The following is a 57671-nucleotide window of genomic DNA, read 5'->3' as shown; positions in this document are numbered from 1 at the left end:
CGTGGGCGTCTACGGCACATTCAACATGTACGGCGGGCAGATTTCCGGCAACACGGCCACGGGCGATGAGGGCTACGGCGGAGGCGTCTACGTCTTCGGTGGCGGCAAGTTCAACATGTACGGGGGAGAGATCTCTGGCAACTCCGCCTCTACCAACGGCGGTGGTGTCGCCGTTCGCTCAGCCGACGATTCGGCTCCGGCACCGAACCCGATGAAGGTCGGAGATGCTGAGATCAACGATTGGGAGACTGTCGATGGCGGAGACATCACCGCTGAGATGTCGGTCGACATCGCCCTCATGAGCACGCCGGATACCGCATCGTTCGACAGCTCCGATGGAACGTTCAACCTGTACGGCGGCACCATATCGAACAACCAGGCTCCTGTGGGCGCTGGCGTGCATGCCGGCGGCACGGTCACCGTCAACGCCGACACGACCTCCCCTCAAGCCATCACCGTCTCTGCGAACAAGAACGACAACCTCTACGTACCTGCAGAGAAAACAATCGACCTTAAAGGAGCACCCGTATCAGGAACCGATATCGGCGTGACCATGGAGAACGGCTCAGGCACGTTCGCCGATTCTGACGCAGACACCGCCCGCAACGCGCTCGCAAGCTTTACGAGCGACAATGGGTCCTATTATGTGACATCGCAAAGCGACGGGCTCGCCTTGGTTGTCGTTCCTCCTCCGACATATGAACCCGACATCGAGATTCCCGGCGGAGGCGGCTCCGTCACCATCGATCCCCGGTATCCGATCGAAGGCGACAAGGTCACCATCACCCCCGTGCCCGACGAGGGGATGACGGTCGACAAGGTCACCGTCGTGGACCGTGACGGAGAGCCGATTGATCTCGTCGACAACGGCGACGGGACGTGGACCTATGCGCAGCCTGCAGACCAGGTGACGATCACCGTGACGTTCGTGTGCGACGGCGGCCCCTTGTGCTCGTCAGCCCATCTGGAAGATGTCGACCAGAGCCTGTGGTACCACCTGTCTATCGACTGGGCCGTCACCACGGGAACGCTTGTCGGTTACGATGACGGCACGTTCGGTCCCGACAACCCCATCACGCGCGCCGAGATGGCAACCGTGCTATGGCGCATCTCCGATGAACCTCAGAGGACCTACGACCTGCCGGAAGACTGCGATCCTGAAGCGTTCTACGCCGAGGCGGTCGCATGGGCGCTTGCCGAGGAGGTGTTCCATGGATACGGTGACGGATCGACGTTCGGACCCGACGACCCGCTCACCCGCGAACAGGCGGCCTGCGTGCTCAAGAACTCCGCTGACAGGCTCGGTATCGACACATCAGCCCGTGCCGACTTGTCTGGATATCCGGATGCGGAAGAGGTCTCCGAATGGGCAGAGGAATCTCTTGCATGGGCGGTAGCGAGCGACATCCTTCACGGCTTTGAGCTCGAAGACGGCACGCGCGAGATTCAGCCGCTGCGGGCCTGCACGCGCGCAGAGATGGCTGCGCTCCTGATGAACCTCTCCGAAAAGGCATAACGCCTAGGAGAATACAGGCCGTTTGACCGATGTGCGCCCGAGGCTTTCCCTCGGGCGCTTTTCGTACGCCCCTACATATGCGTTCATTCTTGAGGAAGTTGGCGCATCGAGCAGAGGACTCCTGAGCACACGCCGAAGGGCCAAGATTTCATGTACGAAAAGAGCCGCACTGCAGCAGGTTGCGTCCGAAACGAATGAAGAAGTCGTAGTATCCGCCCATGTGCAAAATGGCGCCCCGATAAAAGGTTTAACAAGGTGCGCGGGAGCCCCGTTTTGAATTTGGTATCAAATCGCGGGAAATAAGGACCGTTCGAGGGCGGAACAATGGCCTTTCCCGGGGCATCCGCAATCGGCAGTGCAAAGAAACTGTAGGTCACAGGCTTGTCAGATGTGGCCGTATTCCATTCATACTTTCCGATTTGATACCAAATTCATCTTCATGATATACCGACCCCCTCGTTCCTGGAGTATTGCAGTGAGGTTTCCCACCGATGACATACCGCGGAGCGACAAGCCGACCGTACGGAGTAGGCGTAACCTCGCGGAGAGGGATAAGCTGGCATAAGAAAAGCCCCGCAGGTGCGGGGCGTAAGTCCTGATGGGTGGGCCCAGCAGGATTCGAACCTGCAACCCAGGGATTATGAGTCCCCTGCGCTAACCGTTGCGCCATGAGCCCGTGGAATGCAAGGGACATAGTAGCATAAAACGACAGAAAGGGTTCTAGGCCTCAAGCTTTCGGTAGTAGGAATCCGCCGTGTACAGGGCGGCGACGGGATTGTGCCCGAGCACGCGGTCCTTGACCACGACGGTGGTGCACAGCGCATCGGAATAGCGATAGAACAGGCTGTCATGACCGACACAGAGCCCCACGACCAGATTGAGATCGGTCTTCTCCTTATTGAGCAGCTTCGCCTGCAGGATGGGATTGCACATGCTTGGACCGACTTCGGTGCAATACGCGGGAATCCCAATCGACTCCTTCGGTTGGGCGCCCGCCTTGCAGGCCACACCCACCACCTCGAAGCCGTGTCGGCGCAGGATCCTGGCCAAGATGCGGCTCTCGGCAAGCAGCCCCACGCACGTCGCGATACCGAGCTTGCGGGCCCCGATCTTCTCGGCGAACGTCATGGTCTCCTCGATGCGCGTGAAGCGGCAGTAGTGCTCGGCCTCCACCTCTGCGGACGCCACCGCGACCTTGTTGATGAGCTCGTCCTCATACTGGGCCATGGCATCGGCGAGCACGTCTTCGTCCATATGGGTCGTGAGGCAGAATTGCGGGTAGGTGCCCTGCATCCTGCTGCAATTCTTGACCACGCAATCGATGCACGAACGCCTGATATCGCCCATAGACCCTCCGACCTGCGAAGATGAACAAATTGTGAGACGAATCGCCCCAACGACCAAAATTATAGTTGGCGAGGCCGACATTGTGTGTTAGTATCTTCTTCGCCGAAAGGCACACGGGCGTTTGGCTCAGGGGTAGAGCACATCCTTCACACGGATGGGGTCACAAGTTCAAATCTTGTAACGCCCACCATCGAATCTCAAGGGCTGCAGGCAACTGCAGCCCTTTTGCTTTGCATAAAGGACATGAGCATGATTCTTCTGGTCGATAAGGTCGAAAAGAGCTTCGGAGCCCGCACGCTGTTCTCGGGCGCATCCTTCCAGATCAACGCGGGGGAGCGCTACGCGCTTGTCGGACCCAACGGCGCCGGCAAGACCACGATGCTCAAGATCATCATGGGCATTGACTCACCGGATACGGGCACCGTCACGTATGCCAAGGACGTCAACGTGGGCTACCTGGAGCAGGAGACCAAGCTCGCTTCCGACAAGCCCATTATCAACGAGGTCATGGACGCTGCCATCGAGATCCGCGCAATGGGGGAGCGCGCCGAGGAGCTTCAGGTGAAGATCGCCGAGGCCGACCCCGACGACGAGAACCTCGAGGCCATGCTCGTAGAATACGGTCAGGTCCAGGACCGCTTCGAGCATCTCGGCGGGTACGAGCTCGAGAGCAACGCGCGCCAGATTCTCGCGGGCCTCGGGTTCAAGCCCGAGGGCTTCAGCCGCGCCTGCTCGGACTTTTCTGGCGGATGGCAGATGCGCATCGCGCTCGCCAAGCTCTTCCTGCGTCGCCCCGACCTGCTGCTGCTCGACGAGCCCACCAACCATCTCGACCTCGAGAGCGTCCAATGGCTCCGCGGCTTCATCGCCTCCTATGAGGGGGCCGTCCTCATCGTGTCCCACGACCGCGCGTTCATGGACGCCTGCGTCGACCACGTGGCCGCCCTCGAGAACCGCCGCGTCACGACCTATACCGGCAACTACAGCGCCTACCTCAAGCAGCGTGAGGACAACCTCGAGCAGATGCGCGCCAAGCGCGCCGCCCAGGAGCGCGAAATCGCCCATATGCAGGTCTTCGTGGATAAGTTCCGCTACAAGCCGACCAAGGCGGCACAGGCCCAGGAGCGCATGCGCCGCATCGAGCAGATCAAAAGCGAGCTCGTCATCCTGCCCGAGGGGCATAAGCACGTGGACTTCAAGTTCCCCGACCCCCCGCGTTCCGGCGACCTGGTCACCGCGCTCGAGAACGTCTCGAAGAGCTACGAGGACAAGCACGTCTACGACGGCATCGACCTCAAGCTGTATCGCGGCGACCACGTGGCGCTCGTCGGCCCGAACGGCGCCGGCAAGTCGACCCTGCTCAAGATGATCGCCGGCGTGGAGCAGCCCACGTCGGGCACCCGTGAGCTCGGTTTGCACGTCGGCGTCGCCTACTATGCCCAGCATCAACTCGAGGGCCTGAAGGAGAGCAACACCGTCCTGCAGGAGATCGACTCGGTCGCCCCCACGTGGACCACCCCTCAGCAGCGCAGCCTGCTTGGAGCCTTCCTGTTCTCCGGAGAGGATGTCGACAAGAGGGTCGGCGTGCTGTCCGGCGGAGAGCGCGCACGACTGGCGCTCGCGAAGATGCTCGTCGCGCCCGAGGCGCTTCTGTGCCTGGACGAGCCCACGAACCATCTCGACATCGACTCGGTCGACATGCTCGAGAACGCGCTCAAGAACTTCCCCGGCACCATCGTGCTCATCAGCCACGACGAGCATCTCGTGCGCGCCGTGGCGAACCGCGTGGTCGATATCCGAGACGGCAAGATGACCGTCTACGACGGCGATTACGACTACTACCTGTACAAGCGCGAGGACCTTGCCCAGCGCGCAGCGCTTGCGGCCGAGGCCGCTTCCGCCCCCGCGGCCAAGTCCCAGGCGCCCTCCCATGAGGGCGGCCGAACGCTGCGCCGCACGCACGAGGCGCCAACGCAGGCCAAGCCGGAGGCGGCAGGCAAAAAGACGCGCGAGCAGAAGCGCGCTGAGGCCGAGGCGCGCGCAGCGCTCAACAAGCGCCTGAAGAAGACCAAGGACCGCCTGCGCGAGGTCGAGAAGCTCCTTGACACCAAGCGCGCACGCTATGATGAGCTCATGGAGTTGATGGCGTCTGAGGAGCTTTATGCCGATCAGGCGAAATTCTCCAACGCACTTGCGGAATACAATGCCCTGAAGAAGGAAATCCCGCCGTTGGAGGACGAGTGGCTCGAACTCTCGACGACGATCGAAGAGGAGACCGCACGTGCAACTGCGTAGAGCCGCAGCAATCGCCCTGAACGTCATGGCTGTGGCGTTCAGGGTTCTCGGCATCGTCTTCGGGGCGCTTACGGTCCTTCTGTGCTTTCCGAGCATGGCCCAGCGCCTGAACATCGCAGGATTCGTGCTCGACCTTTCGCACGCGCTCCCCGACATCATCGAGGGCTACGGGCTTGTCACCTCGCCGTTCGGCGGCGTGTTCCGCCTCGATTTCGCGCTCGCCATGGTCGGCCTGCTCGTGCTCGACTACGCGTGCCAGCGCATCGCCTATACGCTTCAGACTCGGCTCTAGGACGCACATGCTCAACCTGAACTACATATTCTACCTGCTCACCTCGGCTGCGGCCCTCATCATCGGCATCGTGATCCACGAGAGCGCGCATGCGCTGGCAGCCTATCTGCTGGGTGACAGGACCGCCCGTTCGCGGGGGCGCATCTCGCTCAACCCGCTCAACCACATCGACCCGTTCGGCACCGTGCTGCTGCCGCTGATCATGCTCGTCGCCGGCGGTCCCATCTTCGCGTTCGCCAAACCGGTGCCGGTCTATCTGGGAAACCTCAAGAATCCCAAGCGCGATGAGGTCGCCGTAGCGCTAGCGGGGCCCGTCTCCAACGTGTTGCTTGCCGGGGTCGGCGCGGTGCTGTTGCGCCTCGTGGTGTCAAACGGTGACGCGGTAATCGGGTTCATGGGGGAGAACGTCCTGTACCTCACAAACTTCCTGACTACGTTCATGTCGGTCAACCTGTCGCTCGCCTTCTTCAACCTCATCCCGTTGCCGCCGCTCGACGGTTCATCAATCCTCGTGCTGTTCCTGCGCGGTCGCGCGCTGCAGACCTACTACCGCATCCAGCAGTACGCCATGCCGATTCTCCTCATCGTGCTCTACGTGCTGCCGACGGTGCTGAATATCGATTTGGTCTCGATGTACTTCCGACTGACGCTGTACCCCGTCTACGACCTGCTTCTGTCCTTCGCGCTGGGGGCATGACCGAGATCACGACCGACGCGACAGCGGTGGATCGGGTTTCAGCTTTTCCCGAGGATGCTCACATTGAGGACTGTCTCCGTCTATCTGGCTGAGATAAAATGAATCCATCTGCGTCGTTTGGTCGGATTGGGGGGATGGATTGTCGTACCGCGTGAGCACGCAGGCATATTCAGGCCCCTTCGACCTGCTGCTTCAGCTCGTTTCGCGCCAGAAGGTGGACATCGGCTCCATCTCCATCACCGAGGTCGCCGAACAGTACCTCGCCGAGGTCGAACGCCTTCAGGCACTCGACCTCGATGTGGCAAGCGACTTTCTGCTCGTCGCAGCGACCCTGCTCGACATCAAGGCCGCATCGCTCGTCCCGGAAGACGACGCGCCGCGCCGCACCTCAGATGACGACGAGCTCGATGAATATGCCGACCTTGACGGCGACGCCATGCGCGAGATCCTGATCGCGCGGCTCATCGCATACAAGCAGTTCCGCAGCGCCGCAGCCGCCCTCGGCGCGCGCATGGAGGCCGAAAGCCGCATGCACCCTCGCGTGGCGGGACCCGACCCCGAGTTTCTGAATCTCGTGCCGGACTATCTGGCGGGCATCACGCTGCGCGGGCTCGCGGTCATCTGCGCAGACCTCGACGGGCGGCGCGAGACGTTCCTGCTCGAGGCCGAGCATGTGGCTCCCCATCGGGTGCCCCTGGAGCTCACCGTCGCGTCGGTCGACCGCGTGACCATCTCGCGACCCCATATGACCTTCCGGGATCTGCTCGACGGCGAGGCCACCGCCGAGCAGATCGTCGCGACGTTCCTGGCGATCCTCGAGCTTGCCAAGCGCGGCTCCATCCAGCTCGCCCAAGATGAGAACTTCGGCACGATCACCATCGACCGCGTCGAAGGCGCCCCGGCGTATCATCCCGGAGACGCCCTGATGATTGAGGAGGGCTGACATGAACGATCTTGAGACGCTTGAGCCGTCGTCGCTGAAGGGCGCGCTCGAGGCGCTGCTGCTCGTATCGAGCGATCCGGTGAGCGCGAGCGCCCTGGGCTCCGCGCTCGGTATCACGCCCGGCGAGGCCGCATCGCTTCTCGCCGAGCTCAAAGTGGAATACGAGGAGGCCAACCGCGGCTTCCAGCTGCGCGAGGTCGCAGGAGGCTGGCGCCTGTTCACGCACCCCGCCTTCCATGACCAGGTCGAAAGCTTCGTGATGTCATGGGACACCCAGAAGCTCTCCCAGGCGGCCCTCGAGACGCTCGCGGTCATCGCCTACCACCAGCCGGTCACCCGCGAGATGGTCAAGGGCATCCGCGGCGTCAACTCCGACGGCGTCATCTCGTCGCTGGTTGACAAGGGGCTCGTGCGCGAGATGGGGCGCGACCCGCAGCGCGGCCAGGCGATCATCTACGGAACCACCACCACGTTTCTCGAGAAGTTCGGCCTGCGCAGCATCCGCGACCTTCCGGACCTGGAGCAGTTCGCTCCCGACGAGCAGACGCGTCAGTTCATCCGCGAGCGGCTGTCGGGCCGCTCCATCTCCTCTACGCTCGAGGAGGCGACCGAGGAGCTCGACGAGGAGCGCGACCTCATGGAGCCGGACGCAGAGTCGGAGGACGACGACCTGTACATCATCGGAAACGCATCGGACGACTACGATGACTGAGACCCGCGAGCTTCCACCCATCGATCCCAAGACCGGCGAGATGATCGTCCCCATGCGCCTGCAGCGCTTCCTTGCGCGCTCGGGCGTGGCGAGCCGCCGCGGATCGGAGGACCTCATGACCGCCGGCCGCGTGACGGTGAACGGGGAGGTCGTCACGCAGCTCGGCAGCAAGGTCGATCCCGCACGCGACGTCGTCGCGGTCGACGGCGTGCGCGTGTCGCTCAACGAGCGCCCGACCTACCTGATGCTCTACAAGCCAGCCGGCTACCTCACGACCATGAGCGACCCGCAGGGCCGCCCATGCGTGGAGGAGCTCGTGCCGACCGACCGCTACCCGGGACTGTACCCGGTCGGACGGCTGGACAAGGACACCACCGGCCTTTTGCTGTTCACGACCGACGGGGATATGGGCCAGCGCCTGCTGCATCCCTCCATGCACGTAGAGAAGACCTACCTCGCCCTCGTCGACGGGCGGATGAGCGATGTGCAGCTGAACCCCCTGCGCCGCGGCATCATGCTCGACGACGGGCCGTGCCAGCCGGCGCGCTGCCGCATCCTGGACGGGCGCGAGGCGCTCGTCGTCGCGCCCGATGGCATCCCGCACGGCACGACCGCCGTCGAAGTCATCATCCGAGAGGGCCGCAAGAACCAGGTGAAGCGCATGCTCGGCAAGATCCATCATCCCGTGCTGCGCCTGCACCGCTCGCGCTTCGGCCCGCTCGAGCTTACGGACATCCAACCGGGATCCTGGCGCCTTTTGACCGACCAGGAGGTCCAGAAGCTGACCGACGCCAGCTCCAAGCGCCGAAAGGCAGGCGCCGGCACGAACGAAGCGTCTGGCGGACGCGCAAAGAACACGAGAAAGGTTCATGCATGATCATCGCGATCGACGGGCCCGCGGGCTCGGGAAAATCGACCATCGCCGACATCCTCGCCGAGCGCTTCGGCTTCACCAAGCTCGACACCGGCGCCATGTACCGCACGGTTGCGTTCACCTGCGCCGACCGCGGCATCGATCTCGATGACGAGACGGCGGTCGAGCATCTGGCGGGGAAACTCGACATCGCGTTTGCCGGCGACTCGTGCCCGCTGCGCGTGTTCGCCGACGGCCGCGACGTGACCCGTGAGATCCGCACGCCCCAGACGGACCGCATCGTCTCGAAGGTCGCGGCGTATCCGGGCGTCCGCAGCGCCCTGCTCGGCTGCCAGCGCTCCTTTGCCGAGGGCCGCGACGTCGTCGCCGAGGGCCGCGATATCGGGACGGTCGTGTTCCCCCATGCGGACCTCAAGATCTTTCTGACCGCCGACCCGCGCGAGCGCGCCCGCCGCCGCGTGCTCCAGCGCCATCCCGAGGGGACCGGCGGGGTCGATATCGACCGAGAGGTCGAGCAGACCCTTGCCGACCTGCTGCGTCGCGACGAGATCGACTCCCACCGGGCCACAGCCCCGCTCAAGCCGGCAGCCGACGCCGTGCACATCGACTCGACCGCCCACACCATCGACCAGATCGTCGACAAGATCGTCGCGCTCGCCGACGCCAGGAGGTAGTGATGAAGCTTCTCGACTATAAGACCGAGGACTACTACGACAACGCCATGCGCGACTACCCGCTCATCATGCGCGGGGGATACAGCGTGATCCTCGCGATCCTGTACGCGTTCTCGTGCGTCATGTGGCGCACCCGCATGGAGAACGCCGAGAAGGTTCTGTCCGGCCGCGATACGGGGTCGGTGGTGATCAGCAACCACACCTCCATGGCCGAGGTCGTGGTCATCGTCACCTGGTACTGGGCCCGCAAGCGCCGCCTGCGCCCCATCTTCAAGTCCGAGTTCAACCATAACGGCATCGTGCGCTGGTTCTTCGCCCGCGTCGGCGGCATCCCCGTCGACCGCGGCACCGCGGACATGAAGTCACTGCGCCGAGCGAGCCATGCGCTCCAGCGCGGCGAGGACATCCTCATCTTCCCGGAGGGCACGCGCATCCGCACCGACGACCAGCCGGTCGAGGTCCACGGCGGCTTCGCCATCATCGCCCAGATGGCCAAGGCCCCGGTCGTCCCCATGGCGGTGTGCGGCTTCCGCGACATCACGCCCAAGGGCAAGCACCTCATGCGCCCCGTGACGTGCTGGATGCGTACCGGGGACGCCCTGTCCCTCGATGACGCGCCGAAAGAGCTCAAGCGCCGCGAGCGCACCCAGTGGGTCGAGGACGCGGCCATCGAGCGCATGTACGCCATCCGGGACGCCCTGCGCCGCGAGCACCCGGGGAGGCGCTAGGCCATGGCACGCATCGAGATCGCCGCGCACGCCGGCGTCTGCTACGGCGTCGAGCGCGCCCTGTCCATGGCCGCCGACGCCGCGACGTCGGCTCCCGCCCCCGTCCACACGCTGGGACCGCTCATCCACAACCCGCTGGTCGTCAAAGAGCTCGAGGCCCAGGGCGTTGGCCTCGCCGAGACGCTCGACGACGCCTCGTCCGGCTCCATCATCATCCGCGCGCACGGCGTCGTCCCTGCGGTCATCGAGCAGGCGCGCGCCCGCGACCTGACCGTCCTGGACGCCACCTGCCCCTATGTCAAGCGTGTCCACGCGGCGGCCGAGAAGCTCGTGCGCGAGGGCTACCAGCTCATCGTCGTGGGGGAGAGCGGTCACCCCGAGGTCGAGGGCATCATGGGCCACGCAGACGGGGCCGCCCGCGTCGTCTCGTGCGCCGAAGACCTCGTCGGGCTCGAGATCTCCCAGCGCGTGGGCGTCGTCGTGCAGACCACCCAGACCCAAGCCACCCTCGCAGACGTCGTCAGCGCCCTGCTGACGAGAGCATCCGAGGTCCGCGTCATCAACACCATCTGCAGCGCCACGCAGGAGCGGCAGCAGGCCGCCTCGGAGCTCGCCTCGCGCGCCGACGTCATGATCGTCGTCGGCGGCAAGAACTCCGGCAACACGCGCCGCCTGGCCCAGATCTGCACCGAGCGGTGCGAGCGCACGCATCACGTCGAGGATGCCTGCGAGATCGACCCGGCGTGGTTTACGGGCGCTGGGCTCATCGGCATCACGGCCGGGGCCTCCACCCCGGCCTCCCATATCGAGCGCGCCGCCAAGGCCATCATGGAGACCACGGGGGCCGTCGATGCCCGCTGAGATGCGCACCGCTCAAGAACCGGTCACCGGGGCGCCGACGGTCGCAGACTACGCCGGCACGGTCGCCAACTACGCCCCCACCGAACACGCGGACGGCCACGGCGCCCTCGTGACCGCCGTGGCGTCCGAGTCGCCCGCAGACGACGCGGGCATCGAACCCGGCATGCGCGTGCTTACGGTCAACGGCCAGGATCTGACCGACATGATCGTGTGGATGTGGGAGACCGATGACGACGCGGTCGACCTAACGGTCCTCGACCCGAGCGACGACACCGTGTGCGCGACCACGCTCGAGCGCTTCGAAGACGAAGACTGGGGCCTCGAGTTCGACGGCGCGGTGTTCGACGGCATGAGGACCTGCGTCAACGCCTGCGTGTTCTGCTTCATGACGATGCTGCCCGCCGACAGCCGAAAGAGCCTGTCGATCCGTGACGACGACTACCGGCTCTCGTTTCTGCAGGGCAATTTCGTGACGCTCACGAACATGACCGACGACGACGTCGAAAACGTCATCGGCCGCTGCCTGTCGCCCATGAACGTGTCGCTCCACGCGGTGACCCCCGACGTGCGCCGGCGCATCATGGGCAAGAACGCCGCACGCGGCATGGAGGTGCTCGGGCGCCTCATGGACGCGGGCATCGAGATCCATGCGCAGATCGTGCTGTGCCCCGGCATCAACGACGGCGACGAGCTCGACCGCACCCTCGCGTTTTGCGAGGAGCATCCGCAGATCACGAGCCTGGGCATCGTGCCGCTCGGCTTCACCAAGCACCAGAACCGCTTCACCACGTCGTACTCCGACGACCCGGACGCCGCGCGCGCCGTCATCGAGCACGTGCGCCCCTACCAGGAGCGGGCCTTCCGGCGCTTCGGCCGGCACACCTTCCAGATGTCCGACGAGTTCTACCTGGACGCCGGCGTCGATGTGCCCGCTGCGGACTGGTACGACGGCTACCCGCAGTACTACGACGGCATCGGCATGATCCGCAGCTATCTCGACGACACGGCCGCAGCCCTGGGCGATCTCGCCGACGTGCTCGGCCGCATCCGCCGCATGCTCGCCGAGCGCTCGCGTACGCTCTGCGTCGTCTCGGGTACGTCTGCCGCCGACACCGTCCGCGGCTTCGTCGAGGATCCCGCCCTCGGAGGCCGCATCATACCCATAAAGAACAGGTATTTCGGCGGCAACGTCGATGTAACCGGGCTGATCTGCGGCTGTGACCTGCTTGAACAGCTCTCCGATTCGCTTGACGGCGATATACTGATTCTGCCAAGCGTCATGTTCAACGCGGACGGCATGACGCTTGACGGGTATCATCAAGATACGTTGATACGCGAGCTCGATCGTCGCGGGGCAGAGGTACTTGTCGCCTCGACCATGCCGTTCGAACTCGTGAGGTCCCTCGAAACCGCGCTCGAATCCCCCGAGCCCTAAGTGTCAAGGAGCAGCACCTATGAAGCCTGTAGTTGCCGTTGTCGGCCGCCCCAACGTCGGCAAGTCGACCCTTGTCAACCGCATAGCCCAGACCTCCGACGCCATCGTGCACGAAAGCCGCGGCGTCACCCGCGATCGCTCCTACTACGACGCCGAGTGGAACGGCCGCGACTTCACCCTCGTCGACACCGGCGGCATCGAGCCCCTCAAGAGCGACGACGTCTTCTCCGTACCCATTCGCGACCAGGCGCTCGCCGCCGCCGAGGAGGCCTGCGCCGTGCTGTTCGTCGTGGACGGCACCACGGGCGTCACCGAGGAGGACGAATCGGTCGCGCGCATGCTCAAGCGCTCCAAGAAGCCCGTCTTCCTGCTGGTCAACAAGCTCGATAACCCCGACCGCGAGGAAGAGCGCCTGTGGGAGTTCTACTCGCTCGGCGTGGGCGACCCGCTGCCCATCTCCGCGCTGCACGGACACGGAACCGGCGATCTGCTCGACGAGGTCGTCGCCCTGTTCCCCGATGAATCCGAGCTCGAAGACGAGGAGAAGCCCGACAACATGCTCTCCATCGCCATCATCGGCCGTCCGAACGCCGGAAAGTCCTCGCTGTTCAACAAGATGATCGGCTCCGACCGCTCCATCGTCTCCGACGTCGCCGGCACCACGCGCGACGCCATCGACACGGTCGTCGAGCGCTCCGGCACGTTCTACCGCATGGTCGACACCGCCGGCATCCGAAAGAAGAGCACGGTCTACGAGAACATCGAGTACTACTCCATGGTCCGCGGCCTGCGCGCGATCGACCGCGCCGACGTCGCCCTGCTCGTGATCGATTCGTCCACCGGCATGACCGAGCAGGACCAGAAGGTCGCGAACCTCGCCATCGAGCGCGGCTGCGCGCTCGTGATCCTGCTCAACAAGTGGGACCTTCTCACCGACGACAACGCGCGCGAGCACGTCATGGAATCCGTCGACCGCAGGCTGACGCTCGCCCCGTGGGCAAGCGTCCTGCGCATCTCCGCGCTGACCGGCCGCTCGGTCGAGAAGATCTGGGCGCTCGCCGACGCCGCGGCCGCCTCCCGCTCCACGCGCATCACCACCTCCGCGCTCAACAAGCTGCTGACCGACATGCGCGAGTTCGGCCACACCGTCGTGGACGGCAAGCGCCGCCTCCGCATGCACTACGTGACCCAGACCGGCATCGAGCCCCCGACCTTCACGTTCTTCGTGAATCACCCCGACCTGGTGAGCGACTCCTATCGCCGCTATATCGAGAACCGCATGCGCGACGCCTTCGGCTTCAAGGGCACGCCCATCCGCCTGCGCTTCCGCAGCAAGGAACAGCGCGAGAAGGGGGAGAAGTGATGGGCGGCGTATCGTTCGGTTCCCTCTACCTGCCCGCTGGCGACGAGGCCGCCCTGTTCTCCCTCGTCGCGTGCATGGTCGTCTCCTATTTCATCTGCGGCATCCCCTTCGGCCTCATCTTGGGCCGCTTCATGGGGCATGTGGATATCCGCAAGTCCGGGTCGGGCAACATCGGCACGACGAACGCCCTGCGCGTCGCGGGGCCCAAGGTTGCCGCGGCGACGCTTCTGTTCGACGTGCTCAAGGGCGTCGTGTGCATCAACGCGTCCCGCAGCGTGATCGGCTCTGCACTCGCCGGCACGACGTCGCTTGAAGCGGGGGGAGGCGCCGACTGGATGGTCGCGCTCGTGGCGCTCGCCTGCCTGTACGGCCACATCTTCTCTCCCTACCTCAAGTTCCACGGCGGCAAGGGCATCGCGACCGGCGTGGGCATCCTGTTCGGCTTCTTCTGGCCGCTCGCCCTCGTCCACCTCACCATCTTCATCGTGCTCGTCGCGATCACCAAGTACGTGTCCGTGGGCTCCATCGCGACGGCTGCCGTCGTGCCCGTCACCGTGTTTATCGCCTTCCCGTCCATGAGCCCGCTCTCGCTCGCCATCTGGGCGCTTTTGGGCTGGACCGTCGTATGGGCCCACCGTTCCAACATAAAGAAGCTGCGCGCGGGCAACGAGAACAAGCTCTCGTTTTCGAAGCGCGCCGACAAGAAGGATTAGCTCCTCATGAAGATCACCGTCATCGGTTCCGGTTCCTGGGGCACCGCCATCGCCGGTCAAGCCGCCGCCCACGTCGATGAAGTCTGCGTCTGGTCGTTCGGCGGCGAGGCCGTCGAGGGCATCAACGGGCAACATCGCAACAACATCTACCTGACCGACTACGTGCTTCCCGACAATGTCTGGGCGACCGCGTCCTATGAGGAGGCGATTGGAGGCGCCGACGGGATCATCCTCGCGGTCCCCTCGGCCTTCCTCCGCTCGGTGCTCGAGGGCGCCGCCCCCTTCATCAAGCCCGAAACCCCCGTCCTCACGCTGACCAAGGGCATCGAGGACGGCACCGGCTACCTCATGAGCGAACTCGTCGCCGACTGCATCGGGGCGCCCGAGCGCATCGGCGTGCTCGCCGGACCGAATCACGCCGAGGAGGTCTGCCGCGGCTGCCTTTCCGCCGCCGTGATCGCCGCCGAGGACCCTGCCGTCGCCGAGTTCTTCAAGACCGTGCTGCTGTCCGACCACTTCCGCATCTATGTCGGCAGCGACCTCATCGGCGTCGAGATGTGCTCCGCCGTCAAGAACGTCATCGCCATCGTCTGCGGCTATCTGGCCGGCATGGGCTACGGCGACAACACGCTCGCGCTCGTCATGACGCGCGGCATCGCCGAGATCAGCCGGCTCGTCCACGCGCGCGGCGGATCCCCGATCACCTGCATGGGCCTCGCCGGCATGGGCGACCTCGTGGTCACCTGCACCTCGCACCACTCGCGCAACCGCACCTTCGGCGAGTCCCTGGCGCACGGGGGCACGCTCGAGGAGTACCAGAAGCGCACGCACATGGTCGTCGAGGGCGCCGCGGCCGCAAAAAGCGTCGCGCAGCTCGCCCGCAACATCGGTGTTGACGCGCCCATCACGTTCGCGCTCGAAAAGGTGCTCTGGCAAGGCGTTTCCAAGGAGACCGTCTTCAACGAGCTCATCGACCGATTCCCGACCGAAGAGTTCTACGGAATGGACGACTAGAAAGGCATGCCCATGCTCGACCGCGTCAAAGTTTCCCCCTCCGTGCTCGCAGCCGATTTCACGCAGCTCCATGCCGAACTCGACCGCTTGAGCGATGCCGACTACATTCATTTCGACGTCATGGACGGGCATTTCGTCCCCAACCACTCGTTCGGCCCCCACATCCTCATGGCCGTCAAGCGCAGCACCGATGCGTTGCTCGACGTCCACCTCATGGTCACGAATCCCGATGAGGTGATCGACTGGTACGTCGACGCCGGCGCCGACATCGTGTCCGTGCACCTCGAGGCTGCCGACGACCTTCCCGCGATCATCAACCGCCTGCACGAGCGCGGCGCCCTTGCCGGCGTGGTCATCAACCCGCCCACGCCCGTGCAGGAGCTCGAGGGCGTCATCGACCTCGTCGACATCGTGCTCATCATGAGCGTGAATCCGGGATTCGGGGGGCAGAGCTTCATTGAAGGCACCTACGACAAGGTCCGCGAGCTGCGCCGTATGTGCGAGCGCCACGGCGTCGACCCGCTCATCGAGGTCGATGGCGGCGTGACCCTCTCCAACGCCCGCGCGCTCGGAGAGGCCGGCGCCACGGTCCTGGTTGCGGGATCCGCCGTATTCAAAGCGGAAGATCCCTCGATGATCGTGCGCGAGCTGCGCGAGCTCGGCACCATCGGCATGCAGGCGAGGGAAGGCTGACGCATTGACGACGATCGCAGCCCAACCCGTCAACCTCGATTACGCCGCCTCGACGCCCATGCGCCCCGAGGCGGTTGCCGCCCAGGCGGCCTACGACGCGTCTCCGATCGCGGGCGCGAACCCCAACTCGCTTCATCGTCTGGGCCGCGAGGCCGCCTTGGCCCTTGAGGGCGCGCGGCGCGACCTTGCACGCACGCTCGGAGCCCGCGTGCGCGCAAGCGAGGTCATCTTCACCGCCGGGGGGACCGAATCCGATCAGCTCGCCCTGCTCGGTATCGCCGAGGGGGCACGCGAGCGCGACCGAGCCCGCACCCGTGTCGTCGTGAGCGCCATCGAGCACGACGCGATCCTCGATAACCTGCCGTTGCTGCGCGCGGCGGGGTTTTCCGTCGACCTCGTCAAGCCGACCGCAGCGGGGCGCATCGAGCCCGAGGCCCTCGAGGGGCTGCTCGGACCCGACGTCGCGCTCGTCTCGATCATGCTCGCCAACAACGAGACCGGTGTCGTGCAGCCGATCAGCGAGCTTGCACGCGTCGCCCATGCCCATGGCGCCCTGTTCCACACCGATGCCATCCAGGGTTATCTCCACATCCCCTTCGATGTGGCCGACCTTGGGGTCGATGCGCTCAGCATCGCGGGCCACAAGATCGGAGGCCCGGTCTGCACAGGCGCCCTGTACCTCAAGACCCGCACACCCCTGAGGCCCCGCGTCTTCGGCGGGGGGCAGGAATCGGGCCGACGCGCCGGAACGCAGGACGTGCGGTCCGTGCTCGCCCTCGCAGCGGCGGCCTGCGCCGTCTACCCCCATATCGAGGAGGACCGTGCGCGCCTGTCCGCGCTCTCCGATTCGCTCTACGAGCGCCTGTGCGCCCACTCGCGCGTCCAGGCGACGATGGGGGACTGGCGGGCGGTAGACCGCCTTCCGGGCATCGTCTCCGTCACGGTGGACGGAATAGATTCCGAGGAGCTCGTCTTGCATCTCGACGCCGCGGGGTTCGAGGTCTCGGGCGGCTCCGCCTGCTCGAGCGGGAGCCTCGACGCCAGCCATGTGCTGAGCGCCATGGGGATCGCGCGCGAGCGCGCGCTCGGGTCCTTGCGGGTCTCGTTCGACGACCGCGTGGACCCCGATGACCTGACCCGATTCGCAGACGCCTTCGACGAGCTGATAGGGTGATCGATATGCTGGTACGAGACCTGGAGCGGGCGCTGTTCGACCGCTTTCCCGCACAGGATGCCGAATCCTGGGACCATGTGGGGCTTTCGGTCGGCGACCCCGAGGCTGCCGTCACGGGAGTCGCGGTGGCCCTCGACGCGACCGAGCGAAACGTGCGCGCAGCCGCCGACAGGGGAGCCAACGTGCTGCTTACGCACCATCCCGTCTACATCAAGGCGCCGGATGCCTTCACGCCCGCAGACGCGATGCGCCCCTCGAGCTCTGCGGCGATCTACACGGCGGCGCGGCTCGGCGTGAGCATCCTGTCGTTCCACACGAACCTCGACCGCTCGCATGAGGTGCGCGAGCTGCTGCCCTCCCTCGTGGGGATGCAGGCCGCCTCCTCTCTTGAGTATCCCGGCGACCCGACCGCACGCGGGCTGGGATCGATCTGCACGTGCGCTCCGCGCACCCTAGGCGAGCTCGCCGCCGCCTGCGCCGGCGCATTCGGCGGGGCGCCGCGCGTATGGGGCGACCCCGACGTCGCGGTGGAGCGCGTCGCCTTCCTCGGCGGATCTCTCGGCTCGTTCGGAGAGGACGCCATGAGATGGGATGCCCAGGCTATCGTGTGCGGCGAGGGCGGCTACCATGTCTGCCAGGACCTCGCCATTCGCGGCTGCGGCGTGATCCTGCTCGGCCACGACCGCTCCGAGGACCCGTTTGCCGCTATCTTGATGAACGCTGCGATCTCTGCTGGTGTAGACGACGCGGTACTGCATAGAATAGGTCTTCCGCATCAATGGTGGACCGTATCGACAAAAGAACAGGAGCGCTCATGAGCGTCGGATCAACCCTTCTCAAGCTTCAGGAACTCGACCTTTCCCTCGAGCGCGACCGCAAGGCGCTCGCCGAGATGCCTGAGATCGCCGAGCTCGCCAAGAAGCGCCGCGCCTACCAGAAGCTCAAGGCGGACGCGACGAAGCTCTATGCGCAGCGCAAGGATCTCGAGACCTATCTCAAGGAACTCGACGACCAGGAGATGGACGCCAACGACGACATCCGCATCGCGCAGCGCAACGTCGACTCCTCCGATTACCGATCCGTCCAGCAGCTCGAACTCGAGCTCTCGGACCTCGCCAAGAAGCTCGAGCGCATCGCCTTCGACCGCAAGGACTACGAGGCCAAGCTCGCCGAGCTCAAGAAGAAGGAGGACTACCTCGCCGAGTACACGGCGAAGTTCGAGGCATCCGTGATCGCCGACACCAAGCGCGCACGCGAGAAGGCGGGATCCCTCAAGGACGCCATCGACGCCTCCGAGCACCAGCGCGCCTCGCTGCTGAACACGCTCGACGCCGGGACCCGTTCCTCCTACGAGGCTGCCGCGAAGCGCTTCCGCGGCCTGGGCGTCGAGCGTCTCGAGGGAAACGTTCCGACCGTCTGCCGCATGACGCTGCAGGCATCGTCCCTGGACGCGCTCAAGCATGCAGGCGATGTCGCCGAGTGCCCCTACTGCCACCGCATCCTCATCCTGAGCGAAGACGGTGAGGAGTGATGGCCGAAGCGGCAGCCCAGCCCTGCGTCCTGCTCTGCGTGACGGGATGCATCGCGGCGTATAAATCCTGCGAGATCACCCGACAGCTGCAGAAGCGCGGCATGCGCGTGAAGGTCCTCATGACCGAGCACGCCACGAAGTTCGTGGGACCCACGACGTTTCGCGCCCTCACGCACGAGAAGGTCGCCGTCGGCCTGTTCGACGACCCCGAGGACCCCATCCATCACATCTCGCTCGCCCAGGAGACCGACCTCGTGCTCGTGGCACCCGCGACGGCCAACATCATCGCCAAGATGGCACATGGCATCGCCGACGACCTTATGTCCACGACGCTGCTCGCCACCCGCGCACCCATCGTCGTGGCGCCTGCCATGAACGTCGGGATGTGGGAGGCAAGCGCCACGCAGGAGAACGTGGAGGTGCTCCGTCGGCGCGGTGTGCACGTCATAGCTCCGGACTCCGGATATCTCGCCTGCGGCGATGTCGGGGGAGGCCGCCTGCCCGAGCCTTCGCACATAGCCGATATGGTGGAAGCCGTCCTCGGGGCACACGGCCCCCTGGCGGGCAAGCGTGTGCTCATCACGGCAGGCGGCACCCATGAGGCGATCGATCCGGTGCGCTATATCGGCAACCGCTCGAGCGGCAAGATGGGTGTGGCCCTGGCGCGCGCCGCGGTGAATCTGGGTGCTGAGGTGACCCTGGTGCTCGGCCCCGCAACTGCCGCCGTTCCGGCGTCGGTTCCCACCGTGCGCGTAGAGAGCGCCGCGCAGATGCTCGAGGCGGCCCGGTGCGCCTTCGAGGATGCCGATATCGCGATCTGCGCTGCAGCTGTCGCCGACTACACCCCGGTCCATCCCGCCGACCACAAGCTCAAGAAGGCATACGAACGGCTCGACGTCGTCGAGCTGACCGAGACGGAAGACATCCTCGCCACGCTTGCGGCGAACAAGGGGGAGCGCATCGTTATCGGCTTTGCCGCGGAGACGGACAACGTCGTCGCCTATGCCCAAGACAAGCTCGCCCGCAAGGACTGCGACGCAATCGTCGCCAACGACGTCAGCCGTGCGGACTCAGGCTTCGGCACCGACACGAACAAAGCCTGGTGGATCACAAGGGGAACGATCGAGGAGCTGCCTTGCATGAGCAAAGACGACCTCGCTCGGAAGATCCTGCTCAACGCATGCGGTTTGGACGCCTGATTTGAAGGGTTTCTTAGCATGAAATCGGGTATAGTGCCGGAATCCTCGGCACTATACCCTAATATTTGTATATAGTATTTATTTGTTTGTATTTTACTCTATTACATCAACAGAAATCGGACTTATGGGTACATCATACTGAGCCAGCCCAGCATACCGTCTTCTCAATAACTTATTACGTATACACCAGTATGTTGTACATTGTTCCAATACAGGTCTACTTGGCGTACGCTCAAATATGTACCCAAAAGTCCTTTTTTCTTTTCCTGCCGGCGCCTTAGCGACATCCTCGCACCGATTCTCGGCTCGTTCTGCACGAAATACCCAAAAGCAAGCCCATCTGATGTCGATATGACTCCAAATAGCTCGTGATGGCCACGCCCTTGCACGAACAAGCCGCGCAATATCCTCATCGTTGTTGCGCTACGACTCACCCCTAAGCAGTGCTAGATTCAAAGAGAGTCCACCAACCCGCTGCGATATGTCCTTCCGATCCCGGCAGGAGCACCATCACAACTGCGCGGTACCGTTTGCCGAATTCCCCATCCCGTTCATTCTCTATTTCCTGCATCCATTCGGCCGTCTTATGGCGCCCGCCACGCGCCATGGGATACTAATCGACATACATGCCGGATGCGGGATGGCCGGCAGGGGAGCCAGGAAAGGAATCGCAAATGCTGCATTTGAACGGCGCATGGCGCAACCAAACAACGGGCCTGATCGTACGCGGCGCGCTCGCGCTCGGCATCGCGACGACAGCGCTGGGCGCCATGGCGGCGCCGGCACGCGCGCTCGACACAGACGACCTCGGCTACGCGAAAGCCCACGAGGCGTACAACTTCACCTCCGAAAACTCGACCATCCGCCTTCAGACGGCATCCGAGGTCCTGCCCGACACGTTCGACCTGCGCGACCGCGGCGTGGTGACGCCGGTCAAGCTCCAGAACCCCTGGGGCACCTGCTGGGGATTCGCCGCCATCGCCGCCTCCGAGACGAGCCTGCTCTCCGAGCTGGGAACCACCTATGCGGACACCGGCCTCGACTTCTCCGAGCGCCACCTTGCCTACTTCATGGCCACCCATCTACCGGATGATGACGCGACAGATGAGAGCTACGATGGCCAGGGTGGGGAGGGCGGATACAACGCGCTGACCGAGACCGACGACGTTCCCAACCCGGAGTTTGCCGAGCAGACCCTGGGATACTCGCTTGAGAACGCGGTTTACAACTACGGTGGCTACGTCGCCTATGCGACCTCGCTATTCTCCAGTGGCATCGGGCCCGTCGAAGAATGGATGGCTCCCTACAGGAACGACGAGGGCATCGTCTATGATGACATGTTCTGGTCGCCGGCAGGCACCTGGACGCTTGACGAAGCCCTGCGCGCAGGATCGTCCGCCGCTCTCGAGGAGTCGTTCATCCTGCCCTCGCCCGCAACGTTCGACGAGAACGACGCCTATATGTACGACGAGAACGCGACGGCCGCCATCAAAGAGCAGATCTTTGAAGGACGCGCCGTCTCGATCTCGTTCTGCGCCGACGCGTCCAAGCCCGGCGAGGTCTCCGAGGACGCCTACATCAACACCGAAACGTGGGCGCACTACACCTACCACCCGGCCATGACAAACCACGCCGTGACCATCGTGGGCTGGGACGACGGCTATTCCAAGGAGAACTTCAATGCCGAGCACCAGCCGCCGGCAGACGGCGCCTGGATCGTGAAGAATAGCTGGGGTGCCGAAAGCAACGAGTTCCCCAACAAATCCAACTTCGGCGACGACGGCTATTTCTATCTGTCCTACTACGACCAGAGCATCTCAGTTATCGAGGCGTTCGACTACGATGTGGATGGCCGGGAGACCGACAAGAACGGCACCTACATCGTCAACCAATACGACTACATGCCAACGAATATATCCCTCAATGATATGTACGAGGATATCGCCCACACGGCAAACGTTTTCACGGCGGAGGACGGCCAAAGGCTCACAAGCCTGTCCTGCGAGACGGCGCAACCTGGCACGACGGTGACCTACGAGGTCTACCGCTTGGCCGACGGCGCCACCGATCCGACGGACGGCGAGCTGCTCACCCGCTTCGAGGCGAGCTACGAGTACGGCGGCTACCATCTGGAGATGATCCCTGCTCAGGACCGTGGGAAGATGGGCTTCGCCAAAGGTGACCGCTTCTCGGTGGTCGTTACGATGCGGCTTGCCGACGACACGTATGGCATCCTGTTCCAGGGCTCGCCGGGCAGACAGCTTCGCGACCTCGAGCTTAACGAGCTGCGCATCGTCGAGGATCAGACGCACGCCATCAAAGACCAGGTTATCGAGACCATGCGCTCCGAATACCTCGAGACGCATCCGGAGGCGACGGATGCTGAGGTCTCCGAGTACCTGGCTTCTCAGGAGCAGGCCATCGCCGATAACGTCGAATCGGTCATCCAGACGCAGGTGCCCATCTTCTTCCGCTCGGTCGTCAACGAAGGCGAAAGCTACCTGTACACCGACGGTGCATGGTCCGACCTGGTCGATAAGCTCGCAAGCGACTACCTTCCGATGAGCGACGCGCTCGCCTACGACAACTTCTCGATCAAGGCCTACGCCGACCCATTAGACCACATCTTCACAGACGTGCCCGCTGACGAGTGGTACAGCGCCTGTGTCGAGCGCGCTGCGGACCTCGGACTCATGGGCGGCTATGGGGATGGCACGTTCGGCCCGAACGACACGCTCGCCCGCGAGCAGGCGGCACAGGTCATGTGGAACCTTCTGGGCGAAGACGACACGGACGCGGCCGCAACTGCGCATGTCGACGTCGACCAGGGCGCCTGGTACGCCGACGCGGTCAACTGGGCGGTGGCCAACGATGTCATGGAGGGATACAGCGCATCCGACACGTTCGGCGTGGGCGACGCGCTCACGCGCGAGCAGTTCTGCTCGGTGCTCGCCAAGGCCGTGGGCGCCGACCTCGACGCCCAGTCGACCGAGAGCCTCAACGAGTTCCCCGATGCCGACGGAATCTCCGCATGGGCGCGCACAGCCGTGGCCTGGGCGGTCGACAACGGCGTCATCGACGGGGTGGAGACTGAGGGGGGTCGCGAACTCCAGGCGGCCCGCGAGATGACCCGCGCCGAGATGGCCAAGGTGATGGTCGCCGCCGTCAACGCAGGCATCTTCGCCGAAGGGTAACGTTCCTATCGGGGAGGCGGGGCCTGCGCGCCGTCAAGGCGCCCGGATACCCGCCTTCCCGACATGCCGTAAACTGGCGTATTACTCTGTAAAATGATTTCGCAAAAGAAAAGGCCAGAGTGAAAACCCTGGCCTTGAAGCTTCTGGTCGGGACGACTGGATTCGAACCAGCGACCCCTTGACCCCCAGTCAAGTGCGCTACCAAGCTGCGCCACGTCCCGAAGCAATGCGCTGTCTCGCTGACAGCAAAGAGTACTTTACTCACTTCTTCGGTTCAATGCAAGTACCTTTTTCAAAAAAGTTTTGATCTAGAGGATATGACCGTTTGCAGCCTATACCGAAGCCCCTTCGGAACTCTCGCGAGACCGCGTCCCATCATGCAGGGAAAAGACCGCAAACCCGTGGGTCTATGAGCCTTTTGCATGTTCTTCTGTTAGACAAAGGCGGTTCGGGTATCATTCCTCTAGTTGAGTGCAGGAGTACCATGACGGGGGAGAGACGTGAGCCTCAAGAAAAAGATCAAGAAGGAGCTCATCGGAACATCCGACTACCCTTCGAATAAGATCTTCACGATCTCCAACTTCATCACCTTCACGCGCCTGGTCCTCACCTTCGTTTTCCTGTACCTGTTCATCACGAACGAGAACCGCTACATCGCCCTCATCATCTATGCCATCGCCGCCTCGACCGACTGGCTGGACGGGCAGATCGCCCGCATGACCAAGACGGTCAGCTGGCTCGGCAAGATGATGGACCCCGTGGTCGACCGCGCCTTGCTGTTCACGGGCGTCTTGGGCCTTGTTGGCAGGGGAGAGCTTCCCATCTGGGTCTGCATCCTCATCATCGGGCGCGACGTGTACCTCGCGGGCGGAAACCTCATCGTCCACCGCTACCATCGTCGCCCCATCGACGTGGTCTACACCGGCAAGATCGCAACCGCGCTGCTCATGAGCGGTTTTTCCCTCATGTTGCTCGGCCTGCCCGTAGTCGAGGGACCTCAACTGTTCGATGCGTCGGTCAGCGCGCTCCCCGGTCTGAATGGACAGCCCGTGCCGCTCGGCATCTTCTTCGTCTACGCCGGCTGCGTGTTCTCGCTGATAACCGCCGTCCTGTACACCATCAAGGGCGCGTTCGCGATCAGGCACGCGCTGCAGCACCCCGAGGAAGAGGACATCGATTTCCTGAACCCCGAGATTGATGACTCCGATGAACCGTATGGCGCTGAGGTCGCGCACGGCTCCGGTGGGGTAGAATAGGAAAAGTATTGACCGTTTACTCGATGACGTAGGGAGAAACTATGTCTGATATGATGCGCACTCCGTTTGGTCTCGACCAATCCGGAGATTCGACCTGCGTCTTCCGTATGCCTGTCGATGATGCGACCGTGCCCGACCTCATGAAGAACGTGCAGGCCAACACGCCGGTTCTCACGATCATCAAGGGGCCTCAGACGGGCAACACCTTCGAGCTCGAGGGTGCAGAGACCACCATCGGTCGCGACCCGTCCAACGGCATCTTCCTGAACGACATGACCGTATCGCGCGCCCACGCCAAGATCATCCGCAATGCCGCCGGCGTCCTGATCGAGGACCTCGGTTCGCTCAACGGCACTTGGGTCGATGGTGCCATCGTCAACTCCGCGCCGCTTCATGACGGCTCCTCGGTTCAGATCGGCACGTTCACGCTGATCTACCATGAAAGCCAGACGGAGCGCATCGAAACCGGTGAGTAGCGGTGGCTGAGCGCAGTTACCTCAGCATCGGCCAGGTCGTCAACTATCTTCGTGGCGCGTATCCCGACCTTTCGAATTCCAAGATTCGCTTCTTGGAGGACGAGGGGCTCATCACGCCGCACCGTACACCCAAGGGCTATCGCCAGTACTCCAAAGAGGATGTCGACCGTCTGGAGGTCATCTTGCATCTCCAGAAGACCCGCTACATGCCGCTGAACGTCATCAAGCAGAAGCTGGACAGCGCCACCGACCTCTCGACGCTTGCCTATGAGGTCGGCCTGCTGTCCGATCTTCCCATGAAGTCGGAGCCTCGTGAGACCCAGCAGAAGCTCCACCCGATCGAGGACATCCCCGACCTCCTCGGAGTCGAGATCTCCTTCATCCGGGCGCTTGCCGACAACGACCTGATCCGACTCATCCGCAGCCCGCAGAACCGCGAGCTCGTCGACGGTCGCGACTTCAAGATCATCCGCCTGTGCTCCGAGCTCAACAGGTTCCATATCGAGCCGCGCAACCTTCGCCAGTACGTGGTGTCCGCTAACCGCGAGTCCTCGATGTTCGAGCAGGTGCTCATCAGCATGATCAGCTCGGACGACTCCGACGACGAGCGCAACAAGAAGCTCGAGCGAGCGTTCAACAAGCTGCACGACCTGACCGACGGCGTGCACACCGCGCTGCTCAAGAACCGCGTGTTCGAGTCGCTGAACGCTGTGGTCGAGGACGCAGACCTCGACTCCATCGACGACGAGATCACGCGCGCAGAAGCCGCCAAGCAGGCCGAATCGGTCTCGACGCAGGCGAGCTCCACGGGCGTCAAGCCGCTGCCTCAGCAGCGCACCACGAGAAAGCCCCGAGCATAAAGCCCGTTTTTGGCCCCGAAGACCATCGCGTCCTCGGGGCCTGCTTTTTAGCCCTCATACCCCGCAAAAGTCAGATAGCTCATCAGAAACACCTTCGACGCGAAGGCCGCGGCAGCGCTGCGCACCAGCAGCGACTCGCGCGTCACGAGGGACGCCGTATCCCTGCGCATGCCGTCTTGACGTGAAAACGCGCTATCCACCGCGTTGTTGATCTCCGCGGACACGTAGTCGAACGCGACATCGATCGGATAGGTGACCTTCTGGATGCGGAACAGGCGAGCGATGGCATCGATCGGCAGAAACTGCTTGAAGATGCAGATCGTAAGCAGGCGGGCGATCTGCTCGCGCCCGTACAGCTTTTTGACCGGGGCGGGAACGAGCCGCTGCTTCACATAGTTGTTGACCATAGAAGGCGTGAGCCAGGGACCGTCGGAACAGCCCGAGAGGGGGGCGAGCACCTGCTCGATGTACTCGATGACCTGGTCGCGATACAACTCGACGTTGGGAAGCTCATCGTAGCGGGGCATATGGAAATGCTTTGCAGCGCATGCGACGTCAGACGTCAAAAACGCATCGGGGAGAACCGTCGGCGACACATCCTGCTGCGTGATGCGCTCACACGAGTCTAACATGGGAATGATCGTGACGTGCTGCTCCATAGAGCGCCCCCAATCTTGCTGTTTTCTAGAAGTATAGCGACTCACATGGTCTTTACGACCAAACAACCTAGTTTTCAAAACTATTAGGAGGGGAGTGCCCTATACTGGAGGGGCAGGAGCTATCGAAAGGATGTCTCATGACTTGGGCGATCGTCGCTGACTCGAGTTGCAACCTCAGGGGCTGGAAGCCATCGGCTCCTGATACCACGTTCACGTCCGTTCCGCTGACCATCCATGTCGGCGGAGAGGAGTTCGTCGATGACGAACAGCTCGATGTATCCGAACTCAACCGCAAGGTTGCCGAATCCAACGAGTCGTCATCCAGTTCCTGCCCAAGCGTCGGTGTGTGGGCCGAAGAGTTCCGCCGTGCCGACAATGTCATCGCCATCACGATCTCGGCAAACCTTTCCGGCAGCTACGAGGCGGCCTCGACGGCGCGCAACATCGTGCTCGACGAGTACACGCGCGAGCATGCGGGCATCATCTCGGGCAAGAACATCTACATCCTCAACTCGCGTGCCACCGGCGGCAAGATGGAGCTCATCGTCGATCTGCTCGATCGGTACCTGAGCCATCACACGCCGACATTCGAGGAGGTCGTCGAGTATCTCGAGCGCCTTGATGCGTACTCAACCGTGCTCTTTTCGCTGTCAAGCTACGACAACCTCGTCAAAAGCGGCCGCATGCCGCGTCTCGCGGGATCGATTGCAAGCAAGCTCAACATACGCATGCTCGGGACCGCGAGCGCCGAGGGCACGATCAAGATCGTAGGTCCGACACGCGGCGAGAAGAAGACGTACCGCAAGACCGTCGAGTGCATGGCGCAAGACGGCTTCCACGGCGGTCTGGTCTACATCGATCACGTGGACAACGAGCGCGCCGCGCTCGAGCTGAAGAACGCAATCCAGGAGTCTTGGCCCCAGGCTGAGGTCAAGATTCTTCCGTGCGGCGGGCTGTGCTCGTATTACGCAGAGGAATCCGGTCTGATCATCGGCTACGAGTGGGCATAAGCCCATGCAATGGTAGGCACCGCGCATCCGAAGGGGGATACACGGTGCCTCTTTCAGTTCCTATCTACTTGACATAACATGTATTATCAGAAGTTCATACCGAACAAGGGGAGTCGGGCGCGGAAAAGCCCTGCAGCCTGGCCAACCATGCGTCGAGTCCGCACAGTCATCAGGCCGCAGAAACCAACCAGACCATCACGGCGCCGGGTGAACCTAACCCCGAAGCTCCCGAACGTACGCATAGGCCGCCGACCCGGCGATGGCTCCATCTGCCGCCGCGGTCACGACCTGACGAAGCTTCTTCGAGCGCATATCGCCGGCACAGTACAACCCGGGCGTCTTGGTCGCCATGGTCTCATCGGTGACGACACCGCCGTCTTGCGCGATCTCGACCATAGGACGCACCAGATCGACTACCGGGTCGTTTCCCGCGAACACGAAGATGCCGACCGAGCCCTCGGGATACTCTTCGACATAGGTCTCACCCGACACGTTGTCCCTGAACGCGATTCGGGAGATCAGGTGCCCGCCTTCGACGGAATCTATCGAAGTCGAATACTTAACGGAAACGTTGTCGCAGGCCAACAGCTTGTCGACCCGTCCCTGAGGCGCGCGGAACTCGTCACGGCGCAGGACCATCACGACCTCGTCCGCGATATGCGCGAGATACAGGCCCTCCTCGCACGCGGAATTGCCGCCACCGACAACGAACACCTTCTTGTTACGGTAGAACATGCCGTCGCACGTTGCGCAGTATGAGACTCCGCGACCGCGGAACGTATCCTCACCCGTGAACCCGGCGGTACGCGGGACCGCCCCGGTGGCCATAATCAGAACCGGTGCGGCATACGTCTCGGAATCGGTCTTGACGGTGAAGATGCCGTCCTCGCTGCGATCCACGGCGAGCACCATCGCATAGGCGACTTCGACACCCGCCGACTCCGCATGGTCGAGCATCTTCTGCCCGAGCTCAGCGCCAGTGATGTTCGGGATGCCCGGATAGTTGTCGACGATATCCGTCGTCGCGATCTGCCCGCCCGGCATACCCTGCTCGATCACGAGCACCTGCAGGCTAGCGCGCGCGGCATAGAGTCCCGCAGCGCTTCCCGCAGGGCCTCCGCCGATGACGATGGCATCAAATTCACGAGCAGAATCCATGAAATCCTCCTTCAACGGTCACTCGGTCTCCTCATACCCCAAGTTTTTATGTACAAACATGATACAAGGTATTGTCTATCAACCATACCGGCAGCAAACGTGGTCGCATCCGCCTGCACAGCGTACAATAGGACGGAGTTCGCAAAGGAGGCTGCATGTCATCGCAACATATATCCGATACACCAAACGCAGCCCCGACCCCTTCCGACGCTCAGATCGCCATGGCGGCATCCCCCGCCAAGCCCGTGATCACCATCATGCACGCCTCGGTCGGCTCGGGACACCGGGCGGCCGCGCATGCGGTCGCGCAGGCCATCGAGCGCATGCGCGGCACGGACGGCATCCCCGATGACGTCCTCGTCGATGTTATCGACATCCTCGACTTCGGCCGTATCAAGTTTGACGGTAACAAGACCGCCGCCGCATTCACGGGAGCGACGCGCCCCATCTACGATATCACCTGGCGCTACACCCTGACCGGACGCCTCCTGTGGGGCGGCGGCACCGGATGGTCGCGCGTCATGTTCCCTGCCTTCAATGAATATGTTCTCGACAAGCGACCGCTCGCGATCATCGCGACGCATATCACCGCGGCGAACGTCGCCGTCGGCGCCCGCATGATCACCGGTGTGGAATACCCAATCGTCTGCATTCCCACCGATTATGAGATCGAGGGCTGGTGGCCCCACAAGGAGACCGATCTGTTCTGCGTGGCCACCGAGTTCATGGCTGAAACCCTGCGTCCCCGCAAAGTCGAGGAATCCCGCATCGCCATCACAGGCATCCCCGTGCGCGGCGGTTTCGATATAGATTCCGACCCCGTTGAGGACCGCGAGAAGTTTGGATTGCCCAAAGACAAGAAGATCGTCTTGGTCATGGCGGGAGCGAGCCTGCCGCAGCCCTACGTTCGCTTCCGCGCATCCATGGAGCAGACGCTCCCCTTCCTGCGCAGCTTCGAAGACATGCACTTCGTCTTTCTGCCCGGCCGCGACACCGAATACTCCAATCGTCTCAAAACGATCTTTTCGGCCATGGGGCTCGAGAACGTGACCGTCATGGACTACGTCGAGGACATGGCGACGCTGATGCACACGTCCGACCTCGCCATTCTCAAGTCGGGCGGTCTCGCTGTCACCGAATGCCTCTGTGCGCACCTGCCGATGCTGCTCCTCGGGAAATCATACGGCCAGGAGAAGGCGAACACGACCATGCTCACCGGCTTTGGCGCCTGCATGCACGTGACTACGGCACGAGAGCTCATCACGACCCTGAAGCACCTGAACGACAATCCGAGCGCGCTCAGGGCGCTCCTCATCAACGCAGACGCGCTCTGCCATCCCCATGCGGCCGAAGACATCGTGCGCGAGACGATGAAGCTCGTCGGAAAGCCCAAGCGCCGCGAGCGCCATTTCGCCGAATTCTACATCGGAGACAAACCCGCCCACATCCGTTAGCGTTCATTAGCCTTCACCGGGTAACAAAAAAACGGACGCACGCATGCGTCCGTTTCCAAACCAAGTCGAGGCCCATCTAGTGAGAGCCGCTCGACCCGAACCCGCCTGCACCGCGATCGGTCTCATCGAGCTCGTCGACCTCAACAAGATGAACGACGGGAACCTGCTGGATAACCAGCTGCGCGATGCGCTCACCGCGCTCGATGCGAATCGTCTCACGGGGATCGAGATTCACCGCGATAACCTTGATCTCGCCACGATAATGGGCATCGATGAGGCCTGGGGTGTTCGCGATCGAGAGGCCGCGCTTGAGCGCCATGCCACTTCGAGGCTGAACGAAACCGGCGTAGCCGTCAGGAAGCGCGATCGCGATACCCGTGGAGATGAGCACGCGCTCATGAGGCGGGATCTCGACGCTCTCGTTCGCGCGAAGATCCAAGCCCGCATCGCCCTCATATGCATATGTGGGAAGCTCGACCTCGGGGTCAAGTCGCTTGATTGAAACGTTTAGCTCTGCCATGTCATCACCTAATTTTATCTAGCTCTTCAATGAACTCGTCAACGTCCTGGAAGTCGCGGTACACCGACGCGAATCTGATGTAGGCGACCTTGTCGATCTTCTGCAGGCGCTTGAGAACCATGTCGCCGAGCTCGTGAGAGCTGACAGCGGTCAGGGTGCGGCCGCGAAGCTCGCGCTCGATGTCATCGATGATGCCGTTGAGCGCCGAAAGATCGATATCTCGTTTGGAGGTCGCACGCATGAGGCCGACCAGCAGCTTGTTGCGATCAAAAGGTTGAATCGATCCGTCGCTCTTGAGCACCTCGATGGGATCTTCGCACCGTTCGAACGTGGTGAACCGATATCCGCATTTCCGACATTCGCGGCGACGCTTGATGGCGTTCGTGGCCTCTTGGGTACGAGAATCGACTACACGGGTATCGTCAAAGCCGCACTTTGGGCAACGCATGCGACCTCCTCCGTCTCCAAACTGACGATACGAACAAGTCTACCACGGACAAACGGGACACATCGAATCCCCAGTCGCAGGCGCATCGCCGGCCAGAAGACCTCCCGGAAAACAGCAAGGGGGCCATGAAGGCCCCCTTGCGATCATTATGCGGGAACAACCAACGTCGTGCCCGGAGTCAGCGAGCTTGTGGAAAGGTCGTTCCATTCACGCAGGACCGATACGGTGTCTTGGGTACTCAGCCCCTCGATAGCGTGCTCGGAAGCGATGCTCCACAGCGTGTCCCCGGAACCAACGACGAGCTCGGCGCGCTGCTGGGACGCAAGGCCCGTATCGTAGGCGCGCTGTCCGGCGATGAGCGTGCCGAACAGGCAGGCGACCATGATGGCGGCCAGCGCGAAAACGATCATCAGGGTCTTCGGGGCCAGTGCGGAGGCAACGGCGCACTCCTGAGCCTGGTCGCGCGAATCATAGGTGCGCTTATAGCCATCGACAACGGAAAAGCCGGCACGGGGCGTATCAAGGACCAAGGCAAGGTTTCCGTCGGTGTACATACTGGTGCTCATCGATATCTCCTCTCGTCTGACTGACGATAGTAGGTATACCTTCTCGCGCGGACATATTTTGCTGGCGCAAGAACGAGTGTTCGTATATTATTATGTTCGAACAGTTGTTCTTGTCAAGAAAAATGGGAACATTTGTTTGGGTTTTGATTGGAGAGGGACATGGCACGCAAAATCACGAAGCGCCAACAGCAGATCTACGACTTCATACGCGCCTATCAGCAGGAGAAGGGTTATCCCCCCAGTGTGCGCGAGATGGCGGCGGCCGTCGGCCTGTCCTCTCCTTCCACGGTCCACGCCCATCTCTCGGCTCTCGAGGAACGCGGGCTCATTAAGCGCGACAAGACGAAGCCCCGTGCGCTCGAGGTCTTCAACCAGGACGGGTCGGCGAGCGCACTCGCCGAGGTCAAGGAGGTTCCCGACCGCGGGACCATCTCGCTTCCGCTTATCGGGCGCGTTGCGGCCGGCCTGCCCATCCTGGCCGAGCAAAACGTCGAGGACACTTTCACCCTGCCGACCGAGATAGCGACGGATTCAAGCTCCTTCATCCTTGAGGTGCACGGCAACTCCATGATCAACGTCGGCATCTACAACGGCGATTACATCGTGGTCCGCGAGCAGAAGAGCGCCATGAACGGCGAGATCGTCGTGGCGATGATCGATGGCGAGGCGACCGTCAAGACGTTCTACAAGGAGCAGGGACGGGTGCGCCTGCAGCCGGAAAACGATGCCATGGAACCCATCTACGCCACTAATCCCACCATCTTGGGCAAGGTCGTGGCGCTGATGCGTCGCTTCTAGACCGTCTGCGAAAGCACATGGGTAGCAACCAGGCAACTCAGAGAAGGCGTATCGCATTTTTCGATATGCTCAGGGGATTCACCATCATCTCGATGGTGCTGTTCCATGCGGCGTACGATGCCGCCTATATCTACGGCTTCGACATGCCCTGGTTCCAGGGCACGCTGTTCCAGGACATCTGGCGCGCCTCCATCAGCTGGGTCTTCCTTGCGCTCGCCGGCTGGATGACCTCCTGCTCGCGCAACAATCTCAAGCGAGCCGCGGTCTACGGTTCTGCCGCGCTGGTCGTATGGGCGGCAACCACGGTCGCAGCCCTCGACACGCCCGTATCGTTCGGCATCCTGTTCTGCATGGCCGCGAGCACCGCGATCTACGCTGTGCTCGATCCCCTGCTCAAGCGCCTGCACCCAGCCATATCCTGTATCTCCGCCTTCATCCTGTTCCTGCTGACCCTCGATGTCCCCCACCGTCTCTATCAGGTAGAGGGCCTCGCATGGCTCGGATTCCCGGCTGCGGGTTTCACATCGGGAGACTACTACCCCATCGTCCCGTTCACGTTCATGTACCTCGCGGGAGCCTACGCCTCGCAGCTCTTCTCGCGAATTCGCCCCGAGGGCTATCCGGCATGGATGTACGTCGATGCCGCCCCCGCGCTTTCGAGGATTGGAAAGCTGAGCCTGCCGATCTACCTCATCCATCAGCCGCTTCTCATCGTCATCTTCGAGCTTGTCTGCCGATGACGCTGCATCGACCGTCTTATTCGACGGCGTAGCGTTGCAGCCTGGCGGCTATGCGCTCGGGAACCTTCGCAACGATCCGCATGCGGTCTTCCAGGTACTCCTCGGATAGCACCTGGCCCTGCTCGCGCACGACCTTCATGAGCGACCCCTCCCGATACGGGACCTCGGCGCTGATCAGGCGGTCGGATGCCGCGGCCTCGGCAGCAAGCCTGTCAAGAAGCTGCTCAAGCCCCAGTGCGGTCCGAGCGGAGAAGAAGACCGCTTGCGGCATTCGGACGCGCAGGGTCTCGAGCTCGTGGGCGTCGAGCAGATCGGCCTTGTTGTAGACCGTAAGCGAGGGCCGCTCTCCTGCTCCGATTTCCTCCAAGACGCGATCGACGGCTTCAAGATGGCGCTCGCGATCCTCATCGGCGACATCGACCACCTTGAGGATAAGATCCGCCCCGCGCACCTCGGAAAGCGTCGATTTGAACGCCTCCACCAGCCCATGGGGGAGCTTCTGGATGAAGCCCACCGTATCGGTGATCGTGATGGAGCGACCGCCCGGGAGCACGTAGGAGCGCGTGGTGGGATCGAGCGTTGCGAACAGCTTGTCCTCCGAAAGCACCCCCGCACCCGTCAGCGTATTCAAAAGCGTCGACTTGCCGGCATTCGTATAGCCTGCAAGCGCCACGCGGAACGCATCGGACTTGACGCGATGCTTGGATTGGACCTCTCGCCGCTTCTCAAGCTCCTTGAGCTCGCGGCGCAACGCTGAGATGCGATTGCGGATCAATCGCCTGTCGACCTCAAGCTGGCTCTCGCCCTGACCGAACCTGCTTCCGATGCCGCCGCGCGTCTGCTCCTTCGCCAGATGCGACCACATGCCGCGCAGGCGCGGCAGCAGATATTGGAGCTGTGCGAGCTGGACCTGCAGCCGCCCCTCACGCGTCTTGGCGTGCAAGCCGAAGATATCGAGGATGAGCGCCGTGCGATCGATGATCTTCGTCGGCTCACCGATGGTCTTCTCCAGGTGAGACTGCTGCGCCGGAGTGAGATCGTCATCGAAGATGACGACATCGACATCGAGCCGTGAGACAAGGTCTTTGAGCTCCTGCACCTTACCCGATCCGATGAACGACTTCGGCACCGGCCGCTCGAGGCGCTGAGTCAACCTGCCCACCACCTCGGCGCCCGCCGTGCCCGCAAGCCGCTCCAGCTCGTCAAGGGAGCGTTCGACCGGCCAGGCATTCGTGCGCCACTCGACGCCAACGAGCAGCGCGCGTTCAGGTTCAATCGAGGTCGAAAGGAAGGTGAATCGAGCCAAACTCAGCCTCTCTCGTATTCTTCGATGATGCGTTGAGCGGCCTGCTCGACGCCCATCTCGTCCATATCAAGCCAAACGATGCGCCCATCGCGCCTGAACCAGGAAAGCTGGCGCTTGGCATAGCGACGTGAGCGCATCTTGATGGTATCTATCGCCTCGGACATCGTGCAACGATGCTCGAGGGCGTCGATAATCTCCTTGTACCCGATCGCCTGCCGCGAGGTCAATGCGTCCGCAGCACCGTGCGCCACGAGTTCGCGAACCTCATCGACAAGGCCTGCGCGCACCATCTGGTCCACGCGTTCGTCGATGCGGGCGTACAGCCGCTGCCGATCCATGGTCAACGCGAACTGCATGCTTTCGTACCGAGCGCGGGGGCAAGAGAATCCCGAGCTCTGATCGGCATACGACACCCCCTCGTCAAGCATCTCGAGGGCACGGATCGTCCGGCGTACGTTATGGGGATGGATCAAGGCGGCACTGCGCGGGTCGCGCTCGGAAAGCACGGCGTGGATCCCCTCATCGCCCAGCTCCGCGGCCATGGCCTGATACCGCATGCGGGACGAGCTCTCGACATCGCCGCTCGGGAAGTCCATCTCATCGAGGGCGGCTCGGACATAGAGACCCGTCCCGCCGCACAAAATGGGCGCTTTGCCGCAACCGAGCAATCGGTCTATCTCGCGGCGTGCATCGATCTGGTACAGCGCTGCCGAGTAGGCCTCGCAGGGGTCGACGATATCGACGAGCAGCAGCGGGACCCGGCGCTCGGCCACCGGCGTTTTAGCCGTACCGATATCCATGCCCCGATACACCTGCATGGCATCCGCGGAAATGACTTCCGTATCGAGCCGGACGGCAACCTCGTCGGCCACCGCGCTTTTGCCGGACGCCGTGGGACCGACTATTGCGATGACCGGTTTTACCTGCGTCTCTCCCCTGCCGTCACTCATCGCGGAGATCCGACCACCGTTCCAGACAGATACCAGGTGCGCGCTCGATCGACGTCGACGTCGACGATCTTGCCGATAAGCTCGTCCACCGTGTACCCCTCGGGAATCGGAGCGTGAACCGTCTGATTCTTGGGGCTCTTGCCCAGAAGCCTGGTCGCATCCTTTTTCGAGGTGCCCTCGACGAGCATGGGCACAACCGTATGGAGATCGTGCTGGTTGTAGGCGTACGCGCCGTCCTCGATGACCTTCACGAGACGGTTGAAGCGCTCGAGGATGACATCGCGCGGCGTGGGGTCCTCGATGGTCGCCGCCGGCGTGCCCGCTCGCTTAGAGTAGATGAACGTGAACGCATGCGCGTATCCCACCTGCTCCGCCAACGACAGCGTCTGCTCGAAGTCCTCCTCGGTCTCACCCGGGAAACCGACGATGATATCCGTGGAAAGCGCGATGTCGGGTATCCGCTCCCGAACCTGGTCGATGAGCGCGAGGTACTGCTCACGGGTATAGCGGCGGTTCATCAACTTGAGGATGCGGGAGGAACCGGACTGGACCGCCAGATGCAGCTGCGGCATCACCGCGGGAACCTCCGCCATGGCATCGATGGTCTCGGGCAGAAGGTCTTTCGGATGGGACGACGTGAAGAAGATGCGCTCGATACCGGTATCGCCCACCGCGCGCAGCAGCTCCGCAAAACGAGGAGTCCCGAACAGGTCTCGCCCATAGGAGTTCACGTTCTGACCGAGCAGCGTGATCTCGCGCACGCCGATGCGGACGAGCCCCGTGACCTCGTCGACAATCTTCTCGAACGAGCGGCTCTTCTCGCGTCCGCGAACATAGGGGACGATGCAGTAGCTGCAGAAGTTGTTGCAGCCCGTCATGATGGGAACCCAGGCGCGATAGTTCTCAGCGCGGTGCCACGGCATGTCCGTCGCGGCGCCGGAGTCCTTCTCTTCGCAGCGGATGTGGTGGCCGCCCTCAACAAACGCCTGCTCAAGCAGTTCTGCGACATGGGCGATGGACGCCGTGCCGAAGATGACGTCCACGTTATCGAGATTCGTCAACAAGCCGGCACCGTCGCGCTGCGCGATGCAGCCGCCGACCGCGATCACGCGCTTGCCGCCCGGAGGCGCGGGAAGGCTCTTGCAGGAAGAGCACTGACCGTACAGACGGGTGTCTGCCGCCTCGCGCACGCAGCACGTCATGAAGATGACGATGTCCGCCTCGGCGGGCTCAGCCACCTCAAGGCAACCGCACGAATCCAGAAGACCGCTCACGCGCTCCGAATCGTGCATATTCATTTGGCAGCCGAACGTACGGATGAAATAGGTTTTACCGGAAAGAACAGAGGATTGCATACCCTACCCGACTCGAAGATTGTCGTCTGTGAAATCGAAGGTGTCGCCCGCCTGCGCGGAAAGCCGATGCACGTACACCGAGAGCCTGATCGCCGTACGGGATTCACCGTTGATAAGGATATCGGAGAACACCGGAGCGCACGAGATGTCGAACCCGGTGGGAATCAGAAAACCACGAGCGATCGCGATGGCCTTGATCGCCTGGTTCACCGCGCCAGCTCCGACGCATTGCATATTGACGGGCACGCCGTCTTTTACCATACCGGCAATGGCGCCGGCAACCGACGCGGGCGACGACTTGCTCGATACCTTCAGGAACTCCATGCTACATTTCTCCTGCGTGTAGTGCATAATTAAGGCATTATGAAGACTTTATCGTATCGGACCCCCTGATACAAGCGCAAGAGCGGCTATTCCTCCTTGCCGATATCGAACGTGATGGTGATGCGGTCGCGCGTCACCCGGATCTTGGGGTCGTTGACGAGATTCAAATAGTACCGGGACGCGAGCTCGTTGAAATCGCGCTCGACCGCTCGAGAGAACTGGCTCAGGTCCTCGTGGGCGATCTTGAGCCCACGTCTGTCACGCGCCAGATCGACGGGCCCCGCCTGCTTCGGCGCCGCCTTGGTCCGCTCGCGAAGCAGGCGCGCGGAGACGCTGCGGACAGGCTTGATGGTGCCCGCGAGGATGCGGTGCGCCGTGCGCTCGGACACATCGATGCCGATCCCCTTGGCAACGCGCATGAAGTCGGAGGCATCTCCTGCATTCCCCAGACGATCGATGACGGGAAGCTGGTTGGCGTCATCGACGAACAGCAGCGTCGAGGCATCGAGCGAAGAAGAGGCATGGGAGAACAGCGTCGCCGCGATCTCGGCCGGAGAACCGAGGAAGACGTCGCAGCCGTGCAGCTCGCTCAAGGCGAACTCGCATGCCGAGCGAATGATGTTGTGCGGCCCGCGCGTGCAGCTGAAAACCCCCGCGTCATCCTTCTCCGCTAAGGGCCATGTCGACTGGTCGGCGCGCTCGGAGAGCTTATCGGTGTCGACGACCACGCGAATCGCCGAGCCCTTGCCGGGAGCGGAGGTGACGACGTGCGCGGACTCGGCGTTCTGGCGAATGGAGAACAACGCCATGCCGCGCCCGTGGACGCCCCACTGGTCCATCTTCATCGTCTCGAGCTTCGAGGTCACGCGTGCGTCGAAGATGCGCTCATGCATGTCGGACGGAATGCCGGAGCCGTTATCAAGAAAGAGGAGCGTGCGGACACGCTCCTCTTTAGCTGTGGCGACATAGATTTTCGTGGCACCGGCATCGCGCGCGTTGCGAAGCATCTCGATGACGATGTCCTCGACATGCTGGATGTCGTGCTTGGCCTGACGACGCTCAGCCTCGGAGACGCGAAGCTTCACGAAACCCTCGCCGAGATTCTCCTCGACGCGCAGGTTCCCCTCACCGGACATGGAGGCGATAAACGAAATGAGCTCGTTCGCGTCAGACATGGGCGCTACTTGGCGATATCGACGGCGCGGCTCTCGCGGATAACGACGACGCGGACCTGGCCGGGATACTCCATCTCGTCCTCGATCTGATGCGCGATATCATGCGCGAGCACCGTTGCCTGGGCATCGGAGATCTTGTCGGGCTGAACCATGACGTGCACCTCGCGACCGGCCTGCATGGCATAGGTGCGCTCGACGCCGGCATGGGAGTTGGCGATCTCCTCGAGCTTCTCGAGGCGCTTGATGTAGCTTTCAGCGGATTCGCGACGGGCGCCGGGACGGGACGCCGAGATGGCGTCGCCGGCCTGAACAAGGACCGCGAGCACCGAGTTGGGGTCGACATCGCCGTGATGGGCCTCGATGGCGTGCACGATCGCGGGCTTCTCGCCATAGCGGCGGGCGAGATCCGCGCCGATGACCGCATGCGGGCCCTCGACCTCGTGATCGATCGCCTTGCCCAGATCGTGCAGGAGGCCGGCGCGCTTGGCGGCGCGCACGTCGACGCCGAGCTCGGAAGCCATGATGCCGCAGAGCTCGGAGACCTCGATGGAATGCTGCAGCACGTTCTGGCCGAACGAGGTGCGGTAGCGCAGCGCGCCGAGCGTCTTCACGAGCTCGGGGTGCAGATCGTGGATGCCGGTATCGAACGCGGCCTGCTCACCCGCATCACGCACGCGCTGCTGGACGAGATCGGAGGTCTTGCGATACATCTCCTCGATGCGCGCAGGGTGAATGCGGCCGTCTGCAATCAGGTTCTCGAGCGCGACGCGCGCCGTCTCGCGACGGACCGGGTCGAAGCTCGACAGCACGACCGTCTCGGGCGTGTCGTCGATCACAAGGTTGACGCCGGACACCTGCTCGAACGTGCGGATGTTGCGACCCTCGCGACCGATGATGCGACCCTTGAGGTCGTCGGAGGGAATATGCACCGAGGTGACCGTGACCTCGGCGGTGTGATCTGCGGCGCAGCGCTGGATGGCCAGGGAGATGATCTCCTGGGCGGTCTTGTGGCACTCGGCGCGGACCTGCTGCTCGGAGTCGCGGATGATGGCCGCCGCCTCATGGGTCACTTCGCCGCGTACCTTGTCGAGCAGCTCGCGATGGGCGTCCTCGCGGGTGAGCTCCGAGATGCGCTCGAGCTCCGTAGTCTGCTTGGCGACCAGCTGATCGAGCTCACGGGAACGCTTCTCAATCTGGCCCGCCTGGCTCGACAGCTGGTGCTCGCGCTTGTCGAGCGCGTCGTTGCGGCGATCGAGGGATTCCTCGCGCTGCATGACGCGGTTCTCGAGGGCACGAAGCTCGCGCTTGCGCTGCTTCTCCTCGGCCTCGGCCGCCTGCTTGTTCTGAATGATCTCTTCCTTGGCCTCGAGCAGGGCCTCTTTCTTCATCGTTTCCGCAGTACGCTTGGCATCGCCGATCAAGCGCTCCGCCTCCGCGTGAGCCGACTCGATCTTCGAATCGGCCTCTCGCAGGCTTCCGCTCTTGGCGCTGCGCATGGCGATTGCGGCAACGGCAGCCCCGATGAGGAGGCATACAATGCCGATCGCTACTTCCATGCTCAGTTCTCCTTAATCATTACGCATTCTTCAACAGACAAAGCACCGCCCGTGCTGTCACACGGACGGCGAGACATTTGCTAGGGATGAGTCACCCAGTATGAAAGTCGACATTGACAGTACAAATATCAATCTCATCTATGATGAGCGCATATCACATAACAAATGACTTTTTTATCCTACGTTCACTCAGTCGCGATGTCAAACAAGCAGGCGGCGTATGGAAAGGATACATATGTGAGCGGCGGAGGTCACAATACGGCAACGGTCACACGTCGGCTAGGGAAGCATCGATCGATTGCTTTCGCATCGGGCGCCCGCCACGGGGGCGGCCGATGCGAAATGAAAAGATCAATGGTTCCCAAGACGGTCACGAACGGCGTCGGAGGCGATACCGTATGAGAACCCGCGTGTCACGAGGAATCTCACGAGCTTCTCGAACGCCCGCTCGGAAGGAACGGTTTTGCGCTCAAGGGCCGCACGCGCACGGGCGAGGTCGTCCTCCTCGGAAAAGTACCGCTCGGGGTAGCCGGGAACGGCTTCGAGATCGACGCCTTTCCTCACGAGCTCGGCCTCGATGCGCCTGCGTCCCCAGCCGCGGCGCAGGCGCTCCTCGATGAAGTAGCCGGCAAAGCGGCTGTCGTCGACAAAGCGATGGCTTTGGGCGCGGGCGATGGCGGGCTCGATCTCCTCGGTCCGGAACCCGTACGACAAGAGCTTCCGTCTGAGCTCGTCGACCGCATGATCCCTTCGTGAGAGAATCTCTGTGATCATGGCGAAGCACACGCGGCCTTCGAGCGCATGGATAGCATCGAACGCATCATCGACCGGACAAGGGAAAGCGATGCCCGCCTCGTCAAGCACGCGGCCCACGCGGACGGGCACGACGATCTGGCGCTCATCACCGGAGTCGAGCGTAAGCGTGACCTCGGCCATCGGCTTTCGGCCGCACGCCTGAGCCCGGGCACGCGCCGCGGCGTCGGGAAGCCTCACCTCGAGGGCAACGGCCTCGGCGGCCGTCGCGCCCTGTTCCCCCACGGCTACTCCTCAGCGGGACCGGTCGTCAGATCGACGGCCTCCCCCACCGGCTCGTCCTCGAACTCAAGCCCGCAGGAGACGCGCACCTTGTGCTCGATCTCCTCAGCGAGGCCGGGGTTCGTGCGCAGGAACTCCTTGGCGGCTTCGCGACCCTGACCCAAGCGCTCGGTCTCATAGGTGTACCATGCGCCTGATTTGGTCACGATGCCGAAGTCGACGCCCATATCCAGGATAGAGCCTTCTTTGGAGATACCCGTACCGTACATGATGTCGAACTCAGCGGTCCTGAAGGGGGCCGCGACCTTGTTCTTGACGACTTTGCAGCGCACGCGGCTGCCCACGACCTCCTGGCCGTTCTTGATCTGGTCGATGCGGCGGATATCGATACGGACCGACGAGAAGAACTTGAGGGCGCGACCGCCGGTCGTGGTCTCGGGATTTCCGAACATGACGCCGATCTTCTCGCGCAGCTGGTTGATGAAGATGCAGGTCGTACGCGATTTGGCGAGAGAGCCGGCGAGCTTGCGCAGCGCCTGGCTCATGAGGCGCGCCTGCAGGCCAACCGAGGAGTCGCCGATCTCGCCCTCGATCTCGGCGCGGGGCACGAGCGCGGCGACCGAGTCGATGACGACGACGTCGATGGCGCCGGAGCGCACGAGCATGTCGCAGATCTCTAGGGCCTGCTCGCCGGTATCGGGCTGCGAGATGAGCACCTCGTCGATATCGACGCCGATGCGGGCGGCATAGCCGGGATCGAGCGCGTGCTCGGCGTCGATAAACGCCACGACACCGCCAGCCGCCTGCGCTTCAGCGCAGATCTCGAGCGCAAGCGTGGTCTTACCGGAAGACTCGGGTCCATAGATCTCAATGATGCGGCCGCGCGGAACTCCTCCGATACCCAATGCTGCGTCGAGAGCCAGCGCTCCGGTGGGAATCGCTTCGATCTCGAGCTCAGGACCTCCGTCGCCATAGCGCATGATGGCGCCCTTGCCGAACTTCTTCTCGATGTCGGCCTTGGTCAAGTCGATCATCTTGTCGCGTTCTTCGCCGAACGTGCGCTCGTGAATCTGGCGCGCCGGACCTGAACTCTTTGCCATGCGAATCCTCCCTAGAACGTTACCGTCTTGACTATATTCGAACAGCTGTTCGCAGTCAAGAACTGACGAGGATATCCTAGAGTACGACCCTGACGAGATGTCCCGTGTGTCCCGACGGGTCTCCGGCGCGCCCTGCACCAGGTCCGACCGGATTCCAAACCGGCAGCTATGGACCCACATCCACGTGTATTTGACTGTGGGCCTGTATGCTTCGCCGCGCGATGCATCCGCAAAAGGACATGACGGGCCACGCGTATCAAGAGCAGTCAGCTACCTGCTTTCGGCGCATTCGTCCAGACACTCGAGTATGAGCTGCAGCGCCCGTATGGCGGAGCGCATCCGGACGCCGAGACGGTCTCCCTCGAACACCTCGCGCACGGAACGGACGCCCGCATCGCTGGCGATTCCCAGATACACCGTTCCGACGGGGTTCTCCTCGGTCCCACCGGTGGGCCCGGCATAGCCCGTCAGGCTCACCGCGATGTCGGTCGAAAACAGGTTGCGCGCACCCGTCGCCATCTCGCGGGCAACCGGATGCGAGACCTCGGTGAAGCGCTCGAGCGAGTCGCTGCTCACCCCGAGGACCGCATGCTTGATCTCGTTGACGTAGGTGACGGCCCCTCCGCGCAGGATCTCGGAGGCGCCGGGGACGCCCGCGATCGACGAGCAGACCATGCCCGCGGTCAGCGACTCGGCCGAAGCGACGGTGACCCCGCGCTCCGAGCAGCGCGTAACGACCTCATGCGCCATCTCGTCGATCTGGCGCTGCAGTTCCTCATGTCCCCGCATGGACCCGCTCCTTCGCTACGAGAAGATGACCGACCGGCCGTTCCAGAAATACTGGATGCCGGAAACGACGGTGAGCACCACGGCCGCGATCATGAGCGCATCGGAGATGAGCAGAAGCCAGCTTGCGAGCGACGCGGCCAGGCCGATCGCTCCAGCCGCAGCCGACAGGGCGAACGTGAACAGATACGCGCAGATGGCCACCATAGTCACGGCGGTCTTGGCCTTACCGAGCTTGTCAGCGGCGATCACCACGCCGGCCGCGCTCGCGACCATGCGCAGCGCGCTCACCAGAAACTCGCGCACCAGGATGATGAAGACGAACCACAGGTTCACGTAGCCGATGTCCATCAGGAGCAGCAGCGCGGAGAACACGAGCAGCTTGTCCGCGATCGGATCGAGGAACTTACCGAAGTCGGTTATCTCGTGGCGCGAGCGCGCCAGGTACCCGTCGACCTTGTCGGTCAAGCTCAGGACCATATACAGGGCGAACGCCGCGAACGCGAGCCCGACGGAAACCTGTCCGGACCCGTTGTTGTACGACAGGTCGCAAAGCACCATGAACACCGGGATGAACACGATGCGCACGCAGGTCACGATATTCGCCGGGGTCCAGATGCTCGGATGCCCCTCGGGGACGGAGGTGCCAGAAGTACCCATGATTCCTCGCTATTCCACAACATGGCCGACAAGCTCGTAGCAGAAGCTGTCGGTGAACTCTACTTCGAGGATATCCCCCACGGCGGCCTCGCCCGCATCGAGATGGACGGCGCCGTCGCTGTCGGGAGCCTGGAACCAGGCGTGACCGATGAGCTCGTACCCCTCGTCTGTCTGCTCGATGCCGTCGACGATGACCTGCGCGCGCTCGCCGACATGGGATGCCGTCGCGGCGAAGCCCAGAGATTCGGCCAGATCCATCGCGGCCTGGGTGCGCTCGAGCTTCACGTCGTCGTCGATCTGGCCGTCGAGCTTGACCGCGCGCGTCCCCTCCTCGGGAGAAAAGGAGAACACGCTCGTGTAGTCGAACCCGGTGCGGTCCATGAAGGCGAGCATGCGCTCGTGCTCCTCATCGGTCTCGCCGGGGAAGCCGACGAGATACGTGGTGCGGATGACCATGTCGGGAATCTCGCGGCGCAGGCGGGCGAACAGCTCGTCGAGCTCCTCTTCGGAACCGGAGCGGTTCATGGCGGAGAGCACGCGGGAGCTGCAGTGCTGCACGGGGATATCGATATAGGGAAGCACCTCGGGGGTGTCGCGGATCGCGGAGATGAGATCGTCGGTCATGCCCTCGGGCTGCAGGTAGAGGACGCGGATCCAGACGTCATGGGGGCGAACCGCCTCGGCGACGGCGCGCAGCAGCGACGCGAGGTCGTGCGGCCCCTCACCCTCTTCGGCGAGGTCGCGGCCCCAGATGCCCGTATCCTGCCCGATGAGGACGAGCTCCCGCACGCCCTCGGAGACAAGGTCGACGACCTCGTCGCGGATCTCGGACCACGGACGGCTGCGGTAGCGGCCGCGGATATAGGGGATCGCGCAGAAGCTGCAGAACCGGTCGCAGCCGTCGGAGATCTTGACGAAGGCGACAGAGCCCTCGACCGTGCGCTTGACGTCGGGAACATGCGCAGGGACCGCGCGCGTGACGCCCAGCAGGCCGTCGACGACGCCGACGATGCCGTCCTCCTCGTCTGTCCTCACGAACGCGGCGACCTCCGGCAGCTCGGCGGGAAGGTCCGCACCGTAGCGCGAGGGGACGCAGCCGCACATCACGATGGGCAGGCTGCGCACGCCGTCGGCCGCCTCCTCGGCGAGTGCGAGGGTGGCCTCGATGCTCTCCTCGGTCGCGGAGGCAAGAAACGAGCAGGTGTTCACGATGGCGAGGTCGGCCTCCTCCACATCGGGCGCCTCCTCGTAGCCTGCCGCGAGCAGCAGGGAGCGCATCCGGTCGGTATCGACCTCGTTCTTGGCGCACCCGAGCGTGATGAAGTAGACGGCGCCAAAGGCGTCGGCGAATTGTTCGGACATATCCTCGATCCCCTTGATTGCACAAACCCGTACGGCGGGTCCTATCGATAGTTGGTGAACTGGAGCGGCTGGCCGTAGTCCTGGTCGCGCAGGAACTGGATGACCTGCTGCAGCGCATCCTTGGACGGTGAGGTCACGCGCAGCTTGTCCGCCTCGATGGTGACCTTGACCTTGGCCTTGGTGTCCTTGATGTCCTTGTTGATCTTCTTTGCCGTGGGCTGGTCGATGCCCTCGACGATATGGCCGAGCACGCGGACCGTGCCGCCGGATGCCGCCTGCGGAGTATCCCACTTGACCGCAGCCAGATCGATGCCGCGCTTGATCAGCTTCGAGCCGAACAGGTCGATGATCTGGCGGGCGACGAAGTCGGCGGGGGCGTTCACCGTGACGAGCTTGTCGCTTTTGGACAGCGCGATCGTCGCACCGGAGTCCTTGAGGTCGTAGCGCTGGGAGATCTCGCGCGTCGCCTGCTGGAACGCGTTGTCGACCTCCTGCATATCGACCTGCGACACAACGTCGAAGCTGGAATCTTTTGCCATGGAAGGCTCCTTTCGTCTTGCGGCGGCCCGTTATGCAGCTGCCGCAGCGGAATCGTCAGTCGTGGAGGTGCCGTCGGTGGACTCCCCATCCGTCGTGCCCTCGGCATCGGTCGTGGCGGGGGTCTCGGGCTGCGGCACGTTGATCGTCACCTTGCCGACACCCGAGGTGCGGGTATCCCAGTCGACGCTCTCCCCGTTCTTGGTGATCTCGACGTCGCCGGGATGGTCGACGGTGATCTCGATAGAGGACTCGGGCGTGTAGCTCTGCTCGAACGGGCCCGCGGTCTGGGCCGCATACACGCTCACGCCGTCGACGTAGATCTCGAGCCAGGAGGTGACGCCCTCGGGAATCGCGACGGTGACGTTCGTCTCGACCGGTTCGGTGGGAGTCTGCGGGCTCGTCGCGGTGTCGGCGGCGCCGGCATCCGACGAATCGGTGCCCTGGGTGTCGCTATCGGTCGCAGGGGTGTCCGTCGAGTCGTCGCCCGTCGCGTCATCCTCCTCGCCAGTATCGGTCGTCGCGGTCGTCGCGGGGGTTTCAGCCGTTGCGGGATCGGTTGCCGCGGGCGTGGCGGTGCAGCTGCGAACCAGCAGGAAGATCACGAGGATGAGCAGCACCACGATGGCGATCAGGCCGCCGATGATGACGCGCGAGTCGTTGAGGAAGCCGCCGCCCTGGGGCGAGGAGCCGCGACGGGGCGGACGCCCGCCACCGCCACCGCGATTTCCGGAGCCGCGATACCCGGGGCGCGAGGGCCCGCCAGAGCGCTGGGCGAGCTGGCCCGAGCGCGGCGCACCGCCACGCTGGTATGGACCCGCCTGGCGCCCCATATTCGTCGTGCGCGACAGGTTCTGGGGACGATTCATACGAACGGTGCGGTCGGGTGCGCCGCCCGGCTCAGGGGCGCCGTAGCCCCCGCGATCGTATCCGGATGCCCCGAGGTCGCGCCCGTACGCATCGCCCGCAGACAGGTTCGCCGCCCGGCGCTGATTGTCCGCCACGCGCAGCGGCACGTGGCCGGAGGTGGAATCGGACACGTAGCCGGCCTGCGGCGGCCGTTGCGCGAAGCGCGAATTGGGAGCAGGGGGCGTGTCGACCATGAGGTAGCGCCCGCTCATGCTCGCGCTTCGGGGCACAGGGTTCGTCGCCCCCTCGGTGAACTGGCTGCCGGCCGCGCTGCCGCCGCGCTCGTAGACGTACAGCTCGTCGAAGTACGCATTGACCACTTCGCGCGGATTCAGGCCGAGGTAGCGGGCGTAGCTGGCGATCATGCCCTGCGCGTAGCCACGCGGGGGCATCGACGCGAAGTTCCCCGTCTCGAAAAACTCGATGATCTGCGGGCGAATCTTGATGACATTGGCGACCTGCTGGATAGACATACCGAGCTCGCGTCGCCTGTTGAGGAGCATCTCTCCGAATCGACTTGCCATCAGAACCCTCCAAACTCATCCTCATCGGCCATGCGGGCCTCGACGGCCTCGAGCGCGGCCAGACCTTCCTCGTCGAGAAGGACCTCGCGCGGCTTCGATCCGTCGGGTGGACCGACCACGCCCTTCTCCTCAAGCATATCCATAATGCGGCCGGCGCGCGCGTAACCGACCTTGAGCCTACGCTGCAAACCGGAAGTTGAACCCAGCTGGGACTCGACGACGATGCGCGCCGCCTCCCAGATGAGCGGGTCGTCGTCGGACGCCTCCCGGGCGCCGGAGCCCCCGCCCGCGCCGCCGAGGGCAGCCGGGGAGACCGCCGAGAGGATCTCCTCGTGGTAGTCGGCGGGGCTCTGGTCCTTCACGAACTCGACGACCGAGAAGATCTCCTCGTCGGAGACGTAGCAGCCCTGGATGCGCTTGGGCTTGCCCCAGTCGACGCGCGAGAACAGCATGTCACCCTGACCGATCAGCTTCTCGGCGCCCGTCTGGTCCAAGATGACGCGCGAGTCGATGCCCGTGGCGACGGTCAGGCCGATGCGGTTGGTGATGTTCGCCTTGATGAGGCCGGTGACGACGTTCGAGCTCGGACGCTGGGTGGCCACGATCATATGGATGCCCGCGGCACGTCCGAGCTGCGCGATGCGCACGATGGAGGCCTCGACGTCCTTGCCGGCGACCATCATGAGGTCGGAGAGCTCGTCGATGACGATGACGAGATAGGGCATCTTCGCCGGCGGGTTGTCGTATTTCTCGAACTCGCCGGCAGCCTGCTTCTCGTTGAACGTCGAGATCTTGCGCACACCGATGCGCTCGAACACCTTGAGGCGGCGCTCCATCTCCGATACCGCCCACTGCAGGGCGCTCGCCGCCTGCTTGGGCTCGGTCACCACCGGCACGTACAGGTGCGGCAGGCCGTCATAGGGAGCGAACTCGACGCGCTTGGGGTCGATCATGATCAGGCGCACGTCCTCGGGGAACGTCCGCATGAGCAGGCTCATGAGGATGGAGCTGATGACGACGGACTTGCCCGAACCGGTGGTGCCCGCGATCAACAGGTGCGGCATCTTGGCGAGATCGGCGACCATGGGCTGCCCCTCCGCGTCGCGGCCCAGGGCGAACTCGAGCGGACCCCCCTGGACATAGGGTAGGATGTCGCCGAACGCGACCGTCTGGCGCGTGCGGTTGGGAATCTCGATGCCCACGAGCGAGGTGCCCGGAATCGGCGCGAAGATGCGCACCGAATCGGTGGCGAGCGACAGGGCGATGTCGTCCTCGAGGCTGGTGATGCGGCTCACGCGCTCGCCCTCACCGGGTTGCACCTTGAAGGTGGTGACGGTGGGGCCGGCGATCCAACCCACGACGCGAGAGTGCAGGCCGAACTCCTGCAAGGTCGACTGGAGCCCCTCGGCGGTCTGCTCGAGCTCCTTGGACGAGCTGGAGCTGGCCTGCGCCGCGGGGTTGTGGCGGAGCATGGAGACGGGTGGCAGCTGCCTGGTCTCCCCCTCCTCCTCGAGAACCGACGTGGCGGGTGCCGCCGTGCCGTTCGCGGGCAGGGAGCGTGTGGGCGCGGGGCGGCTCTGCGGCGCGGCGGAAGCGGGCGCCGACGCCGCCTGCGATGCCTTGGCAGTAGAGGCGCCGGCAGCGGCCTTGCGCAGGAAGTCGGGCACGGGCTGCGCGGCGATCTCGGCGTCGGGCTCCGGCGCGCTTTCGCGCGTGGACGCCTTCGCGGCACCTTCGGCCTTGGCGACCTTGGCCGCGCGTCGCGCCTCCGCTTTCTCTTCGACCGGCTCGTCCCAGGGCAGAACATCCTGGGGCTCGATCGCGGAATCGGCGTCTTGGACCCTCGCCTCGCTCTTCAGGGCGGAGCGGGCGCCGGAGATGATATCGAGGGCTGACCCTGCGGCCTTGGGCGCGCGTGCGGGCTTCTCGAGGACCTCAGTCTTGGCGGCGGTCGGCGCAAAGCGCTCCTCCACCGGGATCAAGGTGGTCTTTGCCTGCTCGGCCTTCACCTGGGCCGACACGTCGACGAAGGGATCCTCATCGGTATCGGGCTCGTCATCGGCACCGAGCACCGTGGTGGTCTGATTGCCCAGAAACGTGGTCTCGGCGGTCCCGTCGCCATCGAACAGGCGGCCCTGCTTGGGCTTTACCGGGCGCGGCATCTTGCGCGGGGTACGCCTGGCGGGCGCCACGGACGCGGCCTCGCTGTCGCCCCACGGGCTGTCGTTCACGTCGATATGGCGGCGCTGGGCCAAACGCTCCACGCGCTCGGCGGCCGACCGGGCGACATCGCTGATGGAAAACCCGATGATCACGAGACCCAGCACGACGAATCCCACGAGCACCACGTAAGAGATCGCCTTCCCGAGCGCGCCCTGAAGGGTGCTCGCAATGAACGCCCCGAGGTAGCCGCCCGAGGAGGACAGGTTCTGCGGAATGAACATGGCGTCGCTCGACAGCTCGGTACCGGGCACGGCCAGCGACAGCATGGCGACCGCAGAGCAGAAGATGAGCACGGCGCCGGCACAGGTCCTTGCCGACACCGGCGTCGAGCCCTTGATGAAGAGCATGGCCGCGCAGCCGAGCAGAACAAGCGGCAGCAGGTAGCCCCCCAGGCCGAAGCCCAGGTGGTAGAACCCGGCGATGGCGCTGGTGACGGGTGCGCTCGAGGGCGAGACGACGGCGATGAACGAGGCGACGGCCACGACGGCGAGGATCACGCCCGCGATATCGCGGCCGGACCCCTCGCCGAGCAGGGGCGCCACCTCGACGGCCTCGGCGGCACGCCCCTCGTTGGCGCGCAGCCCGGCTGCAGCCTGCGCCGCCTTCGAGCGTCCCTTGGCCGAAGCCTTGCCTTTTGCCTGGCCCTTGCGGGCGTTGTTCGAACCCGTGGCCGCCACGCTAGACCTCCATGACGACCGGGATGATCATCGGGCGCGTGTGCATACGGTTCCAGATGAAGTTGGACAGCGAGTCGCGCACCGCCTTGCGCAGCGCGTCGGTGCCGCTGCTGGTGTAGTTGAACGTGCCCTTCTCGATGACCTTCATGATGGACGCGGAGGCATCCGCCGAGAACTGGTCATCGATGGTGAACGAGACGCCGCGACCGGAGAACTCGATCGCGTCGATCTTCTTGCGCTTGAGCGAGACGATGGCCACGGCGGTCACCATGCCGTCGTTGGCGAGCTTCTGGCGGTCGCGCAGCACGATGGGGTCGGTGTCGCCGATACGCAGGCCGTCGACGTAGACCACGCCGGACTCCACCGACGCGCCGCGCTTGACCACGCCGTTGCGCATCTCGAGGGAGTCGCCGTTGTCGAGGATGAAGATATGGTCGCTCGGAATGCCGACCTTGCGGGCGAGCTCGGCGTGCGCGCGCAGGTGCACGGCCTCACCGTGAACGGGCATGAAGTAGCTCGGCTTGGTCATGGCGAGCATGAGCTTGAGCTCCTCCTGGCTGCCATGGCCCGACACGTGCACGAGCGTGCGGTTCTTGTCGTAGACGTTACAACCGATCTTGGCCAGGCTGTTGACGACCTGCTGGACGCCCTTCTCGTTGCCCGGAATGGGCGTCGCGGAGATGATGACCGTGTCGCCCTCGTGCATGGAGAGCGTCTTGTGCTCGCCGTTCGCCATGCGGGACAGCGCGGAGAGCGGCTCGCCCTGAGAACCCGTGCACATGACCACGATCTGGTCCTCGGGGATGTTGTTGATCTCGTAGGCGTCGATAATGTCCTCTTCGGGGATATCGAGGTAGCCGAGCTCGCGGGCCACGCGGGTGTTGGTGAGCATCGAGCGGCCGGTGACCACGATCTTGCGCCCGCAGGTGCGCGCCGCATCGCAGATCTGCTGTAAGCGGTGGATATGGCTCGAGAAGCTCGCAACGAACACGCGACCGGGCGCGTTCTTGATGGCCGCAAGCAACGACGGGCCGACCTCGGCCTCGGACTTGGTGAAGCCGGGGCGCGTGGCGTTGGTGGAGTCGGACATGAGCAGGTCGATGCCCTGCTTGGCAAAACGGCTGATGGCGGCGTAATCAGGCGTCACGCCGTCGATGGGCGTCTGGTCGAGCTTGAAGTCGCCCGTGTGCATGACCGTGCCCTGGGGCGTGCGGATGAATACGCCGAGCGCACCGGGGATGGAGTGGGTCATCGCGAAGAAATCGAGCTGGATGGAGCCGAGGTTCACATGCGTGCCGCCGTTGACCTCGCGGAACTTAGGGGCACGGATGCGGAACTCGGCGAGCTTGCCCTCGATGAAGCCGAGCGTGAGCTTGCTCGAGAAGATGGGCACCTTGTTGTTGAGATCCTGGAGGAGGTACGGCAGAGAGCCCGTGTGGTCCTCGTGGCCGTGCGTGACCACGATGCCGCGCAGCTTGTCCTCGTGCTCCAGCACATAAGTGTAATCGGGCAGCACCAGGTCGATGCCGGGCTGCGTGTCGTCGGGGAACATGAGGCCCGCGTCGACGAGCACCATGTCCTCGCCGCACTCGAACACCGTCATGTTCTTGCCGATACCGTCAAGGCCGCCCAAGGGGATAATCTTGAGCGGCGCGGGCTTTTTCTTAGTTGTTGCCATGGGGTCGATTAGATCCTTTCTGTCGATCCGAGTATCCAAACGACGGACGCACCGCCGTGACGTTCAAATCCATGCCGCACGTGAGAGCTGCGGCAGGTGCATAGTGATATTGCATTGTACCAATTCGGGGCGCTCCCCATTCGAGCCCAGACGTTATCCCTACACAAAGCGTGGATTTGACAGGACGCACGGATATGGGTTGTTTGGGGACGGGTTCGTTTCAACCCATACGGCGGCCCCTGCGGTCCCCGCGGGCCGGAACGGGAGCGTCCCGTCGCCAGTCGCCCTCAAAAGCGCGATGAAACACAAACCACGGTAGAAAAAGGCGGGCCCCACATACGTGAGGCCCGCCATTACAGCTAACGAAACGGTCAGCGCGGCGCATTAACCCTCGTGATGACGACGCGGGGTGCGGCCGCCGTGGCCGCCGTTGTCGCCCGGGGTGCGACGCGGACGGTCGCCGTGGTCGCGACGCGGACGGCCGGGGCGATCGGAGCGCTCGCGACGGGCACGACCGCCGAAACCGCCGCCGTTCTCGCCGGAGTCATCGCCGGAGCCGGCGGGAGCCTCGGGCTTGTCGAGGCGGTCGAGGGAGATCTTGCCGCGGTCGTCGACCTCGATGACCTTGACCTTGACCTCGTCGCCAACGTTCAGCACATCCTCGACCTTATCGACGCGGCCCTGAGCGACACGGGAGATGTGCAGCAGGCCGTCCTTGCCGGGCAGCAGATTCACGAACGCGCCGAACGGCTGGATGGAGACGACGCGACCCGTGTACTCCTCCCCCACCTCAGGGACCTTGACAATGAGCTGGATGCGCTCGATGGCAGCCTCGACGGAGTCGCCGACACCGCCCACGAACACGGTGCCGTCCTCGTGGATGTCGATGGACGCGCCGGTCTCGTCCTGGATGCCGCGGATGGTCTCTCCGCCCTTTCCGATGACATCGCGGATGTTATCGACCGGGATGGAGATCGAGGTGATGCGGGGCGCGGTCTCGCGCGTGGCCTCGCGCGGCCCGGGGATAACGTCGAGCATCTTGCCGAGGATGAACGCACGACCCTGCTTGGCCTGCTCGAGCGCGGCACGCAGGATGTCGAAGGTGAGACCCGTGGCCTTGTTGTCCATCTGGAGGGCGGTGATGCCGCGCTCGGTGCCGGTGACCTTGAAGTCCATGTCGCCCAGGAAGTCCTCGATACCCTGGATGTCGGACAGGACCACGGTCTTGCCCTCCTCCTGGATGAGGCCCATGGCGATACCGGAAACGGGGCGCTTGATGGGCACGCCGCCGTCCATCAGGGCAAGGCAGCTCGCGCACGTGGAGGCCATCGACGAGGAGCCGTTGGACTCCATGACCTCGGACACCACGCGGATGGCGTAGGGGAACTCGTTCTCATCGGGCAGCACGGGCAGCAGGGCGCGCTCGGCAAGGTTGCCGTGACCGATCTCGCGGCGCTTCGGCGAGCCCATGCGGCCGGTCTCGCCGGTGCAGAACGGCGGGAAGTTGTACTGGTGCATGTAGCGCTTGCCCTCGACCGGCTCGATGGTGTCGAGGCGCTGGCCCTCGTTCAGCATGCCGAGCGACAGCACGGAGAGCACCTGGGTCTGGCCGCGCTGGAACAGACCGGAACCGTGCACGAGCGGCAGGTAGCTGTCCTTGACCATGATCGGGCGGATCTCGTCGGCGGCACGGCCGTCGACGCGCTCGCCGGTCTCGACGACCATGGTGCGCATGGCCTTCTTCTCGAGCTTCTTCAGGTTCACCGGGATCTCGCGCTCCCACTCGAGCTGCTCATCCTCGGTGAACTCGGCGCGGATGCGCTCCTTGAGCTCCTCGACGTGGGCGATGCGGGAGAGCTTGTCGGCATCGGAAAGCGCGGCGTACATCTCGTCGTAATGGGCGAAGATGCGCTCCTCGACCTCGGGGACGGGCTGATCGAGGATGTACTCCTTGGGCTCGATCGGGCCGTTGACGCGCTCCCACTCCTCGACGAACGCGAGCTGGGCGTCGCAGAAGGCGCCGATGGCCTCCTGGCCGAACTCCATGGCGGCCAGCATATCCTCCTCGGTAACCTCCTTGGCGCCGGCCTCGACCATGGAGATGAAGTCGCGCGTACCCGCGAGCTCCAGGTCGAGGTCGGAGTTCTCGCGCTCCTCATAGGTGGGGTTGACGATGAACTCACCGGTCTCGACGTTGCGGCCGATGCGCACGCAGGCGAGCGGTCCCTCGAACGGCACGCCGCCGAGCGTGAGGGAGAGCGAGGCGCCCATGGTGCAGATGACGTCGATGGGGTTCACCTGGTCGGCAACCAGGGAGGTCGCCACGATCTGGACCTCGTTGCGGAAGCCGTCGGGGAAGCTCGGACGGATCGGGCGGTCGATCATGCGCGCGGTGAGCGTGGCCTTCTCGCTGGGACGGCCCTCGCGCTTGAGATAGCCACCGGGGATGCGACCGGCTGCGTACATCTTCTCGTTGAAGTCGACGGTCAGCGGGAAGAAGTCGTAGTTCTTGCGCTCCTTGGAGACGACGACGGTCACGAGCGCGGTGGTGTCGCCCTGCTTGACGAGCGTGGCGCCGGTGGCCTGCTTGGCGAGCTCGCCGCTCTCAAGCGTATAGGTTTTGCCGTACAGCTCAAAGGTTTTGGATACGAGTGACATTTTTCTCCTTCAACTCCGTGGACCCCATTGCCCACGGGACGTCTGGTCCGATACGGGCGGAACCCCCTCGGACGGTGTAGGGACCGCGATTGCTGCCCCCTACATGAAAAGGAGCCCCCGAGGGGGCTCCTGCATGCACGATTCTCTACTGGATGTTGTCGCGGATGCCAAGCGCCTTGATGAGCTCACGGTACTCGAAGATGTCGTTCTTCTTGATGTAGGAGAGCAGACGACGACGGCGACCGACGAGCATGAGCAGGCCGCGGCGGGTGTGGAAGTCCTTCTGGTGGGACTTCATGTGCTCGGTGAGCTCGCGGATGCGCTCGGTGAGGATGGCAACCTGAACCTTGGGGTTGCCGGTGTCGACGGGGCTGTCGCCAAACTGTGCGGTGAGCTCGGCCTTGCGCTCCTTGGAAACGGTCATGATGTACACCTTTCTTCTCACGTACGCCCAGCACTGGGAAACCGCCGGTGCAGCGAATCTCTAAGTGCGGGTAACCAACAGCTGCATATGGTACCACAGCTTTCACGCTCCACCAGAACTGCACGACAATGCGCATGAAACTCTAGGGACAGTCCCTAAAAATTCAGCGTTGCCGGAGCTTGAGCATCCGCGCGACCGATGCCTTGCTGGTTCCGATCGCTTCCGCGATCTGTCGCTGCATAAGCCCCGCGTCCTCCATTGCCAGCGCGAGGTCCACACGACGTGCGTGGGACATATCCTTGATGAGGGCAAGGTCGATGCCACGCTGCCTTGCAATCGCACGGGCAATTCGGCGGGCGTCCTCGTCGGACATGGCGCGCGTTCCCCCAAAACAATATGTGCACGCATCGCGGTCTGCCACGAATCGGGAGAAGCCTTCCGGTCCGTCCAGCATATCCAGGATAAGCCCAGTCGCAGTGATGTTCGCCTCGGACATGTATTCCCGGTAGCTGCTCCACGGATAGATATCCGCAGGCGCCACATGAGCGTTCGCCGGGTTGTTATGGATGTAGCGAACACACTCGAGCAGGTAAGCATCGGTGTCTATGGCCCTGCTCGAAAACCGCCCCTGGAAAAGGTGCCCTATGCGGCCGGTTCGCGCATTGAAATACGCGGCGTAGCCGCCGAGCAGTCGCTTCATGGCTTCGCTCAGCTGTCCATGAAGGTCTTCCAACAGCAGGTGGACATGATTGCTCATGAGGCACCAGGCGATGATGTTGATATCGTACTGAGCACAGCAGTCCTGAAGCAGCTTGAGAAACCGATGCCGGTCGACATCGTCTGAAAAGATGGGCCGCTTGTTGTTGCCGCGTGACACCACATGGTAGAACCCCGACTCCGACCGTACCCGTGCGATTCTATCCATAGCAACTCCTTAAGCTCTTCTACACTGTAGACAATATCTTAATACTATTAGTTGCATAGAATAGATGCAAGACGGAGAGGTGGACTTTTAGGGACAGTCCCCGGGAGTTCACGGTAGAGAAATCCCGGGGACTGTCCCTCAAAAACCGGCTCCAGTGTGCACGATGCTGAACGACTGGCGCGTGTGAAATTCCAGGGACTGTCCCTGGAATTTCACGCTATGCGTCGCTACAGCAGCAGGAAGTAGAGCAAAAAGGCGATCGCCGCGATCCACATGAGCGGGCGGACGTACTGCGAGCGGCCGCTCACCACGGCGACGACGACGTAGGTGATGAAGCCCAGACCGATGCCGTTGGAGATCGAGTACGTGAACGGGATGCCCGCGATGATCATGAACGTCGGGAAACCCTCGAGCACGTCGTTCCACTTGACCATGACCGCATCGCCCATCATGAGGAAGCCGACGAACACGAGCGCGCCGCACGTCGCGGCCGAGCTGATGCAGGAGATAAGCGGCGAGAGGAACGCGGCGAGGATGAACAGGATGCCGGTGAAGACCGAGGTGAGGCCCGTGCGACCGCCGTCGGCGGCGCCCGACGCGGACTCGACGAACGTCGTGATGGACGAGGCGCCCATGATGCCGCCGACCGCGGCGGCAGCGGAGTCGACGATGAGGATCGGCTTGATATCCTCGACCCTTCCGTCATCGGTCAAGAACTCGCCCTGCTTGGCGACGGCCATGGCGGTGCCCATGGTGTCGAAAAAGTCGCTCATCATGAGCGAGAAGGCGAACAGCAGGATCGTCGGGGTGGAGATGGCCTTCACGAGACCCATCACGCCGTCGGAGTCGCTCATGAACGGCGCGCCGAACGTCGAGAAGTCCAACGGGGCGACCAGGCCGGTGGGGATCTGGGTGACGCCCAGCGGGATGCCGCAGACGGCGGCGATCACGATGCCCCACAGCAGCGCGCCCTTGACCTTCACGGAGTACAGGACGACCGTCACCACGATGGAGATGACCCCGACCAGAAACGTCGGGTCGGTCACGTTGCCAAGGGACACGAGCGTGTCGGCGTTGGCCAGGATGATGCCGCCGTCCTTGAGGCCGATCATCGCGATGAACAGGCCGAGGCCGATGGAGATGCCACGGCGCAGCGATACCGGAATGGCCTCCATAATGGCCTCGCGCAGGCCGCAGAGCACGAGCAGCAAAATGGCGATGCCCTCGATGAGGACGACGGCCATGGCGGTCTGCCAGCCAAGGCCCATAGAGCCGCAAAGCGTGTAGGCGACGATCGAGTTGATGCCCATGCCCGAGGCGCAGGCAAGCGGACGGTTCGCGCAGACACCCATCAGGATGGTCATGATGCCCGCGCCGACGCAGGTCGCGGTGACCGCCGCGGCTATGGGCACCCCGCCCGCCTCCAAGATGAGCGGGTTGACCACGATGATGTAGGCCATGGCGAGAAACGTGGTGAGACCCGCGCGCAACTCGGTTGCCACCGAGGACCCGCGGTCACCGATTTTGAAGAACTGATCCATGCTTTCCTCTCCCTCGAAACAGCAAAAGCGCCCACTAGGGACGCTTTATCCACTCTAGCACGCCTTGCAGGAGTTCAAACCTATGAAATACGTCGGCAACCGAACCGAGCGCAACCCCAAACCTGAAATTCTAGGGACTGTCCCTAGAATTTCACAGGGGAATGAAGCGGCGGGCGGCGATGGGCGGCAAGACGATGCCGAGGACGATCCACAATATGGTTCCGGGAAGAGATGACCAGTCCTGCAAGAAAATGAGAAGCGGCAGGCCCGCTATCTCGACGGGCAGGCCCGTGAACCCCAGCAGCGCAAAACCGAGAAGCAGGCCATCTTGCCGCGACCACGTCTCCCTGGTGGGATATCCCTGCGCCTCAAGATCAAACAACCATGACTTGACCGCCCGATAGGCCCTGGACGCAAGCACCAACCCGTAGACGCAAAAGCCCAGCACGACGACGACCAGAAGCCACGTGAAGCCCACGAGGCTCAACGCGCTGACCGGGTCATCGGCCCCGGCGCCGTGGAGCACCGAGTACGCAAGCAAGCCGAACACGACGGTCGTCGCCAAGAACAGAATGATCTGAAAACGGATGACTTTCTTGATCGCCGCCCTCGGTGCATCGCCGAGCGCGCGCCAATACCGCTTGACGGAGCTCATGATGTCCTCCCCTCCCGTTTTCCCAACTCTGCGGCCAAACACCGTAGCGTCACGAGCACCTGAATGAGAATCAGCACTGGACAAATATAAAATCTGACGTCGAAGGAGCGA

General features: G+C 63.4%; 54 protein-coding genes and 3 tRNA genes (2 of these 57 cut by a window edge). 28 read left to right on the top strand and 29 right to left on the bottom strand.

Going from position 1 to position 57671, the window contains the following annotated elements:
- A protein-coding gene (locus tag QVN30_RS09585) for an S-layer homology domain-containing protein (protein WP_289836199.1) crosses the window boundary here: on the top strand, positions 1–1516 show its final stretch. 5531 nt of this gene lie to the left of the window's left edge; 1516 of the gene's 7047 nt are visible here — the last part of the coding sequence; its start codon lies off the left edge, out of view; it ends in the stop codon at positions 1514–1516.
- A gap of 603 nt (positions 1517–2119) precedes the next feature.
- Here the strand turns inward: QVN30_RS09585 and QVN30_RS09580 are convergent.
- Positions 2120–2192, bottom strand: a tRNA-Ile gene (locus QVN30_RS09580).
- A 44-nt stretch (positions 2193–2236) separates the two neighbouring features.
- Positions 2237–2863 (bottom strand): DUF1847 domain-containing protein, encoded by a 627-nt coding sequence (locus tag QVN30_RS09575; RefSeq protein ID WP_289836198.1) that lies wholly within the window; start codon positions 2861–2863, stop codon positions 2237–2239.
- A 115-nt stretch (positions 2864–2978) separates the two neighbouring features.
- On the opposite strand from QVN30_RS09575, the gene QVN30_RS09570 reads away from it, so the two are divergent.
- The 20 genes from QVN30_RS09570 (at position 2979) to QVN30_RS09475 (ending at position 23255) form a co-directional block, all read left to right on the top strand.
- A tRNA-Val gene (locus QVN30_RS09570) sits at positions 2979–3053 on the top strand.
- 59 nt (positions 3054–3112) lie between these two features.
- On the top strand, positions 3113–5158 hold the full coding sequence (locus tag QVN30_RS09565; protein ID WP_289836197.1) for an ABC-F family ATP-binding cassette domain-containing protein: 2046 nt from the start codon (positions 3113–3115) through the stop codon (positions 5156–5158).
- Entirely contained in the window at positions 5145–5450 is a 306-nt protein-coding gene (locus QVN30_RS09560; RefSeq protein WP_079989164.1) for a hypothetical protein, read from the top strand. Before QVN30_RS09565 ends, QVN30_RS09560 begins: the two co-directional genes overlap by 14 nt.
- A gap of 7 nt (positions 5451–5457) precedes the next feature.
- Positions 5458–6147 (top strand): site-2 protease family protein, encoded by a 690-nt coding sequence (locus tag QVN30_RS09555; protein ID WP_204588145.1) that lies wholly within the window; start codon positions 5458–5460, stop codon positions 6145–6147.
- A gap of 139 nt (positions 6148–6286) precedes the next feature.
- A complete protein-coding gene (locus QVN30_RS09550; RefSeq protein WP_289820060.1) occupies positions 6287–7090 on the top strand; it encodes a segregation and condensation protein A in 804 nt (267 codons plus the stop codon).
- Between the two features lies 1 nt (position 7091).
- Positions 7092–7802 carry an SMC-Scp complex subunit ScpB gene (scpB, locus tag QVN30_RS09545; protein ID WP_289836196.1) on the top strand — a complete coding sequence of 237 codons (711 nt, stop codon included), beginning with the start codon at positions 7092–7094 and terminating at the stop codon, positions 7800–7802.
- Complete coding sequence (locus tag QVN30_RS09540; protein ID WP_289836195.1) at positions 7795–8679, top strand: pseudouridine synthase; 885 nt, start codon at positions 7795–7797, stop codon at positions 8677–8679. Before scpB ends, QVN30_RS09540 begins: the two co-directional genes overlap by 8 nt.
- The gene (gene cmk, locus QVN30_RS09535) at positions 8676–9350 is read left to right on the top strand and encodes a (d)CMP kinase (RefSeq protein WP_289836194.1); all 675 of its coding nucleotides are present in this window, start codon (positions 8676–8678) and stop codon (positions 9348–9350) included. The genes QVN30_RS09540 and cmk overlap by 4 nt, the downstream gene beginning before the upstream one ends.
- Before the next feature lie 2 nt (positions 9351–9352).
- The gene (locus QVN30_RS09530) at positions 9353–10078 is read left to right on the top strand and encodes a lysophospholipid acyltransferase family protein (protein WP_289826379.1); all 726 of its coding nucleotides are present in this window, start codon (positions 9353–9355) and stop codon (positions 10076–10078) included.
- Between the two features lie 3 nt (positions 10079–10081).
- Positions 10082–10939, top strand: a complete 858-nt coding sequence (locus QVN30_RS09525; RefSeq protein ID WP_289836193.1) for a 4-hydroxy-3-methylbut-2-enyl diphosphate reductase — start codon at positions 10082–10084, stop codon at positions 10937–10939.
- The gene (locus QVN30_RS09520; RefSeq protein ID WP_289836192.1) at positions 10929–12374 is read left to right on the top strand and encodes a DUF512 domain-containing protein; all 1446 of its coding nucleotides are present in this window, start codon (positions 10929–10931) and stop codon (positions 12372–12374) included. The genes QVN30_RS09525 and QVN30_RS09520 overlap by 11 nt, the downstream gene beginning before the upstream one ends.
- A gap of 19 nt (positions 12375–12393) precedes the next feature.
- Positions 12394–13737: a ribosome biogenesis GTPase Der gene (gene der, locus QVN30_RS09515; protein ID WP_066832069.1), complete on the top strand. Its 1344-nt coding sequence runs from the start codon at positions 12394–12396 to the stop codon at positions 13735–13737.
- The gene (gene plsY / locus QVN30_RS09510) at positions 13737–14450 is read left to right on the top strand and encodes a glycerol-3-phosphate 1-O-acyltransferase PlsY (protein WP_289836191.1); all 714 of its coding nucleotides are present in this window, start codon (positions 13737–13739) and stop codon (positions 14448–14450) included. The genes der and plsY overlap by 1 nt, the downstream gene beginning before the upstream one ends.
- Before the next feature lie 6 nt (positions 14451–14456).
- Positions 14457–15464, top strand: a complete 1008-nt coding sequence (locus QVN30_RS09505; RefSeq protein ID WP_289836190.1) for an NAD(P)H-dependent glycerol-3-phosphate dehydrogenase — start codon at positions 14457–14459, stop codon at positions 15462–15464.
- A gap of 6 nt (positions 15465–15470) precedes the next feature.
- Positions 15471–16157, top strand: coding sequence for a ribulose-phosphate 3-epimerase (gene rpe, locus QVN30_RS09500; RefSeq protein ID WP_353738983.1), 687 nt, complete (start codon positions 15471–15473; stop codon positions 16155–16157).
- A gap of 4 nt (positions 16158–16161) precedes the next feature.
- Positions 16162–17331, top strand: a complete 1170-nt coding sequence (locus QVN30_RS09495) for a cysteine desulfurase family protein (RefSeq protein ID WP_435051637.1) — start codon at positions 16162–16164, stop codon at positions 17329–17331.
- Positions 17332–17336: 5 nt separating this feature from the next.
- Positions 17337–18149: a Nif3-like dinuclear metal center hexameric protein gene (locus QVN30_RS09490; RefSeq protein ID WP_289836189.1), complete on the top strand. Its 813-nt coding sequence runs from the start codon at positions 17337–17339 to the stop codon at positions 18147–18149.
- Positions 18146–18862, top strand: a complete 717-nt coding sequence (locus QVN30_RS09485) for a zinc ribbon domain-containing protein (RefSeq protein WP_289836188.1) — start codon at positions 18146–18148, stop codon at positions 18860–18862. The genes QVN30_RS09490 and QVN30_RS09485 overlap by 4 nt, the downstream gene beginning before the upstream one ends.
- On the top strand, positions 18862–20061 hold the full coding sequence (gene coaBC, locus QVN30_RS09480; protein ID WP_289836187.1) for a bifunctional phosphopantothenoylcysteine decarboxylase/phosphopantothenate--cysteine ligase CoaBC: 1200 nt from the start codon (positions 18862–18864) through the stop codon (positions 20059–20061). Before QVN30_RS09485 ends, coaBC begins: the two co-directional genes overlap by 1 nt.
- Before the next feature lie 674 nt (positions 20062–20735).
- The gene (locus tag QVN30_RS09475; protein ID WP_289836186.1) at positions 20736–23255 is read left to right on the top strand and encodes an S-layer homology domain-containing protein; all 2520 of its coding nucleotides are present in this window, start codon (positions 20736–20738) and stop codon (positions 23253–23255) included.
- Between the two features lie 144 nt (positions 23256–23399).
- Here the strand turns inward: QVN30_RS09475 and QVN30_RS09470 are convergent.
- A tRNA-Pro gene (locus QVN30_RS09470) sits at positions 23400–23476 on the bottom strand.
- Between the two features lie 279 nt (positions 23477–23755).
- Here QVN30_RS09470 and QVN30_RS09465 point away from each other — a divergent pair.
- From QVN30_RS09465 to ftsR, 3 genes are all read left to right on the top strand, one after another.
- Entirely contained in the window at positions 23756–24511 is a 756-nt protein-coding gene (locus QVN30_RS09465; protein WP_087199071.1) for a CDP-alcohol phosphatidyltransferase family protein, read from the top strand.
- 107 nt (positions 24512–24618) lie between these two features.
- Complete coding sequence (locus QVN30_RS09460) at positions 24619–24987, top strand: FHA domain-containing protein (RefSeq protein ID WP_289836185.1); 369 nt, start codon at positions 24619–24621, stop codon at positions 24985–24987.
- Between the two features lie 2 nt (positions 24988–24989).
- Positions 24990–25847 carry a transcriptional regulator FtsR gene (gene ftsR / locus QVN30_RS09455; protein WP_435051636.1) on the top strand — a complete coding sequence of 286 codons (858 nt, stop codon included), beginning with the start codon at positions 24990–24992 and terminating at the stop codon, positions 25845–25847.
- A 47-nt stretch (positions 25848–25894) separates the two neighbouring features.
- Here ftsR and QVN30_RS09450 read toward each other — a convergent pair whose 3' ends face one another.
- Positions 25895–26506 (bottom strand): DUF1836 domain-containing protein, encoded by a 612-nt coding sequence (locus QVN30_RS09450; protein WP_289836184.1) that lies wholly within the window; start codon positions 26504–26506, stop codon positions 25895–25897.
- A gap of 137 nt (positions 26507–26643) precedes the next feature.
- Between QVN30_RS09450 and QVN30_RS09445 the strand changes: the two genes are divergently transcribed.
- Positions 26644–27516, top strand: a complete 873-nt coding sequence (locus tag QVN30_RS09445) for a DegV family protein (RefSeq protein WP_066832050.1) — start codon at positions 26644–26646, stop codon at positions 27514–27516.
- Positions 27517–27729: 213 nt separating this feature from the next.
- Here QVN30_RS09445 and QVN30_RS09440 read toward each other — a convergent pair whose 3' ends face one another.
- Complete coding sequence (locus QVN30_RS09440) at positions 27730–28674, bottom strand: NAD(P)/FAD-dependent oxidoreductase (protein WP_087199066.1); 945 nt, start codon at positions 28672–28674, stop codon at positions 27730–27732.
- A gap of 155 nt (positions 28675–28829) precedes the next feature.
- On the opposite strand from QVN30_RS09440, the gene QVN30_RS09435 reads away from it, so the two are divergent.
- Positions 28830–30128 carry an MGDG synthase family glycosyltransferase gene (locus QVN30_RS09435; protein WP_289836183.1) on the top strand — a complete coding sequence of 433 codons (1299 nt, stop codon included), beginning with the start codon at positions 28830–28832 and terminating at the stop codon, positions 30126–30128.
- 76 nt (positions 30129–30204) lie between these two features.
- On the opposite strand, the gene dut is transcribed toward QVN30_RS09435, so the two are convergent.
- The 3 genes from dut to QVN30_RS09420 all read right to left on the bottom strand — a co-directional run bounded on the left by dut (position 30205) and on the right by QVN30_RS09420 (position 31662).
- Positions 30205–30648, bottom strand: coding sequence for a dUTP diphosphatase (gene dut, locus QVN30_RS09430; RefSeq protein WP_087199063.1), 444 nt, complete (start codon positions 30646–30648; stop codon positions 30205–30207).
- Between the two features lie 4 nt (positions 30649–30652).
- Positions 30653–31096, bottom strand: a complete 444-nt coding sequence (nrdR, locus tag QVN30_RS09425) for a transcriptional regulator NrdR (RefSeq protein ID WP_066832034.1) — start codon at positions 31094–31096, stop codon at positions 30653–30655.
- A gap of 146 nt (positions 31097–31242) precedes the next feature.
- Entirely contained in the window at positions 31243–31662 is a 420-nt protein-coding gene (locus QVN30_RS09420; protein WP_289836182.1) for a LysM peptidoglycan-binding domain-containing protein, read from the bottom strand.
- A gap of 159 nt (positions 31663–31821) precedes the next feature.
- On the opposite strand from QVN30_RS09420, the gene lexA reads away from it, so the two are divergent.
- Positions 31822–32460, top strand: coding sequence for a transcriptional repressor LexA (gene lexA / locus QVN30_RS09415; protein ID WP_066832030.1), 639 nt, complete (start codon positions 31822–31824; stop codon positions 32458–32460).
- A 17-nt stretch (positions 32461–32477) separates the two neighbouring features.
- On the top strand, positions 32478–33200 hold the full coding sequence (locus QVN30_RS09410) for a heparan-alpha-glucosaminide N-acetyltransferase (RefSeq protein WP_289836181.1): 723 nt from the start codon (positions 32478–32480) through the stop codon (positions 33198–33200).
- A gap of 16 nt (positions 33201–33216) precedes the next feature.
- On the opposite strand, the gene hflX is transcribed toward QVN30_RS09410, so the two are convergent.
- From hflX to QVN30_RS09305, 21 genes are all read right to left on the bottom strand, one after another.
- A complete protein-coding gene (gene hflX, locus QVN30_RS09405; RefSeq protein WP_289836180.1) occupies positions 33217–34506 on the bottom strand; it encodes a GTPase HflX in 1290 nt (429 codons plus the stop codon).
- Positions 34507–34508: 2 nt separating this feature from the next.
- Positions 34509–35456: a tRNA (adenosine(37)-N6)-dimethylallyltransferase MiaA gene (miaA, locus tag QVN30_RS09400; protein ID WP_087199054.1), complete on the bottom strand. Its 948-nt coding sequence runs from the start codon at positions 35454–35456 to the stop codon at positions 34509–34511.
- Positions 35453–36811 (bottom strand): tRNA (N6-isopentenyl adenosine(37)-C2)-methylthiotransferase MiaB, encoded by a 1359-nt coding sequence (gene miaB / locus QVN30_RS09395; protein ID WP_204569650.1) that lies wholly within the window; start codon positions 36809–36811, stop codon positions 35453–35455. The genes miaA and miaB overlap by 4 nt, the downstream gene beginning before the upstream one ends.
- A gap of 3 nt (positions 36812–36814) precedes the next feature.
- Positions 36815–37135 carry a stage V sporulation protein S gene (locus QVN30_RS09390; RefSeq protein WP_087199050.1) on the bottom strand — a complete coding sequence of 107 codons (321 nt, stop codon included), beginning with the start codon at positions 37133–37135 and terminating at the stop codon, positions 36815–36817.
- An 86-nt stretch (positions 37136–37221) separates the two neighbouring features.
- Positions 37222–38310, bottom strand: coding sequence for an ATP-binding protein (locus QVN30_RS09385; RefSeq protein WP_204569648.1), 1089 nt, complete (start codon positions 38308–38310; stop codon positions 37222–37224).
- 5 nt (positions 38311–38315) lie between these two features.
- The gene (gene rny / locus QVN30_RS09380) at positions 38316–39866 is read right to left on the bottom strand and encodes a ribonuclease Y (protein WP_289836179.1); all 1551 of its coding nucleotides are present in this window, start codon (positions 39864–39866) and stop codon (positions 38316–38318) included.
- A 351-nt stretch (positions 39867–40217) separates the two neighbouring features.
- On the bottom strand, positions 40218–40904 hold the full coding sequence (locus tag QVN30_RS09375; RefSeq protein WP_289836178.1) for a regulatory protein RecX: 687 nt from the start codon (positions 40902–40904) through the stop codon (positions 40218–40220).
- Between the two features lie 2 nt (positions 40905–40906).
- Positions 40907–42001: a recombinase RecA gene (recA, locus tag QVN30_RS09370; RefSeq protein ID WP_066832010.1), complete on the bottom strand. Its 1095-nt coding sequence runs from the start codon at positions 41999–42001 to the stop codon at positions 40907–40909.
- A 270-nt stretch (positions 42002–42271) separates the two neighbouring features.
- Positions 42272–42790 carry a CinA family protein gene (locus QVN30_RS09365; protein WP_204569646.1) on the bottom strand — a complete coding sequence of 173 codons (519 nt, stop codon included), beginning with the start codon at positions 42788–42790 and terminating at the stop codon, positions 42272–42274.
- Positions 42791–42805: 15 nt separating this feature from the next.
- Positions 42806–43447, bottom strand: a complete 642-nt coding sequence (gene pgsA / locus QVN30_RS09360) for a CDP-diacylglycerol--glycerol-3-phosphate 3-phosphatidyltransferase (protein ID WP_204569644.1) — start codon at positions 43445–43447, stop codon at positions 42806–42808.
- A gap of 9 nt (positions 43448–43456) precedes the next feature.
- Positions 43457–44809, bottom strand: a complete 1353-nt coding sequence (gene rimO, locus QVN30_RS09355; protein ID WP_204564262.1) for a 30S ribosomal protein S12 methylthiotransferase RimO — start codon at positions 44807–44809, stop codon at positions 43457–43459.
- 41 nt (positions 44810–44850) lie between these two features.
- Positions 44851–45348, bottom strand: a complete 498-nt coding sequence (locus tag QVN30_RS09350; RefSeq protein WP_066832004.1) for a YajQ family cyclic di-GMP-binding protein — start codon at positions 45346–45348, stop codon at positions 44851–44853.
- 30 nt (positions 45349–45378) lie between these two features.
- Positions 45379–46779, bottom strand: a complete 1401-nt coding sequence (locus QVN30_RS09345; RefSeq protein WP_289836177.1) for a helix-turn-helix domain-containing protein — start codon at positions 46777–46779, stop codon at positions 45379–45381.
- Positions 46779–49679 carry a DNA translocase FtsK gene (locus QVN30_RS09340; RefSeq protein ID WP_289836176.1) on the bottom strand — a complete coding sequence of 967 codons (2901 nt, stop codon included), beginning with the start codon at positions 49677–49679 and terminating at the stop codon, positions 46779–46781. Before QVN30_RS09340 ends, QVN30_RS09345 begins: the two co-directional genes overlap by 1 nt.
- A gap of 1 nt (position 49680) precedes the next feature.
- On the bottom strand, positions 49681–51357 hold the full coding sequence (locus QVN30_RS09335; RefSeq protein ID WP_289836175.1) for a ribonuclease J: 1677 nt from the start codon (positions 51355–51357) through the stop codon (positions 49681–49683).
- 384 nt (positions 51358–51741) lie between these two features.
- Positions 51742–54015: a polyribonucleotide nucleotidyltransferase gene (locus QVN30_RS09330; RefSeq protein ID WP_289836174.1), complete on the bottom strand. Its 2274-nt coding sequence runs from the start codon at positions 54013–54015 to the stop codon at positions 51742–51744.
- 145 nt (positions 54016–54160) lie between these two features.
- Positions 54161–54439: a 30S ribosomal protein S15 gene (gene rpsO / locus QVN30_RS09325; RefSeq protein ID WP_066831978.1), complete on the bottom strand. Its 279-nt coding sequence runs from the start codon at positions 54437–54439 to the stop codon at positions 54161–54163.
- Between the two features lie 163 nt (positions 54440–54602).
- A complete protein-coding gene (locus tag QVN30_RS09320; protein WP_204539824.1) occupies positions 54603–55364 on the bottom strand; it encodes a transposase in 762 nt (253 codons plus the stop codon).
- A gap of 227 nt (positions 55365–55591) precedes the next feature.
- Positions 55592–56905, bottom strand: coding sequence for an NCS2 family permease (locus tag QVN30_RS09315; protein ID WP_289836173.1), 1314 nt, complete (start codon positions 56903–56905; stop codon positions 55592–55594).
- A 151-nt stretch (positions 56906–57056) separates the two neighbouring features.
- The gene (locus QVN30_RS09310; protein ID WP_204588113.1) at positions 57057–57560 is read right to left on the bottom strand and encodes a hypothetical protein; all 504 of its coding nucleotides are present in this window, start codon (positions 57558–57560) and stop codon (positions 57057–57059) included.
- Positions 57557–57671 carry the 3' end of a hypothetical protein gene (locus QVN30_RS09305; RefSeq protein WP_204569632.1) on the bottom strand. It continues 395 nt past the right edge of the window, so only the last 115 of its 510 coding nucleotides appear in the window; its start codon lies beyond the right edge, outside the window; it ends in the stop codon at positions 57557–57559. The genes QVN30_RS09310 and QVN30_RS09305 overlap by 4 nt, the downstream gene beginning before the upstream one ends.

The organism is Collinsella ihumii, from assembly GCF_030385545.1.
Taxonomy (GTDB): domain Bacteria; phylum Actinomycetota; class Coriobacteriia; order Coriobacteriales; family Coriobacteriaceae; genus Collinsella; species Collinsella ihumii.
Note: the sequence above shows the minus strand (reverse complement) of the source record. Positions and strands in the feature narration are given on the sequence as shown.

Excerpts from the sequence above, each read along its gene's own strand:
- QVN30_RS09575 (WP_289836198.1), bottom strand. The coding sequence starts at position 2,863 with ATGGGCGATATCAGGCGTTCGTGCATCGATTGCGTGGTCAAGAATTGC.
- QVN30_RS09565 (WP_289836197.1), top strand. The coding sequence starts at position 3,113 with ATGATTCTTCTGGTCGATAAGGTCGAAAAGAGCTTCGGAGCCCGCACG.
- QVN30_RS09555 (WP_204588145.1), top strand. The coding sequence starts at position 5,458 with ATGCTCAACCTGAACTACATATTCTACCTGCTCACCTCGGCTGCGGCC.
- scpB (WP_289836196.1), top strand. The coding sequence starts at position 7,092 with ATGAACGATCTTGAGACGCTTGAGCCGTCGTCGCTGAAGGGCGCGCTC.
- QVN30_RS09540 (WP_289836195.1), top strand. The coding sequence starts at position 7,795 with ATGACTGAGACCCGCGAGCTTCCACCCATCGATCCCAAGACCGGCGAG.
- cmk (WP_289836194.1), top strand. The coding sequence starts at position 8,676 with ATGATCATCGCGATCGACGGGCCCGCGGGCTCGGGAAAATCGACCATC.
- QVN30_RS09530 (WP_289826379.1), top strand. The coding sequence starts at position 9,353 with ATGAAGCTTCTCGACTATAAGACCGAGGACTACTACGACAACGCCATG.
- QVN30_RS09525 (WP_289836193.1), top strand. The coding sequence starts at position 10,082 with ATGGCACGCATCGAGATCGCCGCGCACGCCGGCGTCTGCTACGGCGTC.
- QVN30_RS09520 (WP_289836192.1), top strand. The coding sequence starts at position 10,929 with ATGCCCGCTGAGATGCGCACCGCTCAAGAACCGGTCACCGGGGCGCCG.
- der (WP_066832069.1), top strand. The coding sequence starts at position 12,394 with ATGAAGCCTGTAGTTGCCGTTGTCGGCCGCCCCAACGTCGGCAAGTCG.
- plsY (WP_289836191.1), top strand. The coding sequence starts at position 13,737 with ATGGGCGGCGTATCGTTCGGTTCCCTCTACCTGCCCGCTGGCGACGAG.
- QVN30_RS09505 (WP_289836190.1), top strand. The coding sequence starts at position 14,457 with ATGAAGATCACCGTCATCGGTTCCGGTTCCTGGGGCACCGCCATCGCC.
- rpe (WP_353738983.1), top strand. The coding sequence starts at position 15,471 with ATGCCCATGCTCGACCGCGTCAAAGTTTCCCCCTCCGTGCTCGCAGCC.
- QVN30_RS09490 (WP_289836189.1), top strand. The coding sequence starts at position 17,337 with ATGCTGGTACGAGACCTGGAGCGGGCGCTGTTCGACCGCTTTCCCGCA.
- QVN30_RS09485 (WP_289836188.1), top strand. The coding sequence starts at position 18,146 with ATGAGCGTCGGATCAACCCTTCTCAAGCTTCAGGAACTCGACCTTTCC.
- coaBC (WP_289836187.1), top strand. The coding sequence starts at position 18,862 with ATGGCCGAAGCGGCAGCCCAGCCCTGCGTCCTGCTCTGCGTGACGGGA.
- QVN30_RS09475 (WP_289836186.1), top strand. The coding sequence starts at position 20,736 with ATGCTGCATTTGAACGGCGCATGGCGCAACCAAACAACGGGCCTGATC.
- QVN30_RS09460 (WP_289836185.1), top strand. The coding sequence starts at position 24,619 with ATGCCTGTCGATGATGCGACCGTGCCCGACCTCATGAAGAACGTGCAG.
- QVN30_RS09450 (WP_289836184.1), bottom strand. The coding sequence starts at position 26,506 with ATGGAGCAGCACGTCACGATCATTCCCATGTTAGACTCGTGTGAGCGC.
- QVN30_RS09445 (WP_066832050.1), top strand. The coding sequence starts at position 26,644 with ATGACTTGGGCGATCGTCGCTGACTCGAGTTGCAACCTCAGGGGCTGG.
- QVN30_RS09440 (WP_087199066.1), bottom strand. The coding sequence starts at position 28,674 with ATGGATTCTGCTCGTGAATTTGATGCCATCGTCATCGGCGGAGGCCCT.
- QVN30_RS09435 (WP_289836183.1), top strand. The coding sequence starts at position 28,830 with ATGTCATCGCAACATATATCCGATACACCAAACGCAGCCCCGACCCCT.
- dut (WP_087199063.1), bottom strand. The coding sequence starts at position 30,648 with ATGGCAGAGCTAAACGTTTCAATCAAGCGACTTGACCCCGAGGTCGAG.
- nrdR (WP_066832034.1), bottom strand. The coding sequence starts at position 31,096 with ATGCGTTGCCCAAAGTGCGGCTTTGACGATACCCGTGTAGTCGATTCT.
- QVN30_RS09420 (WP_289836182.1), bottom strand. The coding sequence starts at position 31,662 with ATGAGCACCAGTATGTACACCGACGGAAACCTTGCCTTGGTCCTTGAT.
- lexA (WP_066832030.1), top strand. The coding sequence starts at position 31,822 with ATGGCACGCAAAATCACGAAGCGCCAACAGCAGATCTACGACTTCATA.
- QVN30_RS09410 (WP_289836181.1), top strand. The coding sequence starts at position 32,478 with ATGGGTAGCAACCAGGCAACTCAGAGAAGGCGTATCGCATTTTTCGAT.
- miaA (WP_087199054.1), bottom strand. The coding sequence starts at position 35,456 with ATGAGTGACGGCAGGGGAGAGACGCAGGTAAAACCGGTCATCGCAATA.
- miaB (WP_204569650.1), bottom strand. The coding sequence starts at position 36,811 with ATGCAATCCTCTGTTCTTTCCGGTAAAACCTATTTCATCCGTACGTTC.
- QVN30_RS09390 (WP_087199050.1), bottom strand. The coding sequence starts at position 37,135 with ATGGAGTTCCTGAAGGTATCGAGCAAGTCGTCGCCCGCGTCGGTTGCC.
- QVN30_RS09385 (WP_204569648.1), bottom strand. The coding sequence starts at position 38,310 with ATGTCTGACGCGAACGAGCTCATTTCGTTTATCGCCTCCATGTCCGGT.
- rny (WP_289836179.1), bottom strand. The coding sequence starts at position 39,866 with ATGGAAGTAGCGATCGGCATTGTATGCCTCCTCATCGGGGCTGCCGTT.
- recA (WP_066832010.1), bottom strand. The coding sequence starts at position 42,001 with ATGGCAAAGAGTTCAGGTCCGGCGCGCCAGATTCACGAGCGCACGTTC.
- QVN30_RS09365 (WP_204569646.1), bottom strand. The coding sequence starts at position 42,790 with ATGCGGGGACATGAGGAACTGCAGCGCCAGATCGACGAGATGGCGCAT.
- pgsA (WP_204569644.1), bottom strand. The coding sequence starts at position 43,447 with ATGGGTACTTCTGGCACCTCCGTCCCCGAGGGGCATCCGAGCATCTGG.
- rimO (WP_204564262.1), bottom strand. The coding sequence starts at position 44,809 with ATGTCCGAACAATTCGCCGACGCCTTTGGCGCCGTCTACTTCATCACG.
- QVN30_RS09350 (WP_066832004.1), bottom strand. The coding sequence starts at position 45,348 with ATGGCAAAAGATTCCAGCTTCGACGTTGTGTCGCAGGTCGATATGCAG.
- QVN30_RS09345 (WP_289836177.1), bottom strand. The coding sequence starts at position 46,779 with ATGGCAAGTCGATTCGGAGAGATGCTCCTCAACAGGCGACGCGAGCTC.
- QVN30_RS09335 (WP_289836175.1), bottom strand. The coding sequence starts at position 51,357 with ATGGCAACAACTAAGAAAAAGCCCGCGCCGCTCAAGATTATCCCCTTG.
- QVN30_RS09330 (WP_289836174.1), bottom strand. The coding sequence starts at position 54,015 with ATGTCACTCGTATCCAAAACCTTTGAGCTGTACGGCAAAACCTATACG.
- rpsO (WP_066831978.1), bottom strand. The coding sequence starts at position 54,439 with ATGACCGTTTCCAAGGAGCGCAAGGCCGAGCTCACCGCACAGTTTGGC.
- QVN30_RS09320 (WP_204539824.1), bottom strand. The coding sequence starts at position 55,364 with ATGGATAGAATCGCACGGGTACGGTCGGAGTCGGGGTTCTACCATGTG.
- QVN30_RS09315 (WP_289836173.1), bottom strand. The coding sequence starts at position 56,905 with ATGGATCAGTTCTTCAAAATCGGTGACCGCGGGTCCTCGGTGGCAACC.
- QVN30_RS09310 (WP_204588113.1), bottom strand. The coding sequence starts at position 57,560 with ATGAGCTCCGTCAAGCGGTATTGGCGCGCGCTCGGCGATGCACCGAGG.